Source organism: Acidaminococcus sp. HCP3S3_G9_1, from assembly GCF_052122455.1.
Classification (GTDB): domain Bacteria; phylum Bacillota; class Negativicutes; order Acidaminococcales; family Acidaminococcaceae; genus Acidaminococcus.
Genome location: NZ_JBQKCH010000003.1, coordinates 1 through 56,827, shown reverse-complemented (window position 1 = coordinate 56,827; position 56,827 = coordinate 1). Strand labels below are relative to the sequence as shown.

General features: G+C 55.8%; 57 protein-coding genes (1 of these 57 cut by a window edge). 8 read left to right on the top strand and 49 right to left on the bottom strand.

What is annotated here, in order from left to right; genetic code table 11:
• On the bottom strand, nt 1-671 hold the 5' portion of the coding sequence (locus tag ACTQY1_RS02830; RefSeq protein WP_441373775.1) for a tyrosine-type recombinase/integrase. The gene continues 523 nt to the left of window position 1, outside the view; only the first 671 of its 1,194 coding nucleotides appear in the window; the start codon lies at nt 669-671; its stop codon lies beyond the left edge, outside the window.
• A 68-nt stretch (nt 672-739) separates the two neighbouring features.
• The gene (locus tag ACTQY1_RS02825; RefSeq protein WP_441373774.1) at nt 740-1,285 is read right to left on the bottom strand and encodes a helix-turn-helix domain-containing protein; all 546 of its coding nucleotides are present in this window, start codon (nt 1,283-1,285) and stop codon (nt 740-742) included.
• A gap of 156 nt (nt 1,286-1,441) precedes the next feature.
• Between ACTQY1_RS02825 and ACTQY1_RS02820 the strand changes: the two genes are divergently transcribed.
• The 7 genes from ACTQY1_RS02820 to ACTQY1_RS02790 all read left to right on the top strand — a co-directional run bounded on the left by ACTQY1_RS02820 (nt 1,442) and on the right by ACTQY1_RS02790 (nt 6,073).
• Nucleotides 1,442-1,639, top strand: a complete 198-nt coding sequence (locus ACTQY1_RS02820; RefSeq protein ID WP_154488744.1) for a helix-turn-helix domain-containing protein — start codon at nt 1,442-1,444, stop codon at nt 1,637-1,639.
• A gap of 46 nt (nt 1,640-1,685) precedes the next feature.
• The gene (locus ACTQY1_RS02815; protein ID WP_441373773.1) at nt 1,686-1,925 is read left to right on the top strand and encodes a helix-turn-helix transcriptional regulator; all 240 of its coding nucleotides are present in this window, start codon (nt 1,686-1,688) and stop codon (nt 1,923-1,925) included.
• Between the two features lie 123 nt (nt 1,926-2,048).
• The gene (locus ACTQY1_RS02810) at nt 2,049-2,297 is read left to right on the top strand and encodes a hypothetical protein (protein WP_441373772.1); all 249 of its coding nucleotides are present in this window, start codon (nt 2,049-2,051) and stop codon (nt 2,295-2,297) included.
• On the top strand, nt 2,279-2,494 hold the full coding sequence (locus ACTQY1_RS02805) for a hypothetical protein (RefSeq protein WP_302123728.1): 216 nt from the start codon (nt 2,279-2,281) through the stop codon (nt 2,492-2,494). Before ACTQY1_RS02810 ends, ACTQY1_RS02805 begins: the two co-directional genes overlap by 19 nt.
• Before the next feature lie 170 nt (nt 2,495-2,664).
• On the top strand, nt 2,665-4,098 hold the full coding sequence (locus tag ACTQY1_RS02800) for a hypothetical protein (protein WP_441373771.1): 1,434 nt from the start codon (nt 2,665-2,667) through the stop codon (nt 4,096-4,098).
• Nucleotides 4,099-4,108: 10 nt separating this feature from the next.
• Complete coding sequence (locus ACTQY1_RS02795; protein WP_441373770.1) at nt 4,109-5,419, top strand: DUF927 domain-containing protein; 1,311 nt, start codon at nt 4,109-4,111, stop codon at nt 5,417-5,419.
• A 465-nt stretch (nt 5,420-5,884) separates the two neighbouring features.
• The gene (locus ACTQY1_RS02790; protein WP_012939284.1) at nt 5,885-6,073 is read left to right on the top strand and encodes a hypothetical protein; all 189 of its coding nucleotides are present in this window, start codon (nt 5,885-5,887) and stop codon (nt 6,071-6,073) included.
• A 770-nt stretch (nt 6,074-6,843) separates the two neighbouring features.
• On the opposite strand, the gene ACTQY1_RS02785 is transcribed toward ACTQY1_RS02790, so the two are convergent.
• From ACTQY1_RS02785 to dprA, 43 genes are all read right to left on the bottom strand, one after another.
• Nucleotides 6,844-7,098 (bottom strand): hypothetical protein, encoded by a 255-nt coding sequence (locus ACTQY1_RS02785; protein ID WP_022488312.1) that lies wholly within the window; start codon nt 7,096-7,098, stop codon nt 6,844-6,846.
• Between the two features lie 356 nt (nt 7,099-7,454).
• Nucleotides 7,455-9,863, bottom strand: a complete 2,409-nt coding sequence (locus ACTQY1_RS02780) for a ribonucleoside triphosphate reductase (protein ID WP_441373769.1) — start codon at nt 9,861-9,863, stop codon at nt 7,455-7,457.
• Between the two features lie 117 nt (nt 9,864-9,980).
• Entirely contained in the window at nt 9,981-10,691 is a 711-nt protein-coding gene (locus ACTQY1_RS02775; RefSeq protein ID WP_022488314.1) for an anaerobic ribonucleoside-triphosphate reductase activating protein, read from the bottom strand.
• A gap of 197 nt (nt 10,692-10,888) precedes the next feature.
• On the bottom strand, nt 10,889-12,130 hold the full coding sequence (locus tag ACTQY1_RS02770; protein WP_012938553.1) for a sodium/glutamate symporter: 1,242 nt from the start codon (nt 12,128-12,130) through the stop codon (nt 10,889-10,891).
• Between the two features lie 311 nt (nt 12,131-12,441).
• On the bottom strand, nt 12,442-13,302 hold the full coding sequence (gene htpX / locus ACTQY1_RS02765) for a zinc metalloprotease HtpX (protein WP_441373768.1): 861 nt from the start codon (nt 13,300-13,302) through the stop codon (nt 12,442-12,444).
• A gap of 14 nt (nt 13,303-13,316) precedes the next feature.
• Nucleotides 13,317-14,222, bottom strand: a complete 906-nt coding sequence (gene xerD, locus ACTQY1_RS02760) for a site-specific tyrosine recombinase XerD (RefSeq protein ID WP_022488316.1) — start codon at nt 14,220-14,222, stop codon at nt 13,317-13,319.
• Nucleotides 14,197-14,466 (bottom strand): RNA chaperone Hfq, encoded by a 270-nt coding sequence (gene hfq, locus ACTQY1_RS02755; RefSeq protein ID WP_022488317.1) that lies wholly within the window; start codon nt 14,464-14,466, stop codon nt 14,197-14,199. The genes xerD and hfq overlap by 26 nt, the downstream gene beginning before the upstream one ends.
• A gap of 92 nt (nt 14,467-14,558) precedes the next feature.
• Complete coding sequence (gene miaA / locus ACTQY1_RS02750) at nt 14,559-15,506, bottom strand: tRNA (adenosine(37)-N6)-dimethylallyltransferase MiaA (protein WP_154488513.1); 948 nt, start codon at nt 15,504-15,506, stop codon at nt 14,559-14,561.
• Nucleotides 15,496-16,299 carry a class I SAM-dependent methyltransferase gene (locus tag ACTQY1_RS02745; RefSeq protein ID WP_154488514.1) on the bottom strand — a complete coding sequence of 268 codons (804 nt, stop codon included), beginning with the start codon at nt 16,297-16,299 and terminating at the stop codon, nt 15,496-15,498. The genes miaA and ACTQY1_RS02745 overlap by 11 nt, the downstream gene beginning before the upstream one ends.
• Before the next feature lie 18 nt (nt 16,300-16,317).
• Nucleotides 16,318-18,306 (bottom strand): DNA mismatch repair endonuclease MutL, encoded by a 1,989-nt coding sequence (gene mutL, locus ACTQY1_RS02740; RefSeq protein ID WP_303225014.1) that lies wholly within the window; start codon nt 18,304-18,306, stop codon nt 16,318-16,320.
• Nucleotides 18,306-20,915, bottom strand: a complete 2,610-nt coding sequence (mutS, locus tag ACTQY1_RS02735; protein WP_441373767.1) for a DNA mismatch repair protein MutS — start codon at nt 20,913-20,915, stop codon at nt 18,306-18,308. Before mutS ends, mutL begins: the two co-directional genes overlap by 1 nt.
• Nucleotides 20,912-22,240, bottom strand: a complete 1,329-nt coding sequence (gene miaB / locus ACTQY1_RS02730) for a tRNA (N6-isopentenyl adenosine(37)-C2)-methylthiotransferase MiaB (RefSeq protein ID WP_441373766.1) — start codon at nt 22,238-22,240, stop codon at nt 20,912-20,914. The genes mutS and miaB overlap by 4 nt, the downstream gene beginning before the upstream one ends.
• A 128-nt stretch (nt 22,241-22,368) precedes the next feature.
• On the bottom strand, nt 22,369-22,698 hold the full coding sequence (locus tag ACTQY1_RS02725; RefSeq protein WP_154488537.1) for a hypothetical protein: 330 nt from the start codon (nt 22,696-22,698) through the stop codon (nt 22,369-22,371).
• Nucleotides 22,699-22,810: 112 nt separating this feature from the next.
• Nucleotides 22,811-24,022, bottom strand: coding sequence for a glycosyltransferase family 2 protein (locus ACTQY1_RS02720; protein ID WP_441373765.1), 1,212 nt, complete (start codon nt 24,020-24,022; stop codon nt 22,811-22,813).
• Between the two features lie 10 nt (nt 24,023-24,032).
• The gene (locus ACTQY1_RS02715; protein ID WP_441373764.1) at nt 24,033-24,758 is read right to left on the bottom strand and encodes a hypothetical protein; all 726 of its coding nucleotides are present in this window, start codon (nt 24,756-24,758) and stop codon (nt 24,033-24,035) included.
• Nucleotides 24,759-24,776: 18 nt separating this feature from the next.
• Nucleotides 24,777-25,259, bottom strand: coding sequence for a 2-amino-4-hydroxy-6-hydroxymethyldihydropteridine diphosphokinase (folK, locus tag ACTQY1_RS02710; protein ID WP_441373763.1), 483 nt, complete (start codon nt 25,257-25,259; stop codon nt 24,777-24,779).
• Nucleotides 25,250-26,446, bottom strand: a complete 1,197-nt coding sequence (folP, locus tag ACTQY1_RS02705) for a dihydropteroate synthase (RefSeq protein WP_441373762.1) — start codon at nt 26,444-26,446, stop codon at nt 25,250-25,252. Before folP ends, folK begins: the two co-directional genes overlap by 10 nt.
• 1 nt (nt 26,447) lies before the next feature.
• Nucleotides 26,448-27,212, bottom strand: coding sequence for a GTP cyclohydrolase FolE2 (gene folE2 / locus ACTQY1_RS02700; RefSeq protein ID WP_367996908.1), 765 nt, complete (start codon nt 27,210-27,212; stop codon nt 26,448-26,450).
• Entirely contained in the window at nt 27,209-27,571 is a 363-nt protein-coding gene (gene queD / locus ACTQY1_RS02695; RefSeq protein ID WP_022488328.1) for a 6-carboxytetrahydropterin synthase QueD, read from the bottom strand. The genes folE2 and queD overlap by 4 nt, the downstream gene beginning before the upstream one ends.
• Entirely contained in the window at nt 27,568-28,035 is a 468-nt protein-coding gene (locus ACTQY1_RS02690; protein WP_288219226.1) for a tRNA (cytidine(34)-2'-O)-methyltransferase, read from the bottom strand. Before ACTQY1_RS02690 ends, queD begins: the two co-directional genes overlap by 4 nt.
• Nucleotides 28,035-29,216, bottom strand: coding sequence for a glucosaminidase domain-containing protein (locus ACTQY1_RS02685; protein ID WP_441373761.1), 1,182 nt, complete (start codon nt 29,214-29,216; stop codon nt 28,035-28,037). Before ACTQY1_RS02685 ends, ACTQY1_RS02690 begins: the two co-directional genes overlap by 1 nt.
• A 63-nt stretch (nt 29,217-29,279) precedes the next feature.
• Nucleotides 29,280-30,707: a sodium:solute symporter family protein gene (locus tag ACTQY1_RS02680; RefSeq protein WP_279127401.1), complete on the bottom strand. Its 1,428-nt coding sequence runs from the start codon at nt 30,705-30,707 to the stop codon at nt 29,280-29,282.
• A 182-nt stretch (nt 30,708-30,889) separates the two neighbouring features.
• Nucleotides 30,890-31,555: a metal-dependent hydrolase gene (locus ACTQY1_RS02675; RefSeq protein ID WP_154488520.1), complete on the bottom strand. Its 666-nt coding sequence runs from the start codon at nt 31,553-31,555 to the stop codon at nt 30,890-30,892.
• Nucleotides 31,556-31,567: 12 nt separating this feature from the next.
• Entirely contained in the window at nt 31,568-32,500 is a 933-nt protein-coding gene (gene thrB, locus ACTQY1_RS02670) for a homoserine kinase (RefSeq protein WP_022488332.1), read from the bottom strand.
• Between the two features lie 17 nt (nt 32,501-32,517).
• A complete protein-coding gene (locus ACTQY1_RS02665; RefSeq protein WP_154488521.1) occupies nt 32,518-33,828 on the bottom strand; it encodes a homoserine dehydrogenase in 1,311 nt (436 codons plus the stop codon).
• A 117-nt stretch (nt 33,829-33,945) separates the two neighbouring features.
• Complete coding sequence (locus ACTQY1_RS02660) at nt 33,946-34,398, bottom strand: ACT domain-containing protein (protein ID WP_022488334.1); 453 nt, start codon at nt 34,396-34,398, stop codon at nt 33,946-33,948.
• Between the two features lie 73 nt (nt 34,399-34,471).
• Nucleotides 34,472-35,464, bottom strand: coding sequence for an NAD(P)H-dependent glycerol-3-phosphate dehydrogenase (locus ACTQY1_RS02655; RefSeq protein WP_022488335.1), 993 nt, complete (start codon nt 35,462-35,464; stop codon nt 34,472-34,474).
• A gap of 225 nt (nt 35,465-35,689) precedes the next feature.
• Nucleotides 35,690-36,292, bottom strand: coding sequence for a glycerol-3-phosphate 1-O-acyltransferase PlsY (plsY, locus tag ACTQY1_RS02650; RefSeq protein WP_154488522.1), 603 nt, complete (start codon nt 36,290-36,292; stop codon nt 35,690-35,692).
• A gap of 15 nt (nt 36,293-36,307) precedes the next feature.
• Nucleotides 36,308-37,639 carry a ribosome biogenesis GTPase Der gene (gene der, locus ACTQY1_RS02645; RefSeq protein WP_022488336.1) on the bottom strand — a complete coding sequence of 444 codons (1,332 nt, stop codon included), beginning with the start codon at nt 37,637-37,639 and terminating at the stop codon, nt 36,308-36,310.
• A 24-nt stretch (nt 37,640-37,663) separates the two neighbouring features.
• Nucleotides 37,664-38,710, bottom strand: a complete 1,047-nt coding sequence (fni, locus tag ACTQY1_RS02640; RefSeq protein ID WP_302157483.1) for a type 2 isopentenyl-diphosphate Delta-isomerase — start codon at nt 38,708-38,710, stop codon at nt 37,664-37,666.
• A 28-nt stretch (nt 38,711-38,738) separates the two neighbouring features.
• The gene (locus ACTQY1_RS02635) at nt 38,739-40,787 is read right to left on the bottom strand and encodes a bifunctional 4-hydroxy-3-methylbut-2-enyl diphosphate reductase/30S ribosomal protein S1 (protein ID WP_022488338.1); all 2,049 of its coding nucleotides are present in this window, start codon (nt 40,785-40,787) and stop codon (nt 38,739-38,741) included.
• 3 nt (nt 40,788-40,790) lie between these two features.
• Entirely contained in the window at nt 40,791-41,387 is a 597-nt protein-coding gene (locus tag ACTQY1_RS02630; RefSeq protein ID WP_022488339.1) for a lysophospholipid acyltransferase family protein, read from the bottom strand.
• 1 nt (nt 41,388) lies between these two features.
• Nucleotides 41,389-42,054 (bottom strand): (d)CMP kinase, encoded by a 666-nt coding sequence (gene cmk, locus ACTQY1_RS02625; RefSeq protein ID WP_022488340.1) that lies wholly within the window; start codon nt 42,052-42,054, stop codon nt 41,389-41,391.
• Nucleotides 42,051-43,313, bottom strand: a complete 1,263-nt coding sequence (locus ACTQY1_RS02620; protein WP_154488525.1) for an NAD(P)/FAD-dependent oxidoreductase — start codon at nt 43,311-43,313, stop codon at nt 42,051-42,053. Before ACTQY1_RS02620 ends, cmk begins: the two co-directional genes overlap by 4 nt.
• The gene (locus ACTQY1_RS02615; protein ID WP_154488526.1) at nt 43,310-44,044 is read right to left on the bottom strand and encodes a pseudouridine synthase; all 735 of its coding nucleotides are present in this window, start codon (nt 44,042-44,044) and stop codon (nt 43,310-43,312) included. The genes ACTQY1_RS02620 and ACTQY1_RS02615 overlap by 4 nt, the downstream gene beginning before the upstream one ends.
• Nucleotides 44,045-44,065: 21 nt before the next feature.
• Entirely contained in the window at nt 44,066-44,614 is a 549-nt protein-coding gene (gene scpB / locus ACTQY1_RS02610) for an SMC-Scp complex subunit ScpB (protein ID WP_022488343.1), read from the bottom strand.
• A complete protein-coding gene (locus ACTQY1_RS02605) occupies nt 44,592-45,320 on the bottom strand; it encodes a segregation and condensation protein A (protein ID WP_022488344.1) in 729 nt (242 codons plus the stop codon). Before ACTQY1_RS02605 ends, scpB begins: the two co-directional genes overlap by 23 nt.
• Before the next feature lie 18 nt (nt 45,321-45,338).
• On the bottom strand, nt 45,339-45,965 hold the full coding sequence (locus ACTQY1_RS02600) for a site-2 protease family protein (RefSeq protein ID WP_022488345.1): 627 nt from the start codon (nt 45,963-45,965) through the stop codon (nt 45,339-45,341).
• Between the two features lie 176 nt (nt 45,966-46,141).
• Entirely contained in the window at nt 46,142-46,918 is a 777-nt protein-coding gene (codY, locus tag ACTQY1_RS02595) for a GTP-sensing pleiotropic transcriptional regulator CodY (protein ID WP_022488346.1), read from the bottom strand.
• Nucleotides 46,919-46,930: 12 nt separating this feature from the next.
• The gene (xerC, locus tag ACTQY1_RS02590; protein ID WP_022488347.1) at nt 46,931-47,866 is read right to left on the bottom strand and encodes a tyrosine recombinase XerC; all 936 of its coding nucleotides are present in this window, start codon (nt 47,864-47,866) and stop codon (nt 46,931-46,933) included.
• A 62-nt stretch (nt 47,867-47,928) separates the two neighbouring features.
• Nucleotides 47,929-49,245 carry a methylenetetrahydrofolate--tRNA-(uracil(54)-C(5))-methyltransferase (FADH(2)-oxidizing) TrmFO gene (trmFO, locus tag ACTQY1_RS02585; protein ID WP_022488348.1) on the bottom strand — a complete coding sequence of 439 codons (1,317 nt, stop codon included), beginning with the start codon at nt 49,243-49,245 and terminating at the stop codon, nt 47,929-47,931.
• Between the two features lie 13 nt (nt 49,246-49,258).
• Nucleotides 49,259-51,334 carry a type I DNA topoisomerase gene (gene topA, locus ACTQY1_RS02580; protein ID WP_308664225.1) on the bottom strand — a complete coding sequence of 692 codons (2,076 nt, stop codon included), beginning with the start codon at nt 51,332-51,334 and terminating at the stop codon, nt 49,259-49,261.
• A 12-nt stretch (nt 51,335-51,346) separates the two neighbouring features.
• The gene (gene dprA / locus ACTQY1_RS02575) at nt 51,347-52,453 is read right to left on the bottom strand and encodes a DNA-processing protein DprA (protein WP_302157500.1); all 1,107 of its coding nucleotides are present in this window, start codon (nt 52,451-52,453) and stop codon (nt 51,347-51,349) included.
• Nucleotides 52,454-53,016: 563 nt separating this feature from the next.
• Between dprA and hydF the strand changes: the two genes are divergently transcribed.
• Nucleotides 53,017-54,234: a [FeFe] hydrogenase H-cluster maturation GTPase HydF gene (gene hydF, locus ACTQY1_RS02570; protein WP_441373760.1), complete on the top strand. Its 1,218-nt coding sequence runs from the start codon at nt 53,017-53,019 to the stop codon at nt 54,232-54,234.
• Between the two features lie 75 nt (nt 54,235-54,309).
• On the opposite strand, the gene ACTQY1_RS02565 is transcribed toward hydF, so the two are convergent.
• The 4 genes from ACTQY1_RS02565 to ACTQY1_RS02550 form a co-directional block, all read right to left on the bottom strand.
• Complete coding sequence (locus ACTQY1_RS02565; protein WP_441373759.1) at nt 54,310-55,443, bottom strand: cation diffusion facilitator family transporter; 1,134 nt, start codon at nt 55,441-55,443, stop codon at nt 54,310-54,312.
• A gap of 151 nt (nt 55,444-55,594) precedes the next feature.
• Nucleotides 55,595-56,089, bottom strand: a complete 495-nt coding sequence (locus tag ACTQY1_RS02560) for a hypothetical protein (protein WP_022486705.1) — start codon at nt 56,087-56,089, stop codon at nt 55,595-55,597.
• Between the two features lie 13 nt (nt 56,090-56,102).
• Nucleotides 56,103-56,531 (bottom strand): FKBP-type peptidyl-prolyl cis-trans isomerase, encoded by a 429-nt coding sequence (locus tag ACTQY1_RS02555; protein WP_022486706.1) that lies wholly within the window; start codon nt 56,529-56,531, stop codon nt 56,103-56,105.
• A 16-nt stretch (nt 56,532-56,547) separates the two neighbouring features.
• Nucleotides 56,548-56,827, bottom strand: a 280-nt coding sequence (locus ACTQY1_RS02550) for a hypothetical protein (RefSeq protein WP_441373758.1), incomplete at its 5' end; no start/stop codon positions are given.

The following is a 56,827-nucleotide window of genomic DNA, read 5'->3' as shown; positions in this document are numbered from 1 at the left end:
TCCCCGCAACGTAGCCCCGTTAAAGAAAGAAACTCCATAGCAAGGCAAACACGGTGGTTCAGCCTGTCCAGTTGGGCCAGACATTCTTTCAGTTCGTCATGATCCAGAAACTTGTTATTGCTTTTGGCCAGTTCGTCCGGGGTTGCCGGGCGTTTTTTCAACTGAATACTTTCATAGTCGGTTATATCGTTAATATATCCGGCTTTTTTTGCGTGTCGCATTACCGCTTTTACGGTAACCAACAGCGATTTACAGTAGTTGTAAGACAGCTTATCCAGATAGTAATAGCGGAACAACAGCTTTTCGGCAAGGGCAGGGGTGAAGTCATGGAAAAGGATATTCCGGGGCAAGCCGCCCAGGATTTTTCGAACATAGTTTTCATGATTCCGGCGGGTTAGTTCCTTTACAGTCATATCAGAAACCGCCCTCCATTCCCTGCAAACCTGTTCAAGGGGCAACGAGTTCAGCCGCAGGGCCTTTTCCGTTGCCCCGTTGTCTAGTTTTTCTTCAAACTTTTCCCGCAGCATTTGCGCTGCCACCTTTTGGGCATGGGCGTTCTTGCTATTCAAAGTAACAGAAACAGTTAATTTAAGCCCCGTTTTCTTGTCTTCAAACCGTTCCCGGTAAACATATCGAGTTCCCTTGCTGTTCGTTCTTTTGGTTATCCACATATAAAATACCTTCTTTCCCGTTACTCATTGTGCCCCTGTCAGTGCTTATTGAGTCGGGAGAAAAAAGGTTATTTGTCAAATGCGTTTGGATCTTGTTCTAAAATTTTCTTTTTTATTTCAGCAAAAGAACTATCATTTTTGACCATTAAATAAAACTGTTTAGCAATGGTATCTGTCATTTGATCCATTGCCGTAAGATAGCAATTATATTTAAAGTCCCGATATAAAACAGAATCTTGAACTTTGCCAAAAATAAAAAGTACAGTATCCCTGGGGTAGGTATGTACGCTTCCTTCCTTGTCCGTAATTTCTACCATAGAGGGAAGATATTCCGGATTCTTAGGGTACATAATCGGTTTTGCGAGAAAACCGCAAGAATTTAAATCAGAAAGAACTTTTTGCAAAGGATCTTTAGCGGGAGAATATCCCAGCAGTTCATCTGTTGATACGTGCAATGCCTGGGCAATGCGCAAAAATATATCAACGGGCGGGATTCTTTCCCCGCGCTCATAGTTCCCCAGGGAAATTCGGGAAATATGGGCGTGTGTTGCCAAATCACCTTGTGTTAATCCTTGTTTTTCCCGATATGATCTAATCCGTTTTCCAATTTCCATAGAAATATACCTCCATGATGAAATTATACAACACCCCAGAGAAAAAGAAAACATTTGAAATAAATTTGGAAATTGAAAACCACAATGTTGACACTGAAAACATTTGATGATAATATGAGATTGTAATGATTCAATCATTTTCAAAGAGGGAATTTCATGAAACTGAATACTGAAAAATTGTGCGTTCTTATGGCACAGAACAAACTCACTCTTTCGGCAATGGTAGAAAAGGCCAAAATTAGCCGCAGTACCATGTGGCAAATTTTGAACCGAAAAAGAAAGCCAAATCTGGAAACCGTTGGCAAGATTGCCGCGGCCCTGGACGTGTCCCCGGCCGACATTATCGAAAAATAACAAGTACCCTGTCAGTGCTTATTGAGTCGGGAAAGGAAGGATGAACATGTTACAAGTCAAAACGATTTACGTTGACGACTACGGCGCGCGTTGGTTGAGCCGCACAGAGATTGCGGAAATGCTTTCTGTTACAAGGCCTACAGTTTGGCGGCTGTTAAACAAAATGCGGGCAATTCCGAAATACCGGGGCGCGTTCCTGGATTTAAGCAACACACTGAAACGTGTTCGGGAACGGGATCTAATGGAATTTCTGAAAGAACAGAACCTGGCGTATTTGAAGAAATAAACCCCATTTTTCGGCAACGAAATAAAGCCCCTATGGGATTCCATACGGGGCGGGGATTTATTGGCATTGCGGCGGCTTTAACCCGTTGCAGATTTACACAACAAGTGGAAATGAGGTGAAACCATGAGCAAGAAACAAACAGTTGTAATTTTGGACGTTAAAACCCCTTCAATGGCCCGGGCTATTCGGGCGAAATGTTTAAACTGTTCTGGTTATCAGCGGGCGGAAGTCCGGGATTGTGTTTTGACAGATTGCCCCCTGTTTCCCTATCGGTTCGGCAAGGGGCCAAAGGCGGCCATAAACAGCCTGGAAAAATCCTACACGGTAAAAGTTGTAAAAGGAGAGTGTGCAGCATGGAAAGAATCAGAGTAACGCGGGAACAGATGAAAGCCGTAACGGATTATATTGAACAGGTTCTGAAATCGGCGGAACTATGGAATACCATGGGGGACATTGCGGGCAATGAGAATTACCCGGAAGTTGTCGAATTCATGAAGAAAGTAGCAGTACGGGAAGAATTAAAGGCAGACAGCATGAGAAAGGCCCTGTTTGAAATCGTTGAAAAATAAAAACAGCCGTCATGAATGAGCGACCATTCACAACGGCAAAGGGCAAAATTCCGGGCAGGGGTTTTGTCCTTGTTCTTTATTATAGCGATTTTAACAGTGTGTAACAATAGGGGGAAGGGTTGAAACAATGAAAGGGAAAATGAAGAAATCTTTAAAAGGAGTATAAAATAATGAGCAACAAACTTTCCTATGATGAAATTTTAACAAAACTTCCCAATGTACACAAGAGGGGAAATGCCCTGGTGGCGCAGTGTCCTGTATGCGGGGATGAAGACCACCTTTATATAAATCGGGACGGGGAAAAAACGTTGCTGTATTGCCAGAAATGCCACAAGTCCCTCCCGGATGTATTGAAAGCCCTGGACACAAACAACAGCGGAACCCCCATTGCCGCAAAGGCCCCTGCCCCTGCTGAACCTAAAAAGCCAAAGGACCACGGGCGGCGGGTTGAACGGATTGTATATACCTATCGGGATCCAGACGGCAGGGAAGCCTATTGCAAGATTCGGGAAAAATTCGCGGATGGTCATAAGAAATTCAGCTTTCTCTACACGGACGCGGACGGGAACCTGGTTTATAAAAAGCCGAAACATTGCAACAATCTGTATAACCTGGATAAACTGGATAAACTGGCCAAAGCGGCCCCGGATACGCCTTTATATATCGTTGAGGGCGAAAAATGCGCGGATTCAATGACGGCGGCGGACTTCCTGGCAACGAGTACCAACACGGGCGCGGAAAGCCCCAAATTATCGGAAACGGACAAGGAAATCCTGGGCAAGTTTTCCAATAAAATCGTGATACCCGACAATGACGGCCCCGGCCGCGATTATGCGGATTATTGGCAACGGGAACACGGGGCCAGGATCCTTCATTTACGGGATATATGGCCAGAGTGTCCCGAAAAAGGCGACGTTGCCGACTATTTCCAGGCCAACGGGGATCCGGAAGCAATTAAAAATTACAAATTTACCGCCGAAAAATACTGCATTGACGCAATAGAAACCATGGATGAAAACGCTATGAGCGAGGAGGGCTTTTTCATCTGGTTAATCGGCCTTCCCCCTACTGAGCAAGCACGCGCCGAAATGAAGGCAAAAGCAAGGGCGCGCAAGTTGGGAATAGCAACGGGTTTCAAGGAAACTTTAAAAGCCTTCAAGGTAAAAGCCGCAGCGCAAGGCCAGAGCAGGCGGAATGTTACACGTTACACGGATCCCCCAGACGGCCTTTCCCTTGCTTGTGGAGATTGGATTGCAGATGATACAGGCGTAAAACGTCTGAAATCTATAGCCGATGGGGTGCCCCAATACGCCGATGCCTGTACCGTCCCCATTATGCCAGTTAAGGGTTTTCTCGACAGGGAAACCGGGCAGTATTCCGTTGCTGTTGCCTTTAAACGGGGTAACAAGTGGATTACAATCACGCGCCCCAGGCAATTTTGGGGTGAATCCAAAAAGGTTAATACCCTGGGTAACTACGGGGTACCCGTTGATGAAAATTCGGCAAAGCTACTGGTTAAATTTATTTCATGTTGTCTGAATGATAATAAGGACACCTTGCCAGAATTAACAAGTATTGGACACCTGGGATGGGTTGAGGATTAAGGAGGGTATTATGAATTTTGCACCTTATGATGGTATTGCGGTAGTCAGTGAAGAAAATGAACGGGTTATCCGTGCTATTGGCCAGTCAAAGCAAGGAAGTTTAGACGAATGGTTAAAAAACGTTCGTCCCCTGCTAGATAAAATGCCTACACGGTTAGCCGTTGCCGCAAGTCTTGCGGCCCCGCTGATTCAGCTGGTTGGGGTGTCGCCTTTTGCATTTCTCTTATGGGGAAGCACGGGGCACGGAAAAACCGTTGCCATGATGGTTGCCGCGAGTGTATGGGGAAACCCGGAAGTTGGCGGCGGCTATGTTCAAACTATGGGTTCTACTAAAAACGCTACAATAAGCCTGGCCTGCTTTCTTCATAGCCTTCCTTATTTTGGGGATGAAGCGAAAACAATAGAAGAACAGACATGGTTTAAAGGTTGGGATCCGTTTATTTATGAAATCACAGAAGGAACCGAACGGGGCCGACTTGATACCAACATGAAACAGCGAGAAACCGGAAGGCACAAAACCTGTTTTATTTTTACAGGTGAAAACCCCATGACAAGCAGCAACAGCGGGGGCGGCACGGTAAACCGTCTAATTGAAGTCGAATGTAAAAACCTGTTTGATATTGATCCAGAAAAAGACCAACAAGCCGTTGCTAGAGACGTTGCTAGAATCGTAAGAAATTGCTACGGGTTCCTGGGGCCTGCATACACCGCAAAGGTAAAAGAACTTTATGCAAGGGATAGCGATGAACAAGGGAAAAACATGTTAGTTAAAATGTATGATGATACTGTTGCAAGCCTTAGAAAAACCGGAACGACGGACAAACAGGCGGCAGCAATGGGGCTGTTAATGTGTGCTGATGATATTCTCCGGGTTTACTTCTATCATTACGACTATCCAGGATTACAGCCCAAAGACGTTGCCCCGTTCCTTAAAAGCAAGAATGAAGTCAGTACGGATGTACGGGCTTATTACTACCTGGTTAACCATATCAACGAGAATCTGGATAAATTTGAATATGTTATCAACGAGAATCTGGATAAATTTGAATATGATGACGACGCGGGAAATTACCACTACCCTTCTAATACAAGTTGGGGCAGGATTAAGAATGGCGTTGCTAGCATTAACACGGAGGTATGCGAACGCGAATTAAGTAGAAAGGGATTTAATTTTAATTCTACTATGATGGACACCTGGGCAGGCAGAGGGTGGCTTAAAAGGGCTAGCGGAAAAAGATATGTTCATTCTAGTTCAATGAACGGCAAGCGCTTTTACTGCTATAAGATTGTATTGCCGAAGGGCGAATGTATGAATGTATGAAGCATGTATGAAAATTGAATACCCGAAACCCCGCATTATACCTGGGGTTTCGGGTTTCTTCATACATACATACATTTCATACATAAAAATATAAATAAAATAAAAAATAAAAAATGAAATGGGTGTATTTCTCTTTTATTTTCATTTTTATTTTATTTATATATATGCTTATTTTAGAATGTATGAAATGTATGAAAGGCCGCAGAGCTATTATTCATGCGGGGTTTCGCTTCATACGTCCTTCATACATTCATACATTTTTGTATGAATCGTTAGAAGGAGCTGGAATATAATCATGAATCAGCATAATTTTTACGTTGTTAGGCAACGGGATCCCCCTGCAATGGGGGGTATAGTCCCAAAAATCGGGCGGCAATTTTGCAATTCGGCGGTAGGTTTCCATTTTTTCTTATCCGGCCTTAAAAGTCGTTTGAAAAAGTGGAATTTATAAAAGGAGCTAAAAAGATGGATGATATTGAAATGGAAAACGGCGATTATATCGATTATGACGATTTTTGCGACAATGCGCAGGAAGAAGCCCTGGAAGATTCGTTAGTGGAAATGCCTAGCGATTCCACCCCGCAGGAAATCTATGATGATTATGAGGAAAGAACGGACGGCGAATACGCCGAACGGGAATCGTTCGACTGGTAACACGTGTTTAAGCCCCTTTAAAAAGTACGGAATTGAAAACAGGTATAAGTATATAGGGCGGGCGGGTTTCACCCCAAACACCCATATTAAACCCGGTCCAATTCAGTACGCGGGGCGGTTGCAATAGAATTGAAAACCGTGTAAAATACAGAGCATGAAGGCAAGGGGTGTGACCATTGTGGCCTACTGGTGGTTGACAACATGGGCGCCCCTTGTTTTTTTCTTTGCAACGATCTGTCCGGATCCCTTGCCACCTGCACATAAAAAATAGACCTGGTAAAAATCCAGGCCTATTGCAGGAGCACAATGAAATTTTATGTTGGTTTGCGCACTTTTTGCGCACTTGTCTATATAAAGTGGTGAATACGGCGGTACTGCTTGCCTTTCCCCTCATCTCCACCAATGCTTATTACGGGAACGGGTTAGCGTCACATACTGTTAAAAACCTTGTAAACATGCGGGTTTTGGGGTTTTTAAACCAGTTTGGACGTTTCACACCGTTCCTTTTTTCATGCCTGTTTTGCCAACTTTTTGCCAACTTTTCAAAAATCAGCAGAGCAAAATTTGCGCACTTTTTCAAAGTCTGGAAAGCCGCGTTCCACACCGGCTGCCAGAGCCAGGGCCATAGTTTTCACATTCTTCATCTTGCATCTCTCCTTTTTGTGCATAAAAATAGGGCAGCCGGTTTCCCGGTGCCCTTGTATAACACTATGAAATTCAGGCAGAAGAAAAGCCCGCTGCCGGAGCAGGGGGATTTTCTTCGATAAAAATCAGTTTGGATTTGCCCATTTTTTTGCTTCGTCAAAAGCTTTTTTTAACGTACCATTTTCATCATCTTCAACAATTTCAAACTTACCAGATACCTCACTATCCAGCAAACGAGGTTCGTTAATCAAATAAACATAGTCTTCTCCCGAATCATCTATGATTTTTATCCAAGGAACCTTGACCCCAACAACTGCATAAATTTTATTACTTGTAAACGCATCTACCCCTTGATTGGGGCCAATATACCTAACTTTCATCTTATTTTCTCCTCTCAACAGGCCATCCTTTTACTTTAAAGTCAATACTTTTTATCGTTTTTACATTAGCCAGGCATTGCCGTTTTTCTCAACCTGGCATGATGCGTTTGGCCACATACCGGCTTTTCTCCTGTATGGCGTTCTGGAGGGCTCTCTGGGCGGTTTTTTCTCTGCCGCCGCTCCATCATTCGTCCGTGCATACGGGATGACCGGGCGGGATTGCTTCGCAGCCCTTGGTCATCCCCTACGGATTTCTACCGGCCAATCGGTTAGGCTCCGCAGGGCCGGTCGCAGCGGTTCGGTCTCGAGTCTCGAGACAAAAAAGGGATGTTGCCCGTGCAACATCCCTTTTTCTTTTACATCCCCTGCTTCTTGATGAAGGCCCGGATGGGTCCGAACCCTTCGATTTTGTTCAGGGTGTCTCCCTGGGTTACCAGCAGGGTGGGTGCGCTCTGCACCTGGTATTTTTCCGCCAGTTCCGGATGTTCTTCGGCGAAGATCTCTGTAAAGGCGGCTCCGTGTTTTTCCAGTTCTTTCACAGCCATTTTGCAGTTGGGGCAGGTGTGGGTCCCGAACAGGATCCAGCCTTTGTCCCTGCCGGCGCTGACCACCTGTTTGGCTTCAGTGGGAGCCGGTTTCACCGCCGGTTTGCGGAACTGGGGCCGCTGGCCTTTGGCTTCTTCTTTGTTCAGATGGGATTGGCCCAAGTCATAGACTTTCCGGTCCTTGAATTCCTGGATCTTCCCGTCGTTCCAGTTCTGCACCGGCCGATAATATCCGGTGATCCGGCTGTAGACTTCGGTCTTCTTGCCGCAGTAGGGGCAGGTGTACTGTTCCCCGTTCAGATACCCGTGTTCCCGGCAGATGCTGTAGGTGGGAGACAAGGTAAAATAGGGCAGCTTGTAGTTGTTGGCAATCTTCCGCACCAGACCGGCGGCAGAGTTCCAATCCGGCAGTTTTTCGCCCAGGAAGGCATGGAATACGGTACCGGAGGTGTACAGGGTCTGGAGATCATCTTCCATATCCAGGGCGGTGAACAGGTCTTCCGTATACCCCACCGGCAGATGGGAGGAGTTGGTGTAATACGGGGTTCCGTGTTCGTTGGCGGTGATGATGTCCGGATACTGTTCCTTGTCGTGCTTGGCCAGCCGGTAGGTGGTGGATTCCGCCGGAGTGGCTTCCAGGTTGTACAGGTCTCCGTACTGTTCCTGGTAATCCTTCAGCCGTTCCCGCATATGGGTCAGCACTTCCTTGGTGAATTCCAGGGTTTCCGGATGGGTCAGGTCCTTCCGGAGCCAGTTGGCGTTGATCCCCACTTCGTTCATGCCAATGAGCCCGATGGTACTGAAGTGGTTCTTGAAGGTGCCCAGGTACCGTTTGGTGTAGGGATAGAGCCCGGCATCCAGCAGCTTGGTGATTACGGTCCGTTTGGTCTTCAGGCTCCGGGCGGCAATGTCCATCATATGGTCCAGTCGGCGGTAAAAATCATCTTTGTCCTTGGCCAGGTAGGCAATCCGGGGCATGTTGATGGTGACCACCCCTACGGACCCGGTGGATTCCCCGGACCCGAAGAAGCCCCCGGATTTCTTCCGCAGCTCCCGGAGATCCAGCCGCAGCCGGCAGCACATGCTCCGGACATCGCTGGGTTTCATGTCGGAATTGATGTAGTTGGAGAAGTAAGGAGTGCCATATTTGGCGGTCATTTCAAAGAGCAGCCGGTTGTTTTCCGTATCGCTCCAGTCGAAATCCTTGGTAATGGAATAGGTGGGAATGGGATACTGGAAGCCTCTCCCGTTGGCGTCCCCTTCGATCATGTTTTCGATGAAGGCCTTGTTCACCATATCCATTTCCTTCTTGCAGTCCCCATAGGTGAAGTCCTGTTCCTTACCCCCCACAATGGCAGGCACGTCTTTCAGGTCGTCGGGGACGGTCCAGTCCAGGGTGATGTTGGAAAACGGTGCCTGGGTACCCCACCGGCTGGGAGTGTTCACCCCGTAGATGAAGGACTGGACGCACTGCTTCACTTCCTTATAGCTCAGGTTGTCCTTTTTCACAAAAGGCGCCAGATAGGTATCAAAAGAAGAGAAAGCCTGGGCTCCGGCCCATTCGTTCTGCATGATGCCCAGGAAGTTCACCATCTGGTTGCACAGGGTGGACAGGTGGCTCGCGGGAGAAGAAGTGATCTTCCCGGGGATGCCACCCAGTCCTTCCTGGATCAGCTGTTTCAGGCTCCAGCCGGCGCAGTAGCCGGTGAGCATGCTCAGATCGTGGATATGCATGGCAGCGCTTTTGTGGGCGTCAGCCACTTCCTTGTCGTAGATTTCATTCAGCCAGTAGTTAGCGGTAATGGCTCCGCTGTTGGACAGGATCAGGCCCCCTACGGAATAGGTGACCGTGGAATTTTCCTTTACCCGCCAGTCGTTGACATGGAGGTAGTTGTCCACCAGTTCCTTGTAGTTCAGCAGGGAGGAATTCACGTTCCGGATCTGCTCCCGCTGTTTCCGGTACAGGATATAGGCCTTTGCCACATCGGCATAGCCGGAATCGGACAGTACCTTTTCCACACTGTCCTGGATGCTTTCCACGCTGATCAGATTGTCCTTAATCTTGGGATCGAAGTCGGCAGTGACTTGCAGAGCCAGCATGTTGATGATGCTGGGATGGTAGTTTTTGTGAAGTGCTTCGAATGCTTTGGTAATGGCACTGCTGATCTTGGTCACGTCAAAATCAACGATCTGGCCATCGCGTTTTACCACTGAATACATGGCTCCATTCCCTCTTTCTCTTGATTGCTCTTCCAAAATGCTCTTTCATTGTAGCCCGTATTGGAACGCTTGTCAATATATGGTGGTAATATACAACGTTGTATACTAGATGTTGTGTCATACGCCCCGCAGTCCAACCTTGTCCGCCAGGGGCTCCAGCAAGGCTGCATACCGTTCCAGGGATTTTTTATCCGGAGCAGTGAAGCCGGCAAAGGGGACGGTGTCCCGGTCCTTGAAAGCCTGGAGATAAAAAGCCGGGATCTTTTTCCCTTTTTTGGCAAGGAGCGGCTCCAGGTAATCCCGGATTTTTTCAAACGAACGTTCGGTGTGGAGCTGTTCCACAACGGTTGTACGAAGCTCGAAGGGGACGGATCCGGAAAGGAGCTTATCCAGGCTCCCGGTCACCTGTTCCAGAGGGGATACCTCCCGGCCCACAGTAAGGGCGTAGTCTTCCGGAGCGTTTTTCCAGTCCATGGCCACGTAATCCACCAGGTGCCGGTTCAGGATCTCTCCCAGAAGGTCCGGATAACACCCGTTGGTATCCAGCTTCACCAAAAGATCTTTTTCCTTCAGCCGTGCCAGGAAGGCTGCCAGATCAGGCTGGAGACAGGGCTCTCCTCCGCTGACCACCACACCGTCCAGGATGCCCTTCCGGGCGTCCAGATAGGCCATCACTTCCTCCATATCCTGGGAGGGCATTTCGCCTTCCAGGAGCTCGCTGTTGTGGCAGTAGGGACACCGGAGATTGCATCCCCCGGTAAACAGGGTGCAGGCCACTTTCCCCGGGTAATCCACCAGGGATACTTTCTGCCAGCCGGCAATGTGCATGTTTCTCCCTCCCCTCCTGACAAATCGGTATCATTATATCACGGCTGAAAAAATATAAAAGACTTGACAAAAACGTGTGTTCATGGAACGCAAGGCGGGATGCGGGTTTGGGAAATTTTCTCAGATATGCGAAAAGAGGACCCTCTGGAGCAGGATCCTCTTTGTGTGATTGGATATTCTGTTGACTATCCTTGCGCTTACAGCCCCATGGCCATTTGCATGGTATGTGCAATGTCCAGGAACTTACTGATGATGATGGCGTTGGTGATGTTGCTCAGGAACCCACCGATAACCGGTACCACGAAGAAGGCCAGTTTGGAGTAACGGTACTTCTTGCACACGGCCGTCATGGTTACCATGGATACGGGCACGGCACCCAGGCCGAACCCGGTATGACCAACGGCGATGACTGCTGCATCGTAGTTCTTGCCCATTCCGAAGAAATCCACGAAATAGGAGTAGAAGATGATGAAAATGGCCTGGGCCATGCAGAGGATGAACAGCTGGAGGCCCATGCCGGCCAGGGTCCACAGTTTCATGGAAATGATGGACATGGACACGAACAGACCCAGGGAGAAGTCCCCAACGGTATCGATGCCTTCATACAGGGCCGTATGATCTGCGCCCTTCTTGGCGTCGAAGAACAGACGGATCAGGATGCCGGCAAACATGCAGCATACGTGGATCGGGAAGGAGATGTGCAGGGCTTTCAGCACGGTGAACACGGCACCGCCAACCCCCAGGGCGAAGCACATCAGGTACATGGCCTGGACCACATCCCCTTTGTGCATCAGGTTGCCCATGGTGGACTTCCCGGATTCTTCTTCCATTTCACCCTTCCCATCCAGAGCAGGATCTTCCAGGTGATGTCTCCGGACGATGAACCGGCCAAAAGGCCCGCCGATGATGGCGCCGGAGATCAGACCAAAGGTGGCTGCAGCGATGGCGGCTTCCATGGCATTGCTCTGGCCGAACTGTACGGCGATGGGAGCAAAGGCTGCGGCGTTGCCGTGGCCCCCGGTCATGGGAATGGAACCGGTCATCATGGACAGCAGAGGCGGAACCTTCAGTACAGAGCCCAGGCCCAGGGCGATACCGTTCTGAAGAGCGGCCAGGACGGCAGCGGAAATGCAGAACAGCACCACGTATTTGCCGCCGGTTTTCAGCAGGCTCAGGCTGGCTGCCGCACCGCTGGCGGCAAAGAAGATGCAGTAGAACAGGCTGTTGGCTACCTTGTAGTCAAATTGCAGTTCGCAGATGCCCGCGTTGTAAAGCAATAAACTGATAATGGCAAAAATCGTACCGCCGACAACTGCACCAGGCAGGCAGTACTTCTTCAGGAACGGGAATTTGGCTCTCAGCCAGTCACCGAACCAGATGGAAAGTACACCCAATGCCAATGTGTGGAACATGGATAATTTAATAATCATCCTCTCCATTTTTGAAACCCCCTCTAAATAAAAAATAATGAAACCATGCAGCGCGTCAGCCGGCTCCAGCCCGGCTGACCTTCGTTACTGGAATATTGTAGCACAATAAAGTCACAAATTCAAGGGAATAGTCTGAATATTGATAACTATAACCGTTATCTTATTTGTTACACAATGAAGATTGTGCCTATACAGAATACATTGCCCTGCAGGATGGTATAAATAAGGCATCCTGTATGGCAGATCGTGGACATTGTAACGATTCATAAAAAAAGGGGGGTGTTGCACAGGACGTGCAACACCCCCCCCTTTTTTCCCCCTTACACCACCGGGTCGATCATGCCCCGGCTGCGCATTTCCTGGGCCTCCTGGCGCAGGCGTTCGATCCGCTTTTCGGTAGGCGGATGGGTACTGAAAATGGCCTGGGCATCTTTGGCAGAGAACGGAGAAATGATGAACATATGGGCCGTGGCTTCCGTGGCCCGGGGCATGGTCCGGGTACGGGCATACCCTTCGATCTTTTCCAGGGCGTCTGCCAGGGCATCCGGGTCCCCGCTGAGCTGGCCCCCGGTGAAATCGGCCATGTATTCCCGGGTACGGGAAATGGCCAGCTGGATCACCGCCGCGGCCAAAGGCGTCAGCACCAGCATCAGGATCCCGGCCAACGGATTGTTCCGCCGGTCATCCCGGTCCCCGCCGAACCAGAAGGCGAACCGGGCCATGACGGAAATGATCCCGGCCATGCCGGCGGCAATGGTGCTGATCAGGATATCGTTGTGCTTCACATGGCTCATTTCGTGGCCCAGCACCCCGGCCACTTCCCGGGGCGTGAGCATCTCCATGAGGCCTGTGGTGACACAGACCGCCGCATGTTCCGGATTCCGTCCGGTGGCAAAGGCATTGGGCAGCGCCGTATCCACCACATACACCCGGGGCATGGGCAGCTGGGCCCGCCGGGCCAGACTCTGCACAATGCCGTACAGCTGAGGAGCGCTCCCGGCGTCCACCGGCCGTGCATCATACTGGGCAATGACCAGTTTGTCACTGTACCAGTACAGCAATACATTGGAAATCAGAGAAAAGGCCAGCATCACGGTCATGCCGCTGCTGCCGCCGATATAGTCGCCGATCAGCAGCAGGAGACCGGTCATCAGGCCCATTAAGAGTGTGGTTTTCATCATGTTTTTTCACCTCGTTACGCTCTGGGATGGGTTTTGTCGAAGACTTTTTTCAACCGGTTGTTGGTAAGATGGGTATAGATCTGGGTGGTGGAAATGTCCGCATGGCCCAGAAGCTCCTGGACCGTCCGGAGGTCTGCCCCGTTGTCCAGCATGTGGGTGGCGAAAGAATGCCGGAGGATGTGGGGTGTAAGAGGCTTCTGGATCCCCGCCTTCACTCCGTAGGCCCGGATGATCTGCCAGAACCGCTGACGGGTCATGCCAGTGCCCCGGATGGTCAGGAACAGGCTGTCATCGTCCTTCCCGTTCTTCACAAAAAGAGGCCGCACTTCCGCCAGGTACTTTTTCAGGAACTGGATGGCGTACTGTCCCAGAGGGATCAGCCGCTCCTTGGATCCTTTCCCGTAGGCGATCACATACCGGGTCTCCAGGTTCACACTGGCCCGTTTCAGGTTCAGCAGTTCGGAAACCCGCATGCCCGTAGCGTACATCACTTCCAGCATGGTCCGGTCCCGGAACCCTTCCGGCTGGGTCAGGTCGGGAGCGGAAAACAGCTGCTTCACTTCCTCCAGGCTCATGACCTTGGGAAGCACCACTCCCCGGCTCCCTGCTTCCACCACTTCCGAAGGATCCTCTTCCAGGAACCCTTCAGCGGTCATAAAGCGGAAAAAGGCCTTGAGGGCCGCCAGCTTCCGGGAAGCAGAGGTGGGGGCGTACTGGTGCTGCTTCAGCATCCGCATGTACCCCAGGATATCTTCCCGCTGGACTTCTTCCAGGGGCTTTTTGATCCAGCCTGCAAACAGACGGAGATCCCGGCCATAGGATTCCCGGGTGTTGTAGGCCAGCCCCAGTTCCACTGTCAGATATTCCAAAAACAGATTGATTTCTTTTTCCAGTTTATTCCTTAGTGACACCCTGATCATTCCCTTTTTTCAGCACTAGAATTGCCTCGTTTTCCAAGGGAGCGATGGTGGAGATGGCATGTTTGTAGATCAGCTGCTGCTTCCCTTCACTTTCCATGATGACAGTGAAGTTGTCGAAGCCCCAGACCCTGCCACGGACCTGGAAGCCATTAAGGAGATACACCACAATGGTCTTTTTTTCGCTGCGTACTTTGTTCAGAAAGCTGTCCTGTAAATTCAATGGTTTATTGTTACCTGTTGTCATAGGTATTCCTTCTCTCTTGTTGGGATTTGGCACGGAGTCTGCCTGGGCAGCATCCGCCTTGAGCTTCAGTGGCCGAAGGGCCGCTTAACGCCTCAGGGTTCCTGTTGCGGAATAAACTTCTGTTCTGCCAGGGCTGCCAGCATGGCTGCGACACATTTCCCGTAATCGGGAGGATCGTCCAGCTGGAACCACTGGATGTAGGGCATTTTCTTGTACCAGGTGATCTGGCGCTTGGCAAAGTTCCGGGTGGCCTGTTTCAGTTTGGCGATGACTTCTTCTTTTGTCCATTCACCATGGAAATACTGAAGCACCTGCCGGTACCCGATGCTCTTCATGGACTGGGCCGTTTCCGGCACCCCCATGGCCACCAGCTTCCTGGTTTCTTCAAAAAGGCCCTGTTCCACCATAAGATCAACCCGCCGGTTGATCCGCTCATACAAAGAATCGCGAGGCATTGTCAACCCGAATACGACCGCCTGGTAGGGACTTTCAGTGGCCTTGGCCGTGGACACCCGGTCCCCGCCCCGGATCGTTTCGATTGCCCTTATTATACGCCTTCTGTCGTTAATCTTCAATTCATTGGCCTTTACCGGGTCTAATACTTTCAGCTTGTCATGAAGGGCCTCATTCCCTTCCCGGTCGGCGAATTCCTCCAGCTGCCGGCGCAGGGCAGAAGACTCGTCCACCCGGGAAAAATCGTAGGCTTCCAGCAGGGCCTTAATGTACAGACCGGTGCCTCCCACCAGGATGGGCACTTTCCCCCGGGCATTGCAGTCCCGGATCAGCCGGTCCGCCTGCTGCTGAAAATCCACCACGGAAAATTTGCCGTCCGGCTCCAGGATGTCCACCAGATGGTGGGGCACCAGGGCCAGTTCTTCCGCCGTAGGTTTGGCGGTGGCAATGTCCATGTGTTTGAACACCAGCATGGAATCTCCGGAAATGATCTCTCCCCCCAGTTTTTGGGCCAGGGCGATGCCGCAGTGGCTTTTGCCGGTGGCAGTGGGGCCGATGATGGCAATGACTCTGGGTTTATTTTCCATCCTGGTCCCCTTCCTCCCGGAGGATGATTCCGTACCGGAGCTTGCTGTATTTGCCTCCCTGGATCTCCCGGGCTCCCAGGCTCCGGAGCAGGTCTTCATCCCGCTCCTTCACCACCACCCGGGGGGCCAGCCGCAGGGCGTCCCGGATCATCCCGGCATCCAGGGGCTTGTGGTAGGAGGCGGGCCGGAGAGGCTGCATGCTGGCAGAATTCCCCACCGGTTTCCGGAACATGGGGTCGAAATAGACCACATCAAAGGAATCGGCAGGAAAAGCAGGCAAAAGGTCCTCCGCCTTCCCCAGCCGGGGTTCAATCCGCCGGAGGCTGGCGGTAATGTCCGGGTCCTCGATCTCGTAGTGCTGCAGTCCCTGGGCCACAGCCCAGTACAGCACCGGGGAGGCTTCCAGCCCCACCACTTTCCCGGCAGGGCCCACCAGGAAGGAGGCCACCACTGCATCTGCCGCCAGGCCCAGGGTGCAGTCCAGTACCCGCATGCCGGGCCGGAAGCCGCAGGCCTGGGCCAGATGGTCCGACCCGCCCCGCTTCAGGTTCCGGATCCGGGGCACCCCCATGGAGGGATGGTATTTCAGGATCCCTTCTTCCGTATACACCTGGGGTCCCTGATGGGTGGCCACCAGCACCGCCTTCAGCCCCCTGTCCCGAAGCAGCTGGTCCAGGGTACCGTGGATGGGCCGGGGAATATAGGGCAGATCCAGGGTGCGGGCCCAGCTTTGGGCTTCGTTGTACAGTTCGGTGCCGCATTTCCGGATGGCCGTCACCGCATAGATGGACATGAATGGATCGCTCCTTCCTCAGGTTCGTTTGAACATATGGTACAGTTCGTCGCTGGTCAGCTGGATCATGCAGGGCCGGCCATGGGGACAGGTAAAGGGATGCTCCGTGTTGAGAAGCTCCAGGATCAGCTGACGCATCTGCCGGATGTTCAGCACTTCCCCGGCCCGGATGGCGCTGTGGCAGGCGGCGTAATGGAGCACGCTTTCCCGCAGGTCGCTGGCCTTGATTTTTTTGTTTTCCGACAGCAGCTTCAGGATGTCTTCAATGAACCCTTCCGCCTGGCTGCTTTCCACATCCGCCGGCAGGGCGGACACCCGGAGGGAGGTTTCTCCCGCCGGTTCCACATCCACCCCCAGCTTCAAAAATTCATCCCGATATTCCTCGATCAGGTCCACATCGGGCCGGGTCACATTGAGGAAGAGAGGGAGCAGCAGCTGCTGGGAGGGGATTTCCTGCTGCTGGCGGATGAATTTGTCGTACATGATCCGCTCGTGGGCGGCATGCTGGTCGATAAGATACAGGGCAGTTTCCGACTGGGCGATGATGAACACCCGGTCCACCTGGCCCAGAGGCCAGATCAGGTCCACACCGCTGGCCAAAGCGCCGTCCCGGGCTTCTTCCGTAAGGGTCTCATCGCTGAGAGAAGCCTCTTCTCCCGGTCGGGATGCCGGCAGAGCCTCCCCTTCAGGAGCCGGATTCCCGGCACCGGCCGTTTCCCCGGAGGCTCCCAGGTCGTCCCGGCGCTGGGCTGCAAAGAATTTCGCTGTGGTGTCTTCGGAAATGGCATCTGGGACCTTCCACACCGGCTGCCCGTAGCTGCCGGAAGGACTGGAGGCATAGCTCCGTCCGAAGGCGCTGGTCCGGGGCTGGTACCCTTTGTCGCCCCCCTGGAACAGGGGCTTCTGTTCCGGTTCAGGGGCTCTCCCGGCCGGAACTCCCGCCAATGGCGGTTCCATTTTCCGGAATCCGGGCTGGGCCAGGGCCACGGACCCGTCCCCTTCCCTCTTCCCGGCCATGGGCTGGGTAAGAGCCTGACACAGACCATGGTACACCGCCCGGTACACGGCACTTTCATCCCCGAATTTGATCTCGCTTTTCTGGGGATGGACGTTGATGTCGATGAGGTGGGTATCGATGCCGATGTTCAGCACCGCAAAGGGGAACCCGGCCTTGGGGATCTGGGACTGGTAGGCATGGTCGATGGCCTTGCTCACCATACGGTTGTTGATGCACCGGCCGTTCACGAACAGGGTCTGCCACTGGCGGGTGCCCTTCAGCAGAGTGGGACGGCTGATGAACCCTTTCAGGGTGATCCCGTCCTGGGCATAATCCACCGTCAAGAGTTCCTTGGTCACTTCTTTCCCGTACAGGGATTCAATGGTATCCACCAGGTCCCCGCTGCCCGGCGTGTTGATGACTTCCTTGTCGTCCCGGGTAAGGACCAGGTGCACATCGGGCCGGGACAGGGCGATTTTGGAGAGGATGTCGCTGATGTAACGGCCTTCGGTATTCACCGTCCGGAGAAACTTCCGCCGGGCAGGCACGTTGTAGAACAGGTCCTTTACCGTAATGGTGGTGCCCACGTCGCCCCCCATGGTTTCCACGTCCAGGTTCTCTCCTCCGTCAAGGGTGATCCGGGTGGCGAATTCCGCCCCGGTCTCCCGGGTGAGCAGGGTGAAGTGGGATACAGAGGCGATGCTGGGCAGAGCCTCTCCCCGGAATCCCAGGGTATGGAGGGTCAGCAGGTCGTCCGCTTTCACGATCTTGCTGGTGGCATGGCGCAGGATGGCCATCCGGGCGTTGGCTTCGTCCATGCCGGACCCGTTGTCCCGGACCCGGATGAATTCCGTCCCCCCGGCGAAAATGCTCACTTCTATGGTATCGGCGCCGGCATCCAGAGAATTCTCCACCAGTTCCTTCACCACGGAAGCGGGTTTTTCCACCACTTCCCCGGCTGCGATCTGGTTGGAGGTGTTCTGGTCCAGCAGCTGCACTTTGACACTCATCAGCTGCGGCCTCCTTCCCGTTTGGCTTCTTCCTGGAGCTTGTACAGGGTGTTCAGGGCTTCCAGGGGCGTCATGGTCATCACATCCAGGTTCCGGAGGGTGTCTCCGATCACGTCTCCGAAGAGACTGGGCTGGAGATCCTCTTCTTTGGGTGCAGGGGCTTTGGCCGGAGCCGGTGCCGCCGGTTTCACAGCCGTTCCCTGGGCGGTGTATTCTTCCAGCAGTTCATCCGCCCGTTTCACCACTTTTTCCGGCAGCCCCGCCAGCCGGGCCACATGGATCCCGTAACTTTTATCGGTGCCCCCGGGGACGATCCGCCGGAGGAACACCACTTCCTTCCCTTTTTCCTTTACGGCCACGGAATAGTTTTTGATCCCCGGATCCAGCTGTTCCAGTTCGATCAGTTCGTGATAATGGGTGGCAAAAAGGGTCTTGGCCTTGATTCTGTCGTTGATGTACTCCACCACCGCCCGGGCAATGCTCATGCCGTCGTAGGTGCTGGTGCCCCGGCCTACTTCATCCAGGATGATCAGGCTGCGGCTGGTGGCGTATTTCAGGATGTTGGCCACTTCGTTCATTTCCACCATGAAGGTGCTCTGGCCGGTGGCCAGGTCGTCGCTGGCCCCCACCCGGGTAAAGATCCGGTCCACCGGGCACACGTCCGCTTCCCGGGCCGGGATGAAGCTGCCCATCTGGGTCATGAGGGTCAAAAGGGCCACCTGGCGCATGTAGGTGGATTTCCCGGCCATGTTGGGGCCGGTAAGGATGATCAGCCGTTCATCGGTGTTGTTCAGATGCACATCGTTGGGCACGAACAGTTCCCGTTCCAGGAGCTTTTCCACTACCGGGTGCCGGCCGTCTTTGATGGTGATTTCCTGCCGGTCATTGAGCCGGGGGCACACATAGTTCCCCTTGAAGGCAGCCATGGCAAGGGAATAGAGCACATCCAGCACCCCCAGGGCCCGGGCGGTTTCCTGGACTTCCACCAGATGGCCCCGGATATCCTGGCGGATCTCGTTGAACAGGTAGTATTCCAGCTGCTGGATCTTTTCCTTGGCGCTGAGGATCTTGTTTTCGAACTCCTTCAGTTCCGGCACAATGTACCGTTCCCCGTTCACCAGGGTCTGCTTCCGGATAAAGGTATCCGGCACCTGGGACACCTGGCCTTTGGACACTTCGATGTAGTAGCCGAAGACCTTGTTGTACCCCACTTTCAGATTCTTGATGCCGGTCTGGTCCTTGATTTTCTGTTCGAAGTTCAGCATCCACTGGTTGTTGTTTTCCGCAATATCGTGGACTTCGTCCAGTTCGGCGTTGAAGCCTTTCCGGATCATGCCCCCTTCCCGGACGGTAAAGGGCGGGTCATCCACAATGCCCCGTTCCAGTTCGTCCAGCAGATCCTCATGGAGGCTGATCCGGCTGTCCAGGGTATGGAGCAGCCCCTGGGGCACCTGGTCCAGCAGATTTTTCACCTGGGGCAGGGCCCGGAGAGCGGTCCGCAGGGAAGCCAGGTCACGGGCGTTGGCGGAACCCACTTCGATCCGGGACAGGATCCGTTCCAGGTCGGTGATTTCCCCCAGGGCATCCCCCAGGTCCGTCCGGAGCCGGGCATTGTCCACCAGGGTACCGATGGCCTGCTGCCGGAGCCGGATCCGGGCGGTGTCCAGAAGGGGTGCTTCCACCCACTGGCGGAGCTGCCGGGCCCCCATGGCGGTGCGGGTGTAGTCCAGTACATCCAGCAGGGTGCCGTGGCGGGTGCCGTCCTTCATGTTCTTCACCAGTTCCAGGTTCCGGATGGCGGTGGCGTCCAGGTTCATCACCGCATCGGTGGTGATTTCCCGGAGCCGGTTGATCTGGGCCAGATCACTTTTCACATTTTCGTGGATGTACTGGAGCATGTGCTCCACAGTGCCCCGGACCAGAGGGATTTTTGCCCCCGGGCTGTCACTGCCGAAATGGCGGGTGAAGTAATCCAGTTCCGGGATGGGGTCCCAGTGGTTGATCATGCAGTCCGGCAGCTTCTGGACCATTTTGTCCAGGAGGGTACCGAAAGCTTCGTTGGGTTCGGTAAGCACCAGTTCCGCCGGCTGGATCCGGTACAGCTGGTCCAGCACTGCTTCTTCCCGGTCTTTGCCCCGGGCGGTGTACCAGGCACATTCCCCAGTGGATACGTCGGCGTAGGAAAGGCACAGGGTGTCCTGATCCTGTTCCAGACAGGCCAGGTACTGGTTGTGGCTTTCTTCCAACACCGCATCGCTGAGCACCGTTCCCGGGGTCAGGATCTTGGTCACCTGACGCTTTACGATGCCCACGGCTTTTTTGGGGTCTTCCATCTGGTCGCAGATGGCGATTTTGTACCCCTTCCGGATCAGCTTGGCCAGGTACCCGTCCACCGAATGGAAAGGCACCCCGCACATGGGCATGGAACTGGAAGCCCCGGCTTTTCCCCCGGCCCTCTTGGTCAGGGTCAGGTTCAGTTCCCGGGAGGCGGTAAGGGCATCTTCATTGAACAGTTCGTAGAAATCTCCCAGACGGAAGAACAGCAGCTCATCCTTGTGCTGTTCCTTGATTTCCAGATACTGCTGAAGCATGGGTGTCAGTGCGGTCATAAGGCAGCACGACCTTTAAGGAGCCAGGTCTGGGCGGTTTCGATGGTCACCGGGACCACATCTCCCGGGTTGAAGAACCGCTCTCCCACCGGCCACAGCACCAGTTTGTTCCCATCGGTGCGGCCGCTCCACATTTTGCTGTTGTTGTGGCTGAGCCCTTCCACCATCACCGGCAGGGTGCGTCCCACCAGTTTCTGATTGTGTTTCAGGCTGTGCCGGTTCTGAAGTTCCATAAGCCGGTTCAGCCGTTCCTTCTTCACCTTGTCCGGCACCTGATCTGCCATGGTGGCAGCCGGGGTCCCGGACCGTCTGGAATAGATGAAGGTATAGGCGGCGTCGTAGCTGACGGTATCGAACAGGCTCAGGGTCTCTGCAAAATCTTCTTCCGTCTCCCCGGGGAAGCCTACGATGATGTCAGTGGTGAGCACTGCCTCCGGCACATATTTCCGGATGGTGTCCACCAGTTGCAGGTAGGATTCCCGGGTGTAGCCCCGGTTCATGGCCTGCATGATCCGGGTGCTGCCGCTTTGGACAGGGATGTGGAAATGCTTGCACACATGTTTGCTTTCCGCCACAGTGCGGATCAGTTCCTCGCTCATGTCACGGGGATGGCTGGTCATGTACCGGACCCGTTCCACCCCGGGGATGGCGTCCACCTGGCGGAGGAGAGCAGCAAAGGCATCTTTTTCTCCCCGGTCCTTGCCGTAGGAGTTCACGTTCTGGCCCAAAAGGGTGAATTCCCGGTAGCCCTGGTCCACGGCCTGCTTGATTTCTTCACAGATGGCATCGGCGCTCCGGCTCCGTTCCCGGCCCCGGACATAGGGGACGATGCAGTAGGTGCAGAAATTGTTGCAGCCGTACATGATGGGTACCCAGGCGGCATAGCTGCTTTTCCGGACGAAATGCCCCTCGAATTCCCTGGGCATTACCGTCAGATCGTTGTACATCCCCGCCTTCCGGTCGTTCTGCTGGAGATAATCCTGCAAAATGGCGCTGAAGTTGTTTACATGGGCAGTGCCGATAAGCAGGTCCACCTGGGGATACTTTTTCAAAAAGTCCTCCCCGTCTTTTTGGGCCATGCAGCCGGTAACGCACAGGACCTTGGAAGGATCTTCCCGTTTGACCTGCTTCATCTCCCCGATTTTTCCCAGGATCTTCTTTTCCGCGCTTTCCCGGACGCAGCAGGTGTTGATGAGGATCACATCCGCATCGTGATAGTCTTCCGTATAATGGTACCCCAGGTCGGACAGCTGCCCGGCATAATGTTCCGAATCACTCTCGTTCATCTGACAGCCGTAATTCAGAATGGTGTAACTTTTGGTCATTGGTTTTCTGTTTCCCTTCTATATAGAGTAACTAATTGGTAGTAAAAAGTCTCAATAGTTTATTATATGATGAAATGAAAAAAAAAGGAAGGGGTGGTTCCCCCTTCCTTCTTCACTCTCCACTCATATCAAGGCATCCCCGGGAAACTGGTCACGTACTTGATCCGGATGTCCGGGAAACTGGTGACGAACTGGATGGTAAAGTCTTCGCCGTATTCCACGAACTGCCATTCCCCGATGGCGGACGGAAAATGATCCACCACTTTCACCTTCAGATCCGGAAAACTGGTGACCACCTGGACTTTGATGTCCGGATTGTATTCCACCACCCGTACTTTGCCGGCCATGCGGATACCGTTAAAGGTTCCGTCAGCACTGATGGGAGAAGAAGCCAGGGCTGCAGAAGCCCACAGCAGGCTCAGGAGCACCGTCAGGAGACCCACCAGGTTCCGTGTCATTTTTTTCATCCCAATCCCTCCTCTGGCTGAATATTCTGTATCCATTATACCATAAGAAGGGGCTGTTGCCCATGCAACAGCCCCTTTTTCAAAGGTCAGCTTTGCTGCCCCCCTACTTCTCCGGCCCTGCCTCGTGGACATGGGCGATGGGGATCCATTTCTTCTGGGGAAAGAATACGGACCAGACGGCCACCAGGGACAGGAAAATGCAGAAGAACCCTCCTGTAAGGATCCCGGGAAGCATTTTCTTCACCGGCAGATCCCCCTCTTTGATGGCGCAGGTGCCCATAACAAGGCTCAGCACATAGAGCATGGTCCACCAAAGGATGTCCTTGCCGGCCAGAGGTGGAAGTCCATTCAAGGCCCGGTTTCCCACCCACAGTACATTGGTGAGGAAATAGAACCCGAACACCACACACATGAGCATGGGGACGAAATTATCGATGAGCCGGGCGTCCGGCCGGGCCCGGAAATGGGCCAGCCATTCCTTCCGGTACAGCCGGGCAATCTGGTAGTTCCCGGTCATCCACCGGCGGAGCTGGCTCACCATGCCCCGGAGGGTCACCGGCTGTTCGTCATAGAACCGGGCTTTGTCCTGGTATTCAGAGAAGACACCCTTAAAATTCTGCTGCATGGAAAATTCCATGTCTTCCACAATGGTCCGGGTATGCCAGCCGTCCGGTTCCAGCAAAGAAGCATCGAACCCGAACCCGGTGCCGGAGATGATCCCGGGCAGATCCACATTGTACCGGGGTTTGCTGAACAGATCCACACTGAGCCAGTACATGCTGTACCACTGGGAGATCAGATTGTCAAAGGGGTTGAGAGGCAGCCGGTTCCCCATCACCAGCCGGGCGCCCCGGCGGAAACTCCAATCCAGGGCGGACAAAAATCCCCGGTCCGCCATATTGTCCGCATCGAAGATCACAATATGGCTGAATTCCCGTCCGTACTGTTTCCGGATCCGGGGGATGCCCCAGCTGAGCACCGCCCCTTTTCCGGTCCGGGGTCCTTCCTGCCTTTCCAGCACGGTTACATGAGGGTACCGGCGTCCCACCTCCGCCGTGGCATCGTCACAGTGATCCGCCAGCAGGAACACCCGGTACAGCTCACCAGGGTAGTCCTGATCTTCCAGGCTCTGGAACAGTTTGCCCACCACATTGGCCTCGTTATGGGCACACACCAGCACGGCGAACCGGCTGGGTCCCGCCACCACCGGCCGTTTTTTCCGCCGGGTCACCAGACCCAGGAACACGGTGCTGCAGGTCCAGAGAAAGGTCAGCACCAGCAGCAGTTGGACAATGAAGGTCAGTACATACATCATGGAAAGTTCCTCACACAGCCGTCAGGATGAACAGGAGCGCCGCAAAGATCCCCATTACATATTCCACAATGATCAGTTCAAATTCATTGGGGAAGATAAAGGCCAGCCCCAGCCCCAGAAAGCCTCCGGTAAGGGTGATCCGGAGCATGGCCACCGCCATGCTCCGGGTGGTGCCTTTGCTGTCCCGGATCCGGTTCCACAGGGCTTCTCCCGCCCCCCGGAACATCCGGGGTGCCGCCTGGCTGTACACCAGAAAGCCCCCCACCACCGTAAACACCAGGGAAGCCAGGAAGATCCGGGGATAGGATGCCGGGAAGGGCACCACCTGGTACAGGTCCCCGCCCACCGCAGGGAACACTGCCATGGGTACGGCTCCGATCAGGCTCAGGATAAAGAACATGGTAGCCGTCCGCTGGTCTTCCACACACAGGTAGGGTTCCTGGGGAGACCGCATCCCCTGCCACACCCGGAAGGGCAGATAGGCGGACAGCAGGGCCCCCAGGAATTCAATGGGGATGAAATTGGAGTTGTCCCCGGTGAGGGCCATCCCCGCTGCTGCCCCCAGAGCCGCTGCCACCGCCCCGGTCCGGCCGAAGATCAGCCCGTAGGGTACGGACAGCATGGCCTGGATCCGGAGCCCGCTGAGGCCCGGCACCACCTGGTAGAATTGAGAAACCGCAAATAAAACTGCATACAGAAAGAACAGGACCGCACCTGTCTTCACACGTTCACCCATTATGATTCCCTGCTTTCGTCATTTGTTTCGTTGTTTGTCTTCTTTTTGCCGGAGTTCCTCCCACAGTTCCCCGATGGTCCGATGGAGCACTGGGTGGACCACCTGGGCCCCGATGGCTGCCAGAGGCTCCAGCACAAAGCTTCGGTTGGCCATGTCCGGATGGGGCAGCACCAGGTCATGGCTGTGGATCTGCTGATCTCCGAACAGGAGCAGATCCAGGTCGATGTTTCGTTCTCCCCAATGGCGTTTCCGCTGCCGGCCCATTTCCAGCTCAATGGCCAGAAGGGTATGGAGGAGACTTTCCGCATCCCCCTGCCACTCCACTTCCGCCGCTCCGTTGAGGAATTCCGGCTGGTCCGTCACCCCATAGGGTTCCGTGGTAATAAGGGGAGATACCTGGATCACCTGGATCCCGTGATGCTCCATCAGTTCCAGGGCCCGGCGGATGTTTGCTTCTTTATTCCCCAGGTTGCTGCCCAGGGCCACATAGGCTACTGACATGCCCGGATCGCCTCCAGCATCCGGATCAGCCGGACATTTTCCTTCACATCGTGGACCCGGACCATCTGGGCGCCAGCGTACACGGCGGCTGCCGAAAGAGCCATGGTCCCTTCCAGCCGTTCTTCCGTGGGAAGCCCACCCAGCACCTTGCCGATGAACCCCTTCCGGGAGCCGGCCAGGAGCACCGGGATCCCGTGGCCGGTCATTTCTCCCAGCCCGCTGCACAGGGCCAGGTTCCCTTCCAGGTCCTTGGCAAAGCCCAGACCCGGATCCAGGATCACCTTGTTCTTCCCCAGTCCTGCTTCCTGGCAGGCTGCCGCCCGCTCCAGCAGGTACTGGGACACTTCTCCCGCCACATTGTGGTAGGTCTTCAGTTCGTCCCCCATCATGGTCTTGGGGGTGCCCCGCATGTGCATGAGCACCAGGGGAGCCTTGGCCCGGGCAGCCACATCCAGCATCCGGCCGTCCCCGGTAGCGGCGGTAACGTCGTTGATGATATCCGCCCCGGCTTCCAGGGCCGCTTCCGCCGTCTCTGCATGGTAGGTATCCACACTGAGGATGCTCTCCGGGAAATGCTTCCGCAAAGCAGCCAGAGCCCCGGTTACCCGGCGTTTTTCCTCTTCCGGAGTTACCGGATCCGCTCCCGGCCGGGTGGATTCTCCTCCGATATCCAGCAGGTCCGCCCCGTCCCGGAGCATGGTTTCCGCCTTGGCCAAAAGGGCCTGTTCTCCGCTGATCCGGGAACCGGCATAGAAGGAATCCGGGGTCACGTTCAAAATCCCCATGACCCGCATTTTCTCATAGGTCAGCTTCCGGCCGTCGGCCAGTACCGTCACCAGGGTCCCCGGTTCCAAAAACTCCCACAGATCGTCCATAATGGCCTGGATCCCGAACCAGTTGGCCATGGAGCCCAGCTTCTTCACCAGGTCCCGGTACTGACGCCGGTTTCCCAGAAGGATCACATCCACCCGGTCCAGGCTGCAGTTGATGGTGCCCTTGGGGTTCACACATTCCCCTCCCAGAGCCAGCATTTCCTGTTTCAGGATGTTGGCGGCGGGAGTGCGGATCTGGAGCAGTTTCAGGGGCAGCACGGAAGCCTTGGGTTCCATAAGCTGGATGCCCATGGGATGGACTTCGATTTTTTCCATTTCATAACGGATCCGTTCAGGAGGAATGGTCAGATACATGTCACACCTCTTTTTCTACTGTAGCAAAGGCATTGTGGTTGTGGATGCTCTCCTCGCTTTCCACGGTGACCGTATACCAGTCGATCCGGGGATCGGCATTGAGCTGCAAAGCGATTTCCCGGACCGCGTCCTCCACGAACCGGGGATTCTCATAAGCCATTTCCGTGACGCATTTTTCGTCCGGCCGTTTCAAAAGAGAATACAGAGGAGTGGAAGCGCCTTTTTCCGCCATATCCACCAGTTCTTCGATCCACACCGGCTGGGAAGAACGGATGCGGATCCGGGCCCAGGCCCGCTGGTTGTGGGCCCCGTATTTGCTGATTTCCTTGGAACAGGGGCACAGGGTGTGGATGGGTACATCCACGCCCACTTCCAGGGAGAAGGTGTCCCCTTTTTCCGCCTTGAAATGGCAGTCCACGTCCAGATAGCTTTCGATGCCGCTGACAGGAGCCTTTTTGGTGATGAAATAGGGGCAGGAAAATTCCAGCAGGGCCTTCCGGGCTTCCAGTTTCTGCCGGAGCCCGTCCAGTACTTCTTCCAGTTCGTGGGGACGGATGGGGCCCACCTGCTTCAGGCATTCCACGAAACGGCTCATGTGGGTGCCCCGCTGTTCCTGGGGCAGATCCACTGCCAGGGCCACTTCCGCCACCGTATGCTGGCTGCCTTTTTCCCGGTCCGCCAGCACAATGGGCCACCGGAGGTTCCGGATGCCCACATGTTTCAGTGCAATGTGACGCAGATCCTGCTGCGCCTGGACATCTTTCAGCATGATTCACCTCGGTACACAATGCCGCTGGTCTTGGTTTCCCAGACCTGGACTTCATAGAGGGCATAGTTGGCCCCGGTGAGCGGCTCCTTCAGTTTGTTCCACACCCAGACAGCAATGTTTTCCGCAGAGGGCTGGGGCAGGATGTCGTTGAGGCAGTGATGGTCCAGCTGGTCCACCACCAGATCCTTCACCGTGTGCTTGAACTGGACAAAATCCAGCACCATGCCTTCCTGGTCCGGATGGCCTTCCACTTTTACCACCAGCTTGTAGGTGTGGCCATGGAGATGCTCGCATTTGCCGTGGTAATTGGGCAGGTAATGGGCTGCGTCAAACTCAAATTCCTTGATACAGATCATATGGTTCCCTCCTGGAGATCAAAATCGTTTTGCCGCAAAGCTTCGTAAAGGACAATGGAAACCGAATTGGCCAGGTTCAGGGACCGGGCTTCGGAAACCATGGGGATCCGCACACATTCCTCTCCATGGGCCAGCCGGAAGTCTTCCGGGAGGCCGGCGCTCTCCTTGCCGAAGATCAGCAGGGAATCAGGTCCGTAATGGACCCGGCTGTAGGATTTGTGGGCGTGGGTGGTCAAGAGGAAGCGGGGGCTGTCCGGATAGGCGGCCAGCACTTCTTCCACGGAATCATAATAGTGGATGTCCACCAGGTGCCAGTAGTCCAGACCGGCCCGTTTCAGATATTTGTCATCCACGGAAAAGCCCAGGGGCCGGACCAGATGGAGACTGGCTCCTGTGGCGGCGCAGAGCCGGGCAATGTTCCCGGTATTCCCGGGGATTTCCGGCTCCACCAGTACAATGTGCATCATTTCAATACGCCTCCATCCCAGTCATTGCCGGAAATGGCGATGATTTTTTTCATTTGTTCGTGGAGATTCAGGATTTTCTCCGCATAATAGCTGCCGGTGGCCCATTTTCCGTTGAGCTGGGACCAGCGGGTGTAGAAGCCGTTCTGGACCTTGCCCTTGTACACCAGATAGTACCGGGGGTCGATCACCGGGGTAGCCGGCAGCCGGTCGGTGGTATAGGCCATAAGATGCTGGACATGGGCCCGGACCCCGTCCCTGGGGGTGGGGAACCAGGCGCCCTGGACCGTAGCGCTGGTGGTCCCCAGACCGCAGAAGTTGTTCTGGGCCGGGACCACCGTGCCCCCGAACCGGAAGAATCCGGTTTCCAGCAGGGCCTGGCAGAACACGATGTCCCACCGGAGTCCTTCCCGGCTGGCTTCCTGGTAGTACAGATCCACGATCTGTTCCGGGGTGGCCTTGATGGGCAGTTTGGGATTGTACCGGCGGAGCAGCACCACCGCCTGGTCCCGGGTGGCTTCGCCGGGTCCGGCAATGGTCACTTCCTGGTAGTTGTCCGGCAGTTCCCAGATCTTCGCCCTGGTGGTCAGATGGTTGATGATGATCTGCAGGCTGGGATCCGTGATCACCCGGTCCTGGTTTTCCAGCTTCAGCAGTTTGTCCGGGTCCGGCCACCGGGGCAGGGTAAGCCTTTCTCCCACTACAGCGATCATACCCTTCCGGATCACCAGGCTGTCCTGGTCCGCCGGCCCCAGATCCCGGATCACCGGAGTCCTGGGCCGTTCATTTTCTCTGTCCCGGCGTTTTTCCTTTTTGGGAGGTTCCGCCGTATGAGTCTTTTCTTCCCGGGCCGGTTTCTTCTCCTGCAGGTCCCGGGCTTTTTTCTGTTTCCGGTCCTTTTTGTCCTCTTCTTTCCGGTGCCGCCGGATCCGTTCCCGGAAGCTCAGGGGCTTTTTCTCCTGCTCCTCATCTGTTTTCCGGACTTCTTCTTTTCTCTGTACTTTTTCTTTCGTGTCCTGTTTCTTTTTTTGGACATGGGACAGCGGTCCGTCAGTTTCGTCCAAAAGGACGGTTTCCGCCGGCTTCACACCCTGTTCCAGGGGAGAGGCCCAGGCGGTGCCGGTCCCCAAAAGGCCGGCCAGTACAAGGCCCAGGGCCAGCCGTTTCTGTTTCTTGTTCAATGGGTCATACCTCGTTACTCAATAGATTTTTGGGAGCCAGGCTCCCCTTCCCCACTGTCTTCCTTATTTTTCCCCAGTTTTTTGCCGGGGGAACACCCACAGGCTCACCAGCATCACCACAGCAGCCACAATGATCCCCAGGCTGGTGGAATTCAGGATGCCGATGCCCTTGCCTCCATTGAAAAACTTCAGCCCCAGCACCACAGCCACCCCCAGAACGGCGGAACAGAAGGCCCCCCGGGTGGAGGCTTTTTCCGTAAACAGGCCGAACAGGAAGGGAGCTGCCAGAGATACGGTCATCAGGGAATAGAAAATGGCCAAAGCGGTAATGATGTTGGCCATGTAGCAGGCAATGAAGATCCCGGCGATGCCGCAGAGCACCGTCAGTTTCCGGCTGACCTTCAGCAGTTCCTCATCGGAAATATCCGGACGGAAGAAGGTTTTGTACAAATCCTTGGATAAAGAAGTGGCCAGCATATACAGCACCGTATCACAGGTGCTCACTTCCGCGGCAAAAATAGCAGAAAGGGCCAGTGCGGATACCCCGAAAGGCATCATTTCCTTCATGGCCTTGGGCAGGGCCAGTTCCTGGTTCCCCAGATCCGGAAAGGCCGCATAGGCGCACATCCCGATGAGCATGGGCAGGAAAGCGAACGCCAGTTGGACGATGCCGTTCCACAGGGTCCCCACTCGGACGGCTTTTTCATCTTTGGCCGCATAGACTTTCCCGATGAGCCCCGGAGAGATGCAGAAAGCCGGGGTCAGCATGAGGAAATACCCCACAATGGCGGTGGTGCCCATGCCATCCCAGGCAAAATACTTCGCCGTCAGGGCCGGATCGGCCATATGGCTGGCCACAGCGGCCTGGAGTCCACTCCATCCTCCCACATACTGGAGGGCAAAGGGCGTGGCAATGCAGAATCCCAAGAGTATCACGCTCAGTTCGATGATATTCACAATGGCGGCACTTTTGATGCCCCCGGCGGAAAAGTACAGAGTCACAACCACCGCGGCGATGATGATGCCGTAGAGTTTTTCAATCCCCGCCACCACATTCAGGATCCAGGCAATGCCCAGCAGCTGGCCGGAAAAAAGAGCCAGGGTGCCGATGGCCATCATGGTGGAGGTGACTCCCCGGAAAGCGTGGGAATAGCGGAAATCCAGATAATCCCCCATGGTGTAAAGATTGTGCTTCTGGGCCACTTTCCACACAGCCGGCCCTACAATGTAGGCCAGGATCAGAGACCCCAGGCCGCTGCAGCCGATCCACCACCAGCTGGAAACCCCGAATTTGTACGCCAGTCCCGTTACCCCCACTGTGGAACCTGCTCCGATGTTGGCTGCAATCAGGGTTGTGAACAAAAGCCCCGCATTGAAGGAGCGTCCGCCCACAAAGAAGTCCGCTGCACCTTTCACATGTTTCCCCACCAGATGACCCAGGAGGATCAGCAGCAGCGCATAACCTATAATAACCCCAAGATACAAATTCATGAAAATCACTCCACGTAGTTTATAGTAAGGTGCGACTGGAACTCAACAATCATCATTGTACTTTACTTGAGGCGTATTGTAAAGGAGGGGGTGACGCAATGCGTCACCCCCTCTGGTTGTCACTGGTCACTGGCCGAGAGACCAGTGACCGAGGGTGTGAACCTTTTCACACCCCCTTTTTTTTACAATTCCACCGTCTTCCCCGGTTCCACCACCAGCACTTTGCTTTGGGTGGTGGTTTCCACTTCCTTCTTAAAAGCTGCAGGATCCTGGGCGATGAGAGGCCAGGTGTTGTAGTGGATGGGGATCACCAGGGGCACATTCAGCAGTTCCGCCGCCAGACGGGCGTCTTTGGGGCCCATGGTGAAGTTGTCCCCAATGGGCAGAAGAGCCACATCGATGGTTTCCAGTCGGGGCAGCAGGGCCATATCCCCGAAGACACTGGTGTCCCCGGCAAAATACACGGTCTTTCCCCCGAATTCCACCATGAACCCGCAGGCGTGGCCGCCTGCAATACCGCTGCCGTGGAAGGCGGGGGTCACCCGCACCCGGCCGAAGGGGAACTGATGGGTGCCCCCCAGGTGCATGGCATGGGACCGGAGCCCGTGTTGGGCTGCATCATTGGCGATTTCTGCCGTGGAAATGATCAGGGCATCCTGTTTTTTGGCGATTTCATAGGCAGAACCCAGATGGTCCCCGTGATAATGGGAAATGAAGATCACGTCCGCTGCCACATCCCCCGGCTTCAGGCCTTCCGGATTCCCCTCCAGATAGGGGTCGAACAGCAGGGTGGTCTTCCCGTCAGACAGAGTGAAACAGGCATGATAGATATAATGGAACTGCAGCATGGTGATTCCTCCTTATTGGATATCGATGACTCTGGCTCCCTCCGGATCAATGTCCAGCACATGGAGAGCCGTTTCGATGTTCCGTTTCCGGAAGGGCGCCGCCATGGCTTCTCCCACCTTCCGGGCATCTCCCTCCGCCGGCACATAAGCCAACAGGGTGGAACCGGCGCCGGAAATGATTCCATTGTAGGCTCCCGCCTGCCGGGCCCCTTCCAGGGCTTCTTCCGCTCCCGGGATCAGGGGCAGCCGGTAGGGCTGGTGGAGCCGGTCTTCCAGGGCCGTCCGCAGGAAGTGATAGTCCCCGGTCAAAAGAGACCCTACCAGGAGAGCCGCCCGGCTTACATTGTACACCGCATCTTTGTGGGACACTTCCTGGGGCAGAGCCGCCCGGGCCTTGGAAGTGGGCAGGGGGATGGAGGGCACCAGCACCACCAGCTGAAGGGGTCTGGCCAGGGCAAGCTTCAGGCTTTCCACCTTCCCCTCTTCCATGACATTCACAGTAATGCCCCCCAGAATGGCCGGAGCCACATTGTCCGGGTGGCCTTCGATCCGGGTGGCTTCCGTCACCAGCTCCTCTTTGGAAAGAGGGCTGCCCGCCAGGGCATTGGCCGCTGTAAGCCCGGCCACAATGGCAGTGGAACTGCTGCCCAGGCCCCGGGATACGGGAACTTCGATCCGGGTGGAGATCCGCAGGCCGGTGGCCGGTTTCCCCAGTTTTTCCCAAAGGATGCAGAAAGCTTCCGCCGCCAGGTTGTTCCGGCCCTGGGGCAGGGATTCCCCTCCCTGGCCCTCCGCTTCCACCTGGATGCCTTCTGCTTCCGGCACCCGTTCATAGGTGAACCGGTTGTACAGGGTACAGGCCAGCCCCAGGCAGTCAAACCCGGGTCCGCAGTTGGCGGAGGTGGCAGGGACCTGTACCGTCACTTTTTTCAACATATCTGCCATGGTCAGCGCCTCTTTCCTCAGTCCAGGGTGCTGTCTTCCACCCGGATGATGTTGCAGATCCGGGCTACCACAGCCAGTTTGGACAGGGCGTCGGCGGCTTTCCGCAGGGCGAACTCAGAGACCCCGTAGGTGATCACCACGATTTCCGCCAGGGTGCCCAGGGACCGTTTCTGGACAACGGTCTTCAGGCTGACCTTGTTTTCCCCGAAGGCGGAGGCAATGGTGGCCCAGACACCGGGCTGGTCTTCCACCAGCATCCGGATGTAGCAGGGAGAGATGATTTCTTCCAGGGGCAGCATGGGTTTGGCTTCGTAGCAGGTGCAGCCTACCCGGCCGGTGCAGCCGGCCAGGATGTTCCGGGTGCTTTCGATGATATCCCCGCATACGGCACTGGCCGTAGGCATCCGTCCGGCGCCCCGGCCGAAGAACATGGCTTCCCCTACGGGCTGGCCTTCCACATACACCGCGTTGAACACATCGTTCACCGTAGCCAGGGGATGGTCCTTCCGGAGCATGGTGGGATGGACCCGGGCGCTGACCCCTTTGCCTTCCTTCTGCTTGGCGATCCCCAGGAGCTTGATTACATAGCCCAGTTCGTCAGCGTATTCAATGTCCCGGGAAGAGATCTTGTCGATGCCTTCCACATACACATCGTCCAGGCTCACCCGGCTGTTGAAGGCAATGGAGGCCAGGATGGCAATCTTCCGGGCTGCGTCGAAGCCCCCCACGTCGGCGGTAGGGTCGCTTTCCGCATAGCCCTTGTCCTGGGCTTCCTTCAGCACTTCCGCAAAATCCATATGATCCTGGGTCATTTTGGTAAGCATGTAGTTGGTGGTACCGTTGATGATCCCCATGATCTTGCTGATTTTGTTGGCTGCCAGGCTTTCCTTCAAAGGACGGATAATGGGGATCCCCCCGGCCACCGCCGCTTCGAACAGGAAGTCCACATGGTTGGCCGCCGCCAGTTCGAACAGTTCCTTTCCATGGACGGCCACTACGTCCTTGTTGGCGGTGACCACGTTCTTGCCGGCTTTCAGCGCCGCCTCCATGTATTCCAGGGCCGGGTGTTCCCGTCCCATCAGTTCCACCACAATGTCAATGTCCGGATCGTTGACAATGTCTTCGATTTTGTCTGTGGTGGCCAGGGAGGCATCCAGGGCCCGGACCTTTTCCGGATGACGGGCCAGGACCTTTTTGATGCAGATTTCCGCCCCCACCCGTTCGGTGATCAGCGGCCGGTTCTGGTTCAGCACCAGGATCACACCGCCCCCCACGGTGCCGGCTCCCAGCAGTCCGATGTTGATTTTCTTCTGTTCGTTCTTAGCCAATTCCCCTCATCCTCCTGTTGTAAAGGGGCTGCCGAAAACGACAGCCCTCTGAAAATCCTGCAGATATCCTGTTTTACCCCGTCCGGGAAGCCGGTTCCTCTGTTTTTCTTTCCCGGGTCAGTCCACCTGGCCCAGCACGTCCAGCCGCTTCACTCCGTCAATGAGCCGGAGTTTGTCCATCAGGGCTTCCATATCGATGTTCAGGTACTTGGTCTCCACCGAAATGGTGGTATTGGCCACACCCTGGAGAGGCACACCCTGGTTGATGGTGATGACGCTCCCCCCATCGGCAGCAATCGTGTTCAGCACACTGGAAAGTACCCCGGGCTTGTGTTCCAGCAGCAGAGAAATGGTAATGACCTTTTCCTTGCTGGCATCGTAAAACGGGAAGACATAATCCTTGTATTTGTAGTAAGCACTGCGGCTGAGCCCCACTTTGCTTACGGCCTCGTTGACAGTCTTCATTTTACCCCGCTTCAGGATTTCTTTGACCAGGATGGTCTTTTTGATTGCTTCTGGAAGAATTTCTTCTCTTACCAAATAAAATTCTGATTTCTTCTCGTTGTTCATGTGTTATCTATCCTTTCCATAAGAATGTTAATCCTTCCTAGGAAGACATTATATCATAGTGCGTGGAATAATGCTACTCTTTCTTGGCAGTTCTTTTCATCAAATCCCCGATGGCCTGGCGCACATCCTTTCCCTGGAACAGCACCTGGTACAGCTGTTCGATGATGGGCATTTCCACCTGATGGGCCCGGGCCAGTTCCCGGACCACCGGCGTGGCGTTGATCCCTTCGATGACCATATGGGTGCCGCCGGTGATCTCCTCCAGGGTCTTGCCCTGAGCCAGGGCATAGCCGGCGGACCGGTTCCGGCTGAGAGGGCTGGTGCAGGTGGCAATCAGGTCCCCCACCCCGGCCAGACCAAAGAAAGTGGCCCGCCGGGCTCCCATCTTCACCCCCAGCCGGGTCAGTTCCGCCAGTCCCCGGGTGATCAGTCCCGCCTGGGCATTTTCTCCCAGCCCCAGGCCGGACAGCATCCCTCCCACCAGGGCAATGCAGTTCTTCACACAGCCGCACAGTTCCACCCCCACAAGATCCGTGGAGGTATAGGGACGGAAGTAGGGAGTCAGGAAGCACTGCTGGAGGAACCGGGCCTCTTTCATCTCCCGGCAGGCAATCACCGTGGCAGCCGGCTGCTGCTGGGCGATTTCCCGGGCCAGGTTGGGACCGCTGAGGGCAGCAATGGCCCGGGCCCGGGGGAAAGTTTCCTCCAGGATATCCGTCATCAGTTTATGGGTGGCAAGATCAAATCCCTTGGTGCAGGTAAGGATCACCTGGCTGCGGCAGTCCGTGATGGCCGCCACCTGCCGGGCAATGGACCCCATCCCTTTGGAAGGCACCACGAACACCAGGACTTCCGCTCCCGTGACAGCTTCCTTTAAATCCGCCGTCACCTGGATGGAGGGGGAAAGCCGGAAATCCGGCAGGTAATCCCCGTTGCAGCGGGTTTCCCGGATCTTTGCCGCCTTCTCCGGGTTCCGGGCCCACAGGCACACGTCCCGGCCGTTGTCCGAAAGGATCTGGGCCAGTACCGTTCCCCAGCTCCCGGCCCCAATCACAGCTGCTTTCATGGTTTCAACTCCTTTGCAAATAGAAAGGGCTGTTGCAGGTGCAACAGCCCTTTGGTCGCGGGTCTCGAGTCGCGGGCTTGTTGGTGCAAACCGAAGACCCGTTTTTTGATTCCAACCGATGTTACCTTATCATTCTATAGAAAAAGAACAACCGGATTCAGCGTCCAGGCTCGCGGCCCATGGCCCGCGACCCGTGACCGGGGTGTAAATCCTTTCACACCCCTATCATTTTTTCCAATGTCCCTGCCGGATCTTGCTTTCTGTGCCATTTTTCAGGCGGATCATGTTCTGGTAGTGACGGGCCACCACAACGATGGCACACAGGCCTGCAAAGGCCACCAGTTTCCAGTCATACCCCAGGTACCAGGCGGAAAAAGGAGCCGCCAGAGCCGCCAGGATGGACCCCAGGGACACATAACGGGTAACGAATACCGTTGCCAGCCAGATGGTCAGAGAAAACACCGCCACTTCCGGCATGAAGTACAGCAGGATCCCCAGACCGGTGGCCACCCCTTTGCCTCCCTTGAATCCACACATCCAGGAAAAGCTGTGGCCCAGTATGGCACAGGCGGCGCATACCAGCTGTACCGTCAGATCCGGAGAAACAAACCGGTTCACCAGGTACAGGGCCAGCACCCCTTTCAGCAGATCCCCCAGAAGCACAAAGGATGCCATCCGGGCCCCTACGGTCCGGAACACATTGGTGGCACCGATGTTGTGGCTGCCATAATCCCGGATATCGATGCCGCATACCAGCTTCACCAGCAGCAGCCCGCAGGAAATGGACCCCAGGAGATACCCGATCAGTGCACTGAGAAAGTAATCCATAATCATCAACCGTCCTTATGCCTCGTCCTCGTTCTTGCCCCGGACGATGATGTTGATGGGCGTGCCCTTGAACCCGAAGGCTTCCCGCAGCTGATTTTCCAGATACCGCTGGTAGGAGAAGTGCATGATCTCCGGTTCGTTGCAGAAAATCACGAAAGTGGGCGGTTTTACCTTCACCTGAGTGGTGTAGAGGATCTTCAGCCGTTTGCCTTTTTCCATAGGCGGCTGGTTCATGGCCACCGCATCGGTGACCACCTGGTTCAGCACGCTGGTGGAAATCCGCATGGCGTTGGCTTCCGCCGCATCCTTGATCATTTCCGGCAGCCGGCTGATCCGCTGCTGGGTCAGAGCGGATACGTACACCACATTGGCGTAGGGCATGAAGATCAGTTCGTGGCGGATGTTCTTGGTGAATTCTTCCGTGGACATCACCGTCTTGTTGGGATACAGATCCCATTTGTTCACCACGATTACGATGCCCTTCCCTGCCTCATGGGCATAGCCGGCGATTTTCTTGTCCTGTTCCGTAATTCCTTCCTCGGCGTTGAGTACCAGGAGCACCACGTCGCTCCGGTCCACAGCCCGGAGAGTCCGGATGATGCTGTATTTTTCGATGGGTTCGTCGATTTTCCCTTTCCGGCGCATGCCGGCAGTATCGATGAACAGGTAAGTCTGGCCGTCTTTTTCCACCGGCACGTCGATGGCGTCCCGGGTGGTGCCCGCCACGTCGCTGACAATGGAACGGGTCTGGCCGATAATATCGTTGAAGATGGAGGATTTGCCCACATTGGGCCGGCCGATGATGGCCACCTTGATCACGTCTTCATTGTCCTCGTCATCGTCGGATTCCGGAGGGAATTTCTCCACCACGGCATCCAGCAGGTCCCCCAGATTCAGCCGGTTGGAGGCGGAAATCAGGTAGGGTTCCCCGATGCCCAGGTTGTAGAATTCGTAGGCTTCTGCCTCCTGTTTGGGAGTATCTGCCTTATTCACGGCCAGCACCACCGGTTTTTTGGACTGGCGGAGCATTTTGGCCACTTCCATATCGTCGTTGGTAATCCCGGTACGGGCATCACACACAAACAGGATCACATCCGCTTCCCGCACGGCAATTTCCGCCTGCTGGCGGATGGAAACCGCAATGGAATCAGTATTCTGCATTTCAATGCCCCCGGTATCCACCATGGTGAATTTCCGGTCCAGCCATTCCGCGTCAGCATAGAGACGGTCCCGGGTCACACCGGGGGTATCTTCCACAATGGAGATCCGGCTGTCGGCAAATATGTTAAATAGTGTTGATTTGCCGACATTGGGTCTGCCGACAATGGCAACTATGGGTTTGCTCATGGAAAGAACCTCTTTCAGTTAAATTCATTTTTCCCCGTAGGGAAGAGCGCGGACCGCTGCGGCCAGGTCCCCGGTAACATAATACCGCACCTGCCGCAGGTCCTCCACTCTGGTACACCCGGTGAGGGTGTAAAAATCTTTCACAGCTTCCAGCAGCTGCCGGATCCAGTCTATGGCTCTTTGGGGTCCCCCGCCGTTCCGGACAAAACGGAGGATATTTCCAGCCATCCCCACAGCATTGGCTCCCAGCATCTGGGCCTTGAACACGTCCAGGGCCGTCCGGATGCCTCCCGAAGCGATAATGCCCTTTTGCCAGCCTTTGGCTTCCACCACTTCCAGAAGGGACAGGGCCGAAGGAATGCCCCACTCGATCAGTTCTTTGTTCCCTTCCCGGTTGCGGCAGCATTCAATGGCCGGGAAATTGGTGCCGCCGGCCCCGCCGGTATCCAGGATGGATACCCCGCAGTCCAGCAGCCGTCTGGCGTCTTCCCGTTCCATACCGCAGCCTGTTTCCTTCACGATTACAGGGACTTCCGACTGTTCACAGATAGCGGCGATCTGTTCCAGCCAGCGGGAAAAATCCCGGTCCCCTTCTTCCATGGCCAATTCCTGGGCACTGTTGAGATGGATCTCCAGGGCCTGGGCTTCCACCATGTCCACAGCCCGGCGGGCTTCCTCCGGAGTGGCCAGTGCACTGACGTTGGCAAAGATCACCCCGTCGGGATTCTCCTCCCGGACCACTTTGTAGGTGTCTGCATACTCTCCGGACCGGACGGCTCCGTACTGAGACCCTACGGCCATGGGACACCCGGTTTCCCGGGCGATCAGGGCCAGTTTCCGGTTCAGATGGGTGACTTTCTCCGCCCCTCCCGTTATGGCGTCGATCACCAGAGGGTGGGGCAGAATGCCCACCCCGGGCAGGCTGGTGGAAAGGTCCACTTTCCTCCGGTCCACCTGGGGCAGGCAGCGATGCATCACCTGCACATCAGAAAAGCCGGTGGCCCCTGGACCATCCTCAAGGTGCACGGCATACTTGATGTGATCGATTTTACGGCTCTCCCGGCTTTTCATCTGTATAAACCCCGCTTATTCCGACAGCTTATTTGTGAGCTTCTGCTTCGGCTTCCGCTTCAGCCAGTTTTTCACCCAGGCCCTGGGACAGAGTGCTCTTCTTGCCCAGATACTGACGCATTTCAGCCTTTTCGGCATCTTCCTTGGCTTTGGTGATGCTCAGGGCAATCTTCTTGTGTTCGGTATCCACACGCAGGACTTTCACTTTCACTTCCTGGCCGATTTCCAGAACATCTTCCGGTTTTTCAATCCGCTGTTCAGCGATTTCGGAAATGTGGATCATGCCTTCGTTCTTGTCGTTCAGTTTCACAATGGCACCGAAGGGCAGGAACCGTACCACAGTACCGGTCACTACATCGCCCACATGGAATTCCTTGGCAGCAGCCACCCAGGGATCTTCCTGGAGAGCTTTGATGGACAGGCTGATCCGGCCTTTTTCTTCATCCAGGCCTTTGATGTACACATTGATCTTTTCGCCCACTTTGTACAGGTCAGCCGGTTTCACGCTGCGGTCCCAGGACACTTCAGAGATGTGCACCAGGCCCTGGACCATGGGAGCGATTTCCACGAACATACCGAAATCAACGATGCTCTTGATGGTCCCTTCCACAGTTTCGCCTTCATGGAAGGTCTGGAAAGCCTTTTCCAGGGCTTCTTTCCGTTCTTCTTCCCGTTTGGCTCTTTCTTCTTTATAGGCAGCGTTCTTGGCAGCCCGTTCTTCACGCAGGACGTTTCTCCGGGAGAATACCAGACGTTTCTTTTCCGGGTTGATTTCCAGCAGGGAAACTTCCAGGTCTTTGCCTTCATATTCCTTCACATCATCCACATGCTTCAGATCCAGATGAGAAGCAGGGATGAAGCCAGTCAGTCCATCATAGGAAACAGTCAGGCCGCCTTTTACAGCCCGCAGGCCTTTTACCTGAACAGTCTTCTTGTCAGCCAGTTCTTCCGGCAGTTTCAGCCAAGCCTGGTCAGCTTCAGCCTTGATTTTGCTCAGAACAACCAGACCATCCTGGTTTTCGCTGGCAATAACCTTCAGGGTCACTTTGTCGCCCGGTTTCACAGTGGGGGCTACGGTGTCCTTGGTCCCACCCAAAGTCCATTGGTCGAAGGCCACAGAACCTTCACTCTGATACCCGAAGTCTACCACGACCTCATCATCGGTCACCTCTACCACGGTAGCCTCCACAATCATGCCAATGTGCAATTTCATGCATTCCTGTTCGCCCAACAAACTTTCCATCGTTTCCATAGTTCCAATAGCCTCCTCAATAATTTCCTGCGGCGTCGATGCGCCAGCAGTGATGCCAATTTTTTGTGCTCCGGCCAGCATCGGTCCAGTGATCTCGCTGGCGTCCTGCAAAAGATAGGAACGGGGGTTGATTTCCCTGGCCAGTTCCCACAGGTGTCTCGTGTTGGCACTGTTCTTGCCGCCAAACACGAAGAAAGCATCTGTTTTCCCTGCCAGCTGCCGTGCGGCAGCCTGTCGTTCTGCGGTGGCAGTGCAAATGGTTCGCACGACTTTATAGTCGCCCGGACGTTTCTCCTGAGCCATTCGAAGCAGAAGGTTAAACTTCTCAGCTTCAAAAGTCGTCTGACTGACTACCCCAAACTTATCTTTTTCAGGAAGAGATCCAAGATCATCGGGTGTTTCGATGATCACAGAATCGCTGCCTGCCCAAGCCTTGATACTTTGCACCTCAGGATGACGCTTCTCCCCAATAATGATGACAAAACGGCCTTCGTCCGCCAGTTCGGCAGCCGTTTTCTGTGCTTTCCGCACATGAGGACAAGTGGCATCGATGACTTTCAGTTCCCGCTGGCGGGCCTCCTCATAAAGAGCAGGGCCCACACCGTGGGATCGGAATATGACTGTATCGCCAGCCGCGAATTGCGCCAGCTTCTCCTTGCATTCTACACCTTGCTGTTTCAGTTTTTCGACAACACGGGGATTATGAACCAATTCACCCAGAGTGGCAATACTATCATTATACCCTTTTGCTTGCAGTTCTGCAACGTGTATTGCTCTTTTTACTCCATAACAGAATCCGCAGGGGTCTGCAACATAGATTTTCATCCGTCAATTATCGCTGTGCGCGTCCATAAGAGCCTGGATTTCCTTCATCAGCTCTTCGCTCAGCTCCTCCACTTTCAGTTTGTTTCCCTGTTCGTTTTCCAGCTTCATGGGCTTGCCGAACACCACGGTGATCCTGGGCCAGAAGCTTTTCCGGCGTTTCAGGTCGCTGCCCAGGATGCAGGTGGGCACCACTTCCGCCTTCCCCTTCAGGGCAATGGCCAGAGCCCCGGGCTGGGCTTTGCCCAGTTTCCCGTCCCGGCTCCGGTGGCCTTCCGGGAAGATCCCCAGCACCTCTTTGTGCTTCAGGATGGTAAGAGCTGTCCGGATGGCATGGGCATCCCCTGCTCCCCGGTGGACCGGAAAGGCTCCCAGGCTTTTGTACAGGGTTCCCAGCACCGGTACGAACAGCTCACTTTTGGCCATGAAATGGACTGGCCGGGAAGAGGCCGTGCCCACCATGGGCGGGTCCAGCAGGCTTACGTGGTTGCAGGCGATCACTACCGGTCCCTCTTTGGGGATGTTGTCCCGTCCAATGACCCGGAGCCGGTAAATGATCCGGAACAGGATGGAAAAAATCAGCTGGACAAAGCGGTACCACATGTTACAGCACCTCTCTGGCCATGGCGGCAATCTGTTCCGTCACCTGATCGATGGAAAGATGGGTGGAATCCAGATACCGGGCGTCTTCCGCACACCGGAGGGGAGAAATCTCCCGGTTTTCATCCAGGGCATCCCGCTGGGCGATCCGTTTTTCCAGGTCTTCCAGGGATACCTCCGTACCCTTTTCCTTCAGTTCCAGATACCGGCGCCGGGCCCGTTCCTCCACAGAAGCTGTCAGGAACACCTTCAGCTGGGCCTGAGGGAATACCACGGTGCCGATGTCCCGGCCGTCCATGACCACGCCGCCCTCACAGCCGATCTTCCGCTGGGCCGCCACCATGGCTGTGCGCACCCCGCCTACAGCTGCCACTTTGGACACGTTCCGGGACACTTCCAGGCTGCGGATGGCATCGGTGACTTCCTCCCCGTCCGCAAAGACCCGGTTCACTCCATCAGCGTACCGGAAGGTAATGGCAATCTGGTCCGCGATAGAAGTGACCGTCTCGTCGCTGAAAGGCTTCCCGCTTTCCAAAAACCGCAGGGTCACCGTCCGGTACATGGCTCCCGTATCGATGTAGGCATAGCCCAGAAGGGCCGCCACCTTTTTGGCGATGGTGCTTTTGCCGGCTCCCGCCGGGCCATCAATGGCAATGATGATTTTTTTCACACAGATTCCTCTTTTCCATCCAAAGCGGCGTGAGTCCCTGCCACACAGCCTGACGAAAAGGCTGCCTGGAGGTTGTAGCCGCCGGTATATCCATCCACATCCATCAGTTCTCCGGCAAAGTACAGGTTGGGCACTTTTTTGGAGGCAAAGGTGGAGGGATTGATTTCTTTGGTGCTTACGCCCCCGGCGGTGACAATGGCTTCCGCCAGGGGACGGGTGCCGGTCAGGGGCACCATGAAGTTTTTCAGGGTCTCCACCAGACGCTGCCGCTCCTTCCGGGTGATCTGGTTCACTTCCTGCTCCGGTTTCAGGCAGGCGGCGTCGATGATCACCGGGATCAGGCTCTGGGGCAGCAGATCATGGAGTCCGCTTTTCAGCTGCTTCCGGCTGTATTTGGCAAAATCCCGCTGGACCCGGGCGTCCAGCTGTTCCGGAGCAAGGGCCGGCTTCAGGTCGATGGACAGGTCCAGGAGAGCCTGGGGATCCTTCTTCCAGGCGGTGGAAGCCGCCCGGGACAGGGTCAGCACAATGGGCCCGCTGACCCCGAAATGGGTGAAGAGCATTTCCCCGAATTCCTGGCCCAGCACCTTGTTTCCCTTCAGCAGGGTGGCCCGCACGTTCCGCAGGCTCAGGCCCTGGAGGGACCGGATCTCCGGGTCGTCGCTTTCCAGGGGCACCAGGGCCGGCCGGGGAGGCACAATGGTGTGCCCGGCTTCCCGGGCCAGGGCATACCCGTCCCCGGTGGAACCGGTCCGGGGATAGGAAGCCCCGCCGGTGGTCAGGACCACCGCATCCGCCGGGATCATCTTGCCGTCCCCGCAGACCACCCCTGTGACCCGTCCCTGTTCCAGCACCAGTTCCCGGACCCGGGTGTTGGTCCGCAGTTCCACCTTCTTTTTCCGGAGGATCTTCTCCAGGGTTTCCACCACATCCAGGGCCCGGTCGCTCTGGGGAAACACCCGGCCTCCCCGTTCCACCTTCACCGGCAGTCCGTTTTCTTCCAACAGCTCCATTATATCCCGATTGGTGAAGGTATGAAAAGCCCCAAATAAAAATTTTCCGTTTCCCGGCAGCATGGGGATCATGTCCCTCATGTCACAGGCGTTGGTGATGTTGCACCGTCCCTTGCCCGTGATCATCAGTTTCCGGCCGGGCATGGCCATTTTTTCCAGGAGCAGCACCCGGGCTCCGTTTTCCGCCGCCTTGATGGCCGCCAGGATCCCGGCTGCTCCGGCTCCCACAATCACAACCCGCTTCATTTGTTATCCTGTCCTTCCAGGGAGGCTACTTCTTCGGGAGTCAGTTCCCGGAACTCTCCTTTTTTCATCCCCTCCAGGGTCAGGTCTCCCACCTGGATCCGTTTCAGGGATTTCACCGGGAATCCAATGAAGTCGCACATCCGCCGGACCTGCCGGTTCCGTCCCTCATGGATGGTCACTGTGAACCGGGTCAGGTTTTTGTCCGGATTCCATTCCTTCACATATACCACCGCAGGAGAAGTGAGCCCGTCTTCCAGGGGCACCCCCAGCCGGAGCACGTCCAGTTTTTCTTCCGGCACCCGGCCGTGGACTTCCACTTCGTAGGTCTTGTCCACATGGTGGCTGGGATGGGTAAGATGCTGGGCCAGCTCCCCGTCGTTGGTCATGAGCAGCAGCCCTTCTGTGAGATAATCCAGCCGTCCCACCGGGTACAGCCGCTGGTGGAGCCCCGCCATCAGATCCGCCACCGTCCGCCGGCCCTGGGGATCCTTCATGGTGGTCACCACCCCTTTGGGTTTGTACAGCAGGTAGGTGTGCCGGGCGCTTTTCCGGTGGATGGCCTTCCCGTCCAGGGTGATTCGGTCCGCCTTCCCCACCCGGGTGCCCAGTTCCGTCACCGTTTTTCCGTTCACCTGCACCCGTCCGGCCAGGATGATCTTTTCACATTCCCGGCGTGAAGCCACACCGGCGGCTGCCATGACTTTCTGGAGCCGTTCTTTGGTTTGTTCCATATGGTTGTCTAATCCTTTCACTCAGTCAAATAAAGGTTCCGGTTCTTCCAGCCGGCCTTCCAGCACTTCTTCCGGCAGTTGGGGCAGATCCTCCAGGGAATTGAGGCCGAAGGCCTTGAGGAATTCCTCCGTAGTGCCGTAAAGGATGGGCCGGCCGATTACTTCCTTCCGGCCCACTTCCCCCACCAGGTCCAGTTCCACCAGGGTGCTCAGCACCCCGTCCACCTTCACCCCCCGGATGGCTTCCATTTCGCTTTTGGTCACCGGCTGCTTGAAGGCCACAATGGCCAGGGTCTCCATGGCTGCATTGGACAGCTTCACTTCCTGTTTTTCCTGGAGCCGGCGCACCAGGCCCGCCGCTTCCTTCTTGGTTACCAGCTGCCAGCCTCCCGCCGCCTGGCGCAGTTCGATGCCCCGGCCGGCCTGCTGGTATTCCTGCTGGAGGGTTTCCAGCAGCTGGGCCACTTCTTCGGTGGAACAGAACAGGGCCCCTGCCGCCCGCTCCAGGGTCAGGGGATCCCCGCTGGCAAAGAGCAGGGCTTCCAGCTCAGCGGTTTTCTTCAGTTTCATGGGCCTCCTCCTTCCGGGGTTCCAGGACCATGGGCCCGAAAGGCTCTTCCTGGATCAGATCGATTTCCTTCAGCCGCAGCAGTTCCAGCACGGCCAGGAAGGTGGCGATCACCTCGCTGTGGTTTTTCCGGTCCTGGAGCAGCTGGCGGAAATCCATTTTTTCCTTTCTTTTGCCCAGCGTCTCCCGGATGGCCTCCATCCGTTCCTGGACGGGGAATTCCTGCCGGGGAATCACCGTTTCCTCGTCCTCCTGCCGGGGCATGAGCCCGGCCAGGGCCCGGAGCAGGTCCGCCAGGCCGTACCGCTTCACCTTCTGGAGCACCTTTCCCTGGGGTTCCGGAGACCGGGCGGTCTGGAGGCTGGCCCGCTGGAGACATTCCCGGAGAGCCTGGGCCAGCTTTTTGGTTTTCCGGTATTCCACCAGCATGTCCACCAGCATCTGCCGGGGATCCGGTTCTTCCTCCCCCTCTTCCTCCGGGTCCCGGGGCAGCAGCATCCGGGATTTGATCTGGAGCAGGATGGCCGCCATCAGCAAAAATTCGCTGGCCACGTCCAGGTTGTATTCCTGCATGGCATTGATGTAGGCAATGTACTGCTCCGTAACGGAAACAATGGGAATATCATAAATATCGATTTTGTCTTTTTCAATCAGGTGGATCAGCAGGTCCAACGGGCCCTGGAAATCCGCCAGTTTCACTTGGTACACAGGCCGCCTTCTTCCCGGTCAGAACAGAAACAGGGCCAGGATTCCCCGGCACAGCTGGAGATACAGAGTGGACAGCGGATTGATCACCAGGCCCACGATTCCGGTAAAGCACAGGATGATCAGGATCAGGTTGGTATAGGGCCCCACCATCCGCTCATAGGCCAGGGCCTTGTCCAGAGGCAGCGCCGTCTGGAGCACCTTGTATCCGTCCATGGGGGGAATGGGGATCAGGTTGAAGAAGGCAAACCATACATTGTACAGCATGAGCCAGTTCAAAAACAGCAGCACGCCCCGGCCGGCGTTGAAGTACCGGGCCAGGAACAGCTGGAGGAACATGGCCAGAAAGGTGACGAACAGATTGCTGGCCGGGCCTGCAAAAGCCACTTTCAGCATCCCTTCCCGGGGGTTGGGATAATACCGGGGGTCCACCCGCACCGGTTTGGCCCAGCCAAACCCCACCAGTACCAGCATCAGGGACCCGATCAGGTCCAGATGGGCCAGGGGATTCATGGTAAGCCGTCCGTCCGATTCGGGAGTAGGGTCCCCCAGGCTGGCGGACATGGCCCCGTGGGCATATTCATGGACCGTAATGGTAAACAGCAGCGCCGGGATCCGGTAGATCAGAGACGCATCCAGATTGAGCATAGGGAAAATTTCCTTTCCATTAGGTAGAATTCAAATCAGAGCCGGCGCAGCCGGCCTCCTGCGGCCGCTGACCGTTGACAGCTGACGGGGCAGCAGCCCCATATCCCTATCATACTACCATAAAGCCGAAAAAGGGTCAAACTGCATCCTGCAGCCTGACCCTTTTCCCCATTTCCTTATTTTTTGTGTTCTTTCAGCCCATCCCGCAGGTATTCGTTGAGAATCCGTACATAGGTCCCTTTCATTCCCAGGGATTCGGTTTCCAGCACCCCGGCGCTTTCGAATTTCCGCAGGGCGTTGACGATCACGCTCCGGGTGATCCCGGCCTGGTCGGCGATCTTGCTGGCCACCAGCAGTCCTTCGTCCCCGGGCAGTGCCTTGAGGATTTCAGAAATGGCTTCCAGTTCGCTGTAGCTCAGGTTGGAGAAGGCGATCTGGACCATGGCCTTCTTCCGGCTGGCTTCTTCAATATGCATGGCTTTGTCGTGGAGCAGCTGCATGCCGATGACCGTAGCGGCATATTCGCTGAGCAGCAGGTCGCTGTCCACGAATTCTTTCTTGAATTTCCCCAGGATCAGGGTCCCCAGACGGACACCGTTCCCGAAAATGGGCACCACCGTGGTGTATTTGCTTTCAAACAGGCATTTGGTCCCTTCGCTGAAAGCGCACATGTTCTTCACCAGACGGTAGTTGGAAGACGTTTCCCGGATTCCTTCCAGCCATTTCACATAGTCGGCAGGGAAACGGCCCACATCCAGCACTTTTTTGATCATCAGCTCGCATTCAAAGCCGTCCAGGATGGAGTAGCCCAGCAGCTCTCCGTCGCTGGAGACGATGTAGATGTTCGCCTTGATGACGTCCTTCAGCACTTCCGCCATCTTTTTGTAGCTGACGGTTTCCGTGTTCTGAAGCAGTTTGTTGATCATACGCGTTTTTTCCAGTAAAGCTAACATAGTAAGTCCCTCCTAGGCCCTTGGATGATGTTTCTCATAGACTGCGGTGAGACGTTCCGCCGTCACATGAGTATAAATTTGTGTTGTGGATAAGCTCACATGTCCCAGTAATTCCTGTACAGCCCGCAGATCCGCCCCGTGATCCAGCAGATGGGTGGCAAAGGTGTGCCGTATGGTGTGGGGGCTCACATGTTTCTGCAGGGCACACATGTCCACGTATTTGTCCAGGATCCTCCGTACGCTCCGGCTGCTGAGAGGTGTCCCCCGGCTGTTCACGAACACAGCCTGATGAGGAGCTGCCTGGTACCGGACCATCAGCTGCCTTCGGCTGCGGCGGAGATAGTCTTCCATGGCCGCCACACAGGGATGCCCCAAAGGCACCAGCCGTTCCTTCCGGCCCTTCCCCATCAGGATGGCATACCGGTTGCCCAGATCCACCCGGGTCAGCGTAAGTCCCACCAGTTCGGAAACCCGGCAGCCTGTAGAATAGAGGAATTCCAGGATGGCCCTGTCCCGGCGGCCCAGGACAGTGGTACAGTCCGGCATCCGCAGCAGGAGATTAATTTCAAATTCTTCCAAAAATACAGGCAGCTTCTTTTCCAGTTTGGGAGTCCGCACCTGGGTAAAGGGATTGGTCTTCACCCGGTCTTCCCGCCGGAGATACCGGTAGAAAGAACGAAGAGAAGAAATCCTTCGGGCGATGGTCCGCCGGGCCAGTTTATCATCGTGCATCAGCGCCAGATAGGAACGGATGTCCAGGACAGTGACCTGGGGCCAGCTGAAAGATTCCTTCCGCCGGACCATAAAGTCTCTGAAATGCCGGATATCCGCCAGATAATTCTCAATGGTCAGGGGGGAGGCGTCCTTTTCCACCTCCAGATAGGTGGCAAAGTCCTCCGCCCATTTCCCAAGTTTTTCTGAGGAACCCGGAGTATGTGTCAGTTCCATGGCAAGCCTCAAATTGTACGAATTTTATTGAATTCCCGACAATTCATACTACCATATTCAGACTAATCATGCAAGTTATTTTTTACATTTTCGAGAAAGTTTAGACTTCTGGCAGCTATAGCCGCATTTTTCTCTTTTTTCCCCCGGATCCTGGGGCCATCCCAGGGGGCGATCAGCCCGAAATTAATGTTCATAGGCTGGAAATGCTTTACCTCCGGGTTGCTGATGTAGTGGCTCAGGGCTCCCATGGCAGTCTCTTTGGGGAACAGCACCTGTTTTTTCCCGGCTATGGCCCGGGCAGCATAGATTCCCACCGCCAGACCGGAGGCGGCGCTTTCCACATACCCTTCCACCCCGGTCATCTGACCGGCAAAATAGAAATGAGGCCGGTTCCGGAGGGAATAATCCGGGTTCAGCAGCAGTGGACTGTTCAGGTAGGAGTTTTTGTGCATCACCCCGTACCGGACGAATTCCGCATTTTCCAGTCCCGGGATCATCCGGAACACCCGTTTCTGTTCCGGCCATTTCAGATGGGTCTGGAACCCTACGATGTTGTACAGGGTCCCGGCCCCATTGTCCTGGCGGAGCTGGACCACTGCATAGGGGTCCTCCCCGGTCCTGGGATCCGGAAGTCCCACCGGCTTCAGAGGTCCGAACCGCATGGTGTCTTCTCCCCGGAGGGCCATTTCTTCAATGGGCATGCAGGCTTCGAACACATTGTGCTCGAAATCCTTCACCGGAGCCGTTTCTGCATGGCACAGTTCCTGCCAGAACCGGAGGTATTCCTCTTTGGTGAAAGGGCAGTTGTAATAAGCCGCTTCCCCTTTGTCGTACCGGGAAGCCTTGTACACCTTGTCCTGGTCCAGGGAATCCACGGTGACAATGGGGGCCGCCGCATCGAAGAAATGGAAGTAATCCTTTTCCACCAGCTGCTGGATGGCTTCGGAAAGGGCCCCGCTGGTGAGAGGTCCGGAGGCGGTGATTACATAGTCCTCCGGAGCGAACCGGCTGTAATCAGTGACCTCTTCTTCCACCAGGGTCACCAGGGGATTTTCCCGGATGGCGTCAGTGACGGCCTGGGCAAACCCTTCCCGGTCCACTGCCAGGGCTCCCCCGGCAGGCACCTGGTGGGCATCGGCGCAGGCGATGATCAGGGAATCCAGCCGGCGCATTTCCTCCTTCAGCAGGCCCACGGCGTTTTCAATGTTGTTGGCCCGAAGGGAATTGCTGCATACCAGCTCACTGAACAGGGCCGTATGGTGGGCCGGGTCGCTTTTTTTCGGGCGCATTTCGTGGAGCATCACCGGGATCCCCCGGCGGGTCAGCTGCCAGGCCGCTTCACAGCCTGCCAGCCCGGCTCCGATAATATGGACGGTCATGAAAATTTTCCTTTCATTTCTTCTTCAGGGAAGCGTTGGGGCACTTCTCTTTGCTGCAGTGGAGCACGGTCTTTCCGCTGCGCTCCTTGTGTTCCACCATCATGCTGCCGCACTGGGGGCATTTTTCGTTGGTGGGTTTGTCCCAGGAGGTGAACCGGCAGGTGGGATAGTTGGCGCAGCCATAGAACAGCCGTCCCGTCTTGCTGTGCCGTTCGATCAGATCCCCGCCGCACTGGGGGCACTTCACCCCCACTTTCACCAGGATGGGCTTGGTGTTCCGGCATTCCGGGAATCCGGGGCAGGCCAGGAACTTGCCGTGGCGGCCTTCCTTCACCACCATGAACCGGCCGCATTTCTCACATTTCACATCGCTGACGATCACGGGCTTTTCCACCACCGGGATGTTTTCATCCGCCACCTTCAGAGCCTTTTCAAAAGGACCGTAGAATTCCTGGAGCACCGTTTCCTTATCGGTCTTGTGCTCGCTGATGGCATCCAGTTCGCTTTCCATATGGGCGCTGAAGGGCACGTCGATGAAGGGGGAGAAATACTGGGTCAGCATGTCGATGGTGAGTTTCCCCAGTTCCGTAGGCAGCAGCTTCTTCCCTTCCTTGGCCACATAGCCCCGGGCCAGGATGGTCTGGATAATGGGCGAATAGGTGCTGGGCCGGCCGATGCCCTTTTCTTCCAGTTCCTTGACCAGGGTGGCTTCGGTGAAGTTGGCAGGGGGTTCCGTAAAGTGCTGGACCGCCTCGTTCACCCGGATCAGGTTCATGGCCGTGCCTTTTTCCAGAGCCGGAACCTTCTTGTCCTTTTCCTCGTCCTTCCGGTCCGCCAGCTTCAGGAACCCGTCGAACTTTACCACGGAACCGGTGGCCCGGAGTTCGTAATTGTCCCCGGCAATGGTCAGGGTGGTGAGGGTGCTGACGCTGCTGGCCATCTGGCTGGCCACCGTCCGCTTCCAGATCAGGGTGTAGAGCCGCAGCTGATCCCGGTCCAGATAGGGCGCCACATCTTCCGGAGTCCGGCTCACACTGGTGGGACGGATGGCTTCATGGGCTTCCTGGGCATTCTTCCGGCTGCTGTACACATTGGGTTTCTTGGGCAGGTAACTGGGACCGTAATTGGCATCCACATAGCCCCGGATCTCGCTGACCGCCGCATCCGCCAGGTGCACCGAGTCGGTACGCATATAGGTAATGAGCCCTACAGAGCCTTTCCGGCCCAGGGTGACCCCTTCGTACAGCTGCTGGGCCAGCATCATGACCTTTTTGGTGGAAAAGTTCATCTTTTTGTTGGCTTCCTGCTGGAGACTGCTGGTGGTGAAGGGAGGCGCCGGTTTCCGCAGCCGGTCCCGGACAGAGCAGTCCGTCACCTGGTAGCTGGCCTTCTTCAGGTCTTCCGTCACCTGGTCCGCTTCTTCCCGGTTGTGGATTTCCAGTTTCTTCCCATCCCGTTTCACCACATCCGCCGTGATCTTGGGAGTCTTGCCGGGAGCCAGCACCACGGAAGAAGTCCAGTATTCCTCCGGTTCGAAGTCGTCGATGAGCTTCTGCCGGTCGCAGATGATCTTCACCGCCACGCTCTGGACACGGCCGGCGCTGAGGCCCTTCCGGATCTTCCGCCACAGGAGAGGGCTCAATTGGTACCCTACGATCCGGTCCAGGATCCGCCGGGTCTGCTGGGCGTCCACTTTGTCCATGTCGATGGACTGGGGATCCTTCAGAGCCCCTTTGATGGCGGTCTGGGTGATTTCATGGAAGGAAATCCGGCAGGGAGCCGCCGGATCCACCCCCAGGATGTAGCTCAGGTGCCAGGCAATGGCTTCCCCTTCCCGGTCCGGGTCCGTTGCCAGATAGATTTTGTCGGCTTTTTTGGCCAGGGTCTTCAGTTCCTTGATTAAAGGTCCTTTCCCCCGGATATTGATGTATTTGGGAGTGAAATGATGCTCTACGTCAACACCGAACTGACTTTTGGGCAGATCCCGGAGATGGCCCATGGAGGCCCGTACCGTAAAGGTCTTGCCCAGAAATTTTTCGATGGTCTTGGCTTTCGTAGGGGATTCCACAATGACCAGTTTATTCGTCACGATTTTCTCCTCCTAAACTGCATGATAGCGATTGCGGCTGTTCCGCTGGACCCGGCCGGACAGTTCCAGCTCCAGGAGCAGGGTACTGAGCACGGCCAGGGGCCAGGGGAATGCATCGGCCAGTTGTTCCAGGGAACTGCCCTGGTGTTTCTGGAGCCAGCGGCACAGGGCCCCGGCTTTTTCTTTTTCATCGGGAGCGAAATCCCGGAACAGGTCCGGTTCTTCTCCGGCCTGGGGCAGAGTTCCCTCTTCCGGCCCCAGCAGGCTGGTGAGTACTTCCTGGGGATCATCCCCCACCCGGGCTCCCTGCTTCAGGAGATGGTGGGTGCCCTGGCTGGTTTCGGAAAAGATGGGCCCGGGGACGGCGAACAGTTCCCGGTTTTCGTCCAGAGCGGCATGGGCGGTGCTCATGGCCCCGCTGCGGATGGCAGCTTCCACCACCACCACTGCCCGGCAAAAGCCCACGATGATCCGGTTCCGCAGAGGGAAGTTCTGGGGCAGGGGCGGAGTCCAGGGGGCATATTCCGTCACCAGGGCTCCCTGCTGGGCGATCCGGTCAAAAAGCCGGAGATGGCGCCGGGGATACAATTCCCCCAGTCCGCCGCCCAGTACGGCCACTGTGGGGCCGCCTGCATCCAGGGCCGCCTTGTGGGCCGCTGCATCGATGCCGTAGGCGCCCCCGCTGATCACCGGCACCTGCCGGAGGGCCGCCGCCCGGGCAAACCGGGCGGCCACGGCCAGACCGTAATCCGTGGCCTTCCGGGACCCTACCACCGCCACACAGGCCGGCTGGTCCGGCAGGGTGCCCTTTACATAGAGCACTGGTGGAGGAGCGGCCAGCTGGTCCACCAAAACCGGGTAGTCCGGATTCCACCGGCTGATCACCCGGGCCTGGTGATGCTCACACCAGTCCCAGATCCTTTCCGGCAGATTTCTCCGGTGGGGCGACTGCCAGACCTTGTCCAGAGCCGGGTTCCAAAGCCCCGCCTCCTTCAGGTCCCCTGTCCCCGCCTTCCAGGCTTTTTCCAGAGACCCGAAGGCCTCCCGGAGCAACGGTACCCCCTGAGGGGCCTCATAGCTCAGCAGATCTGCCAAGGCTGCACAATACACATCTTCCATAGGCTCACATCCCTTGCTGCATATAATAGAAGTTTTCTACGCCTGCAAACGAGTATTAGTATACATGGAAACTGTCTGAAAAATCAAGAGGGGGTTGTTGCACGTTGTGTGAACAACCCCTGTCACCGGTCTCCTGTTACCGGCCGCTGGAAAGGACCCGTAACTGACGGGTCTTTTTGAAGAGAAACGCAGCCTGTGGCTGCTAACCCACCACCAGCCTTACAGCTGGTCCCCCGCCCTTGCAAAGGGCGGATAAAATACGCGGGATCCCGCCCTGGTATTTACAGAAACCGACGGGCGCCAGCCCCAGCGTATATCCGCCCTTTGCAAGGGCGGGGAACCGTTGCGCTTGCGCAATGGTGGTGGGTTAGCAGCCCAAAGGGCTGCGTTTCCATTCCTAAAAATTTGCCTGCAGATTTTATCCTTTGGCCGCTGACCGGACTGCCCCATAAGAGGCAGCCCTTGCACCTTCCCCCCTTTTATTGTATGATATTCACAAACAATTTATATTTTCTGTTTGCCCAATGTTCGGCAAATTTCAATTCCTGAAGGAGGAACTTTCCATGCCCGCATCTCTTAACGCCACCCCGTCCGGGGAACGTGTCCATATTGGTCTGTTCGGCTGCCGGAACGCCGGCAAATCTTCTCTGATCAACGCCATTACCGGCCAGGATCTGGCCATTGTGTCCGACTACAAGGGCACCACCACCGACCCGGTTTCCAAAGCCATGGAAATCCTGCCTCTGGGGCCGGTACTCCTCACCGACACCCCGGGGATGGACGACGACACGGACCTGGGCCAGTCCCGGATCGAAAAGGCCCGGCTGGTACTCCGGAGCACGGACATCGCCCTGTTGGTGGTAGATGCGTCCACAGGCATGAATGCTTTTGACCGGAAGCTGCTCCAGGAAATCCGGGACCGGAAGATCCCCTACCTGGTAGTGTTCAACAAATGCGACCTGGTGCCCAGCTTCACCCTGCCGGAAGACCTGAAGGATCACAGCATGCTGGTCAGTGCCCAGGCGGGTACCCAGATCTGGGAACTGAAGGAACGGATCTCCCAGGTCCTGGGAAAAGATGGGGTGAAAAAGCCCCTGCTCCTGGACCTGCTGGAACCCAATGCCCTGGTGGTGCTGGTGGTGCCCTGCGATGAAAGCGCTCCCAAGGGACGGCTGATCCTGCCCCAGCAGCAGACCATCCGGGAACTCCTGGACGGCCACTGCAGTGCCGTTGTGGTCCAGCCCCAGGAACTGACCGGGATCATCAGCCTGTTGGGCAAAAAGATCAGCCTGGTGGTTACCGACAGCCAGGCCTTCCATACGGTGAACCAGATGGTGCCTCCGGAGATCCGGCTCACCAGTTTCTCCATCCTGTTCGCCCGGTACAAAGGACAGCTCACCGCCTTCCTGGATGGGGCCCTGAAGCTGAAAGACCTGAAGGACGGGGATCCGGTGCTGATTTCCGAAGGGTGCACCCATCACCGGCAGTGCAACGACATCGGTACCGTAAAGCTGCCCAACTGGATCCGGAAGTATTCCGGGGCCCAGCCGGAATTCCACTACAGCAGCGGCAAAGGATTCCCTGACGACCTGAGCCCCTTCAAGCTCATCGTCCACTGCGGGGCCTGTATGCTGAATCCCCAGGAAGTGGCCTACCGGCAAAGTGCCGCCCATAAACAAAACATCCCCATGACCAACTACGGTATAGCCATAGCCTGTATGAACGGGATCCTCCCCAGAGTCCTGGCCCCGTTCCCGGAATTGGCGGAGAAAGTGAAATAACGGGGGTGTGAAAATCCACACCCCCGACTAAAAGGGCTGTGAAAAAATGATTCCTCATTTTTTCACAGCCCTTTTTCACCCCTGCAGCGCCGATATATCCCTGTCCACGTCCACCGATACTGTGTAGCCTGGATACAGCTTCCCCACTTCTTCTTTCAGTTCCTGGACGATGGGTCCCCGGTCCCGGCCGAAGGTAACCACCACGTCGAACCGCATGGTCTTTGCTTTCCGGTCCACATAGAACCCGTGGACCTGGAGGGCCCAGGGGTGCCGCATCACCATCTGGCTCACTTTTTCCCGGATGGCTGCCGCCTCCGGATCCCGGGTATTGTAGGAATACACTGTTACCCCGGACAGATGGACCCCGGTGGCCCTGAAGATTTTTTCATGGATCCGGTGGGTCAAAAGGTCCACCTGTTCCACGGTCATCACATCCGGCAGTTCGATGTGCACAGAGGCATAGTTCCGGCCCGGTCCGTAGTTGTTGATCATCAGATCATAGGCCCCCTGGATTTCCGGTTCCGCCACCAGGAGATTCTTGATTTCCCGGACCAGCTGGGGATCCGGCCTCTCTCCCAGGATTTCATTCAGGGTATCCCGGAGCATCCCATAGCCACTTTTCAGGATGAAACAGGCAATCAGGGCCCCTACATAGGATTCCAGAGGGAGCCCCCATTCCAGATACACCAGAGCCGCCACCAGTACGGAAAAAGACAGTACCGCGTCAAACAGGGCATCGGACCCGGACCCGATGAGAGCTCCGGAATCCGCCTCCTGGCCTTTGGCCTTTACATACCGGCCCAGAATGATCTTGGCAATGACCGCCACCACCAAAAGGATCAGAGAGGCGGTGGTGTATTCCGGCACCTCCGGTTCGATGATTTTTTTCACACTTTCCACCATGGCCGTGACCCCGGCATAGAAAATGATGATGGAAATCACCAGGGCACTCAGGTATTCATACCGGCCATGGCCAAAGGGATGTTCAAAATCCGGGTTCCGGTCCGCCAGTTTGGCCCCGGCCACGGTGATCACCGAAGACAGCACGTCCGACAGGTTGTTCACCGCATCCATCAGGATGGCAATGGAGTTGGTGGAAAACCCCACCACCGCCTTGAACCCGGCCAGGAGCACGTTCACTCCGATACCGATGAAACTGGTCCGCAGGATGATGGATTCCCTGCGGCCCTTTGCCAATGAAATACCCATAAGAACCAGCCAGCCTCTCTCGTACAGAATTGCTCCCATTATAGCACAAATGGAAGGGTTGGAAAACGCCCCTGGCGTTTTCCTTCCCAATAGAAAGGCCGCCGGAACCTCCGGCGGCCTTTGTCAATGGTCAGCTGTCAATGGTCAGCTGTCAATGGTCAGCGGCCCTCCCCTTCTCCCGTTTCAGGATCGTGGCCAGTTCCGGGTCTTCTCCCAGGTCCACCGGGCCGAAATTGGTGTGGTTCCCTTCTCCGTCCCAGCTGCACAGCATATACCCCATGGTATTGGCGTCATATTCCACCGTATAATACCGGGGATTTTCTCCCTGGAGCCCGTGGACCAGGTAGGCCCGGGGGCACAGAGTGTTGAAGTTCCAACCCGCTTCAAAGGGAAAATGCATCCGCAGCACATAGAACTGGGGGTGCCCCGTATGTTCATTGCGGATCTCCAGTCCTTCCGCGGTGAAGTCCTCTTCCTGATAGAACCTTTCGTTCTCGTCTCCGGTTTCCGGCAGATCCGCCAGAACACTGGCACACAGGGTTCCAAAAGCATTCCCCAAAAGGAAAGGACTGATCTGCTTCCCTTCCGGATCCGGATAAACCACAGCCGGGAAGAACTGGTGTTCCAGGAAATACAAAGGGTTCATGAGAATCCTCCTTTTACCCTTCCACCTCGACCAGTTCGATCTTGAAATTCAGTTCCTTGCCGGCCATTTCGTGGTTGGCATCGAAGGTAATGGTGGATTCGGTCTTTTCCGTAACCCGTACCGGGATCTGCTGGCCGTTGGGGGTGCCCAGGGCCACCCGCTGGCCCACTTCCAGGTTTTCCGAACCGGGCATCTTGGCAATTTCCACGGTGAGGATGTTCTGGGGATTGGGCTGGCCATAGGCCTCTTCCGGCATCAGGTGGATGTTCTTCACTTCCCCTACAGCCATATCCCGGACCGCATCATCGAACCCCTTGATCATCATGCCGGCCCCGACCACGAATTCCAAAGGCTCGCCCCGGTCATAGGAAGAATCGAATTTGGTCCCGTCGTTCAGGGTGCCTTCGTAATGGACTTTGACTTTTTTGTTTTCGTTGCTCATGGTTTTCTCCATTCTGTCAGTTTTTATAGTCAATCGTGTTAATTGTACCGTACTGGACGGGGAAAGTAAATGGCAAGAAAGGCCGCCGGTAAGTCCGGCGGCTTTTGTCAACGGCCGGCGGCCGATGGGGCTGCGTTTCCATGCAAAGCCATCTGCCACCGGCAGATGTTCTCCATACAAAAAAAGGTTCTTTGTCAAATGTTGGGGTAAGCTCCAATTCATCTACCACACACGGACGTGAGCGATTTTTGCTCACGTCTGTTTTTATTTTAATTTCACCATCGAAAGCAGTAAAA

Excerpts from the sequence above, each read along its gene's own strand:
- ACTQY1_RS02720 (WP_441373765.1), bottom strand. The coding sequence starts at position 24,022 with ATGATGTATGTACTGACCTTCATTGTCCAACTGCTGCTGGTGCTGACC.
- ACTQY1_RS02655 (WP_022488335.1), bottom strand. The coding sequence starts at position 35,464 with ATGAAAGCAGCTGTGATTGGGGCCGGGAGCTGGGGAACGGTACTGGCC.
- ACTQY1_RS02825 (WP_441373774.1), bottom strand. The coding sequence starts at position 1,285 with ATGGAAATTGGAAAACGGATTAGATCATATCGGGAAAAACAAGGATTA.
- ACTQY1_RS02810 (WP_441373772.1), top strand. The coding sequence starts at position 2,049 with ATGAGCAAGAAACAAACAGTTGTAATTTTGGACGTTAAAACCCCTTCA.
- miaB (WP_441373766.1), bottom strand. The coding sequence starts at position 22,240 with ATGACCAAAAGTTACACCATTCTGAATTACGGCTGTCAGATGAACGAG.
- ACTQY1_RS02565 (WP_441373759.1), bottom strand. The coding sequence starts at position 55,443 with ATGGGTATTTCATTGGCAAAGGGCCGCAGGGAATCCATCATCCTGCGG.
- ACTQY1_RS02745 (WP_154488514.1), bottom strand. The coding sequence starts at position 16,299 with ATGTCCATCTATGCGGTGACGGCCATCCGGAAATGCGGCACCGAACTG.
- ACTQY1_RS02680 (WP_279127401.1), bottom strand. The coding sequence starts at position 30,707 with ATGAATTTGTATCTTGGGGTTATTATAGGTTATGCGCTGCTGCTGATC.
- ACTQY1_RS02560 (WP_022486705.1), bottom strand. The coding sequence starts at position 56,089 with ATGAACCCTTTGTATTTCCTGGAACACCAGTTCTTCCCGGCTGTGGTT.
- ACTQY1_RS02600 (WP_022488345.1), bottom strand. The coding sequence starts at position 45,965 with ATGCTCAATCTGGATGCGTCTCTGATCTACCGGATCCCGGCGCTGCTG.
- ACTQY1_RS02795 (WP_441373770.1), top strand. The coding sequence starts at position 4,109 with ATGAATTTTGCACCTTATGATGGTATTGCGGTAGTCAGTGAAGAAAAT.
- ACTQY1_RS02620 (WP_154488525.1), bottom strand. The coding sequence starts at position 43,313 with ATGAAGCGGGTTGTGATTGTGGGAGCCGGAGCAGCCGGGATCCTGGCG.
- ACTQY1_RS02725 (WP_154488537.1), bottom strand. The coding sequence starts at position 22,698 with ATGACACGGAACCTGGTGGGTCTCCTGACGGTGCTCCTGAGCCTGCTG.
- trmFO (WP_022488348.1), bottom strand. The coding sequence starts at position 49,245 with ATGACCGTCCATATTATCGGAGCCGGGCTGGCAGGCTGTGAAGCGGCC.
- xerD (WP_022488316.1), bottom strand. The coding sequence starts at position 14,222 with ATGATCAGGGTGTCACTAAGGAATAAACTGGAAAAAGAAATCAATCTG.
- ACTQY1_RS02675 (WP_154488520.1), bottom strand. The coding sequence starts at position 31,555 with ATGCTGCAGTTCCATTATATCTATCATGCCTGTTTCACTCTGTCTGAC.
- ACTQY1_RS02790 (WP_012939284.1), top strand. The coding sequence starts at position 5,885 with ATGGATGATATTGAAATGGAAAACGGCGATTATATCGATTATGACGAT.
- thrB (WP_022488332.1), bottom strand. The coding sequence starts at position 32,500 with ATGGCAGATATGTTGAAAAAAGTGACGGTACAGGTCCCTGCCACCTCC.
- ACTQY1_RS02805 (WP_302123728.1), top strand. The coding sequence starts at position 2,279 with ATGGAAAGAATCAGAGTAACGCGGGAACAGATGAAAGCCGTAACGGAT.
- hydF (WP_441373760.1), top strand. The coding sequence starts at position 53,017 with ATGCCCGCATCTCTTAACGCCACCCCGTCCGGGGAACGTGTCCATATT.
- ACTQY1_RS02715 (WP_441373764.1), bottom strand. The coding sequence starts at position 24,758 with ATGGGTGAACGTGTGAAGACAGGTGCGGTCCTGTTCTTTCTGTATGCA.
- ACTQY1_RS02615 (WP_154488526.1), bottom strand. The coding sequence starts at position 44,044 with ATGGAACAAACCAAAGAACGGCTCCAGAAAGTCATGGCAGCCGCCGGT.
- ACTQY1_RS02785 (WP_022488312.1), bottom strand. The coding sequence starts at position 7,098 with ATGAAAGTTAGGTATATTGGCCCCAATCAAGGGGTAGATGCGTTTACA.
- plsY (WP_154488522.1), bottom strand. The coding sequence starts at position 36,292 with ATGGATTACTTTCTCAGTGCACTGATCGGGTATCTCCTGGGGTCCATT.
- scpB (WP_022488343.1), bottom strand. The coding sequence starts at position 44,614 with ATGAAACTGAAGAAAACCGCTGAGCTGGAAGCCCTGCTCTTTGCCAGC.
- queD (WP_022488328.1), bottom strand. The coding sequence starts at position 27,571 with ATGATCTGTATCAAGGAATTTGAGTTTGACGCAGCCCATTACCTGCCC.
- ACTQY1_RS02815 (WP_441373773.1), top strand. The coding sequence starts at position 1,686 with ATGTTACAAGTCAAAACGATTTACGTTGACGACTACGGCGCGCGTTGG.
- ACTQY1_RS02770 (WP_012938553.1), bottom strand. The coding sequence starts at position 12,130 with ATGGAGAGGATGATTATTAAATTATCCATGTTCCACACATTGGCATTG.
- folK (WP_441373763.1), bottom strand. The coding sequence starts at position 25,259 with ATGTCAGTAGCCTATGTGGCCCTGGGCAGCAACCTGGGGAATAAAGAA.
- folP (WP_441373762.1), bottom strand. The coding sequence starts at position 26,446 with ATGTATCTGACCATTCCTCCTGAACGGATCCGTTATGAAATGGAAAAA.
- xerC (WP_022488347.1), bottom strand. The coding sequence starts at position 47,866 with ATGGAACTGACACATACTCCGGGTTCCTCAGAAAAACTTGGGAAATGG.
- ACTQY1_RS02635 (WP_022488338.1), bottom strand. The coding sequence starts at position 40,787 with ATGAAAATCTATGTTGCAGACCCCTGCGGATTCTGTTATGGAGTAAAA.
- ACTQY1_RS02780 (WP_441373769.1), bottom strand. The coding sequence starts at position 9,863 with ATGTATTCAGTGGTAAAACGCGATGGCCAGATCGTTGATTTTGACGTG.
- miaA (WP_154488513.1), bottom strand. The coding sequence starts at position 15,506 with ATGGAAAATAAACCCAGAGTCATTGCCATCATCGGCCCCACTGCCACC.
- ACTQY1_RS02820 (WP_154488744.1), top strand. The coding sequence starts at position 1,442 with ATGAAACTGAATACTGAAAAATTGTGCGTTCTTATGGCACAGAACAAA.
- ACTQY1_RS02690 (WP_288219226.1), bottom strand. The coding sequence starts at position 28,035 with ATGCACATTGTACTGGTGGAGCCGGAAATCCCCGGGAATACCGGGAAC.
- ACTQY1_RS02775 (WP_022488314.1), bottom strand. The coding sequence starts at position 10,691 with ATGCACATTGCCGGCTGGCAGAAAGTATCCCTGGTGGATTACCCGGGG.
- ACTQY1_RS02800 (WP_441373771.1), top strand. The coding sequence starts at position 2,665 with ATGAGCAACAAACTTTCCTATGATGAAATTTTAACAAAACTTCCCAAT.
- mutL (WP_303225014.1), bottom strand. The coding sequence starts at position 18,306 with ATGAGTGTCAAAGTGCAGCTGCTGGACCAGAACACCTCCAACCAGATC.
- ACTQY1_RS02660 (WP_022488334.1), bottom strand. The coding sequence starts at position 34,398 with ATGAACAACGAGAAGAAATCAGAATTTTATTTGGTAAGAGAAGAAATT.
- hfq (WP_022488317.1), bottom strand. The coding sequence starts at position 14,466 with ATGACAACAGGTAACAATAAACCATTGAATTTACAGGACAGCTTTCTG.
- ACTQY1_RS02555 (WP_022486706.1), bottom strand. The coding sequence starts at position 56,531 with ATGAGCAACGAAAACAAAAAAGTCAAAGTCCATTACGAAGGCACCCTG.
- fni (WP_302157483.1), bottom strand. The coding sequence starts at position 38,710 with ATGAAAAGCCGGGAGAGCCGTAAAATCGATCACATCAAGTATGCCGTG.
- dprA (WP_302157500.1), bottom strand. The coding sequence starts at position 52,453 with ATGGAAGATGTGTATTGTGCAGCCTTGGCAGATCTGCTGAGCTATGAG.
- ACTQY1_RS02630 (WP_022488339.1), bottom strand. The coding sequence starts at position 41,387 with ATGTGGTACCGCTTTGTCCAGCTGATTTTTTCCATCCTGTTCCGGATC.
- htpX (WP_441373768.1), bottom strand. The coding sequence starts at position 13,302 with ATGATGAAAACCACACTCTTAATGGGCCTGATGACCGGTCTCCTGCTG.
- der (WP_022488336.1), bottom strand. The coding sequence starts at position 37,639 with ATGAGCAAACCCATAGTTGCCATTGTCGGCAGACCCAATGTCGGCAAA.
- mutS (WP_441373767.1), bottom strand. The coding sequence starts at position 20,915 with ATGACCGCACTGACACCCATGCTTCAGCAGTATCTGGAAATCAAGGAA.
- codY (WP_022488346.1), bottom strand. The coding sequence starts at position 46,918 with ATGTTAGCTTTACTGGAAAAAACGCGTATGATCAACAAACTGCTTCAG.